The 57671-nt window shown below is 46.1% G+C and carries 47 protein-coding genes and 1 pseudogene (1 of these 48 cut by a window edge); 38 read left to right on the top strand and 10 right to left on the bottom strand.

Going from position 1 to position 57671, the window contains the following annotated elements; all coding sequences use genetic code 11:
* Nucleotides 1-496: 496 nt before the first annotated feature.
* Nucleotides 497-1891, bottom strand: a complete 1395-nt coding sequence (dnaA, locus tag U5O15_07420; protein ID MDZ7860480.1) for a chromosomal replication initiator protein DnaA — start codon at nt 1889-1891, stop codon at nt 497-499.
* Nucleotides 1892-2387: 496 nt separating this feature from the next.
* On the opposite strand from dnaA, the gene rpmH reads away from it, so the two are divergent.
* The 12 genes from rpmH (at nt 2388) to U5O15_07360 (ending at nt 13335) form a co-directional block, all read left to right on the top strand.
* On the top strand, nt 2388-2522 hold the full coding sequence (gene rpmH, locus U5O15_07415; protein MDZ7860479.1) for a 50S ribosomal protein L34: 135 nt from the start codon (nt 2388-2390) through the stop codon (nt 2520-2522).
* 17 nt (nt 2523-2539) lie between these two features.
* Complete coding sequence (rnpA, locus tag U5O15_07410; protein MDZ7860478.1) at nt 2540-2878, top strand: ribonuclease P protein component; 339 nt, start codon at nt 2540-2542, stop codon at nt 2876-2878.
* Between the two features lie 4 nt (nt 2879-2882).
* Nucleotides 2883-3110: a membrane protein insertion efficiency factor YidD gene (yidD, locus tag U5O15_07405; protein MDZ7860477.1), complete on the top strand. Its 228-nt coding sequence runs from the start codon at nt 2883-2885 to the stop codon at nt 3108-3110.
* 38 nt (nt 3111-3148) lie between these two features.
* Nucleotides 3149-4936: a membrane protein insertase YidC gene (gene yidC / locus U5O15_07400; protein ID MDZ7860476.1), complete on the top strand. Its 1788-nt coding sequence runs from the start codon at nt 3149-3151 to the stop codon at nt 4934-4936.
* 73 nt (nt 4937-5009) lie between these two features.
* Nucleotides 5010-5708: an RNA-binding cell elongation regulator Jag/EloR gene (gene jag, locus U5O15_07395; protein MDZ7860475.1), complete on the top strand. Its 699-nt coding sequence runs from the start codon at nt 5010-5012 to the stop codon at nt 5706-5708.
* Between the two features lie 3 nt (nt 5709-5711).
* A complete protein-coding gene (mnmE, locus tag U5O15_07390; protein ID MDZ7860474.1) occupies nt 5712-7079 on the top strand; it encodes a tRNA uridine-5-carboxymethylaminomethyl(34) synthesis GTPase MnmE in 1368 nt (455 codons plus the stop codon).
* Between the two features lie 75 nt (nt 7080-7154).
* A complete protein-coding gene (mnmG, locus tag U5O15_07385; GenBank protein MDZ7860473.1) occupies nt 7155-9056 on the top strand; it encodes a tRNA uridine-5-carboxymethylaminomethyl(34) synthesis enzyme MnmG in 1902 nt (633 codons plus the stop codon).
* The gene (locus tag U5O15_07380; GenBank protein MDZ7860472.1) at nt 9016-9798 is read left to right on the top strand and encodes an RsmG family class I SAM-dependent methyltransferase; all 783 of its coding nucleotides are present in this window, start codon (nt 9016-9018) and stop codon (nt 9796-9798) included. The genes mnmG and U5O15_07380 overlap by 41 nt, the downstream gene beginning before the upstream one ends.
* A gap of 507 nt (nt 9799-10305) precedes the next feature.
* Nucleotides 10306-11112 (top strand): AAA family ATPase, encoded by an 807-nt coding sequence (locus U5O15_07375; GenBank protein ID MDZ7860471.1) that lies wholly within the window; start codon nt 10306-10308, stop codon nt 11110-11112.
* Between the two features lie 21 nt (nt 11113-11133).
* On the top strand, nt 11134-11985 hold the full coding sequence (locus tag U5O15_07370) for a ParB/RepB/Spo0J family partition protein (GenBank protein MDZ7860470.1): 852 nt from the start codon (nt 11134-11136) through the stop codon (nt 11983-11985).
* Between the two features lie 85 nt (nt 11986-12070).
* The gene (locus U5O15_07365) at nt 12071-12847 is read left to right on the top strand and encodes a M23 family metallopeptidase (GenBank protein ID MDZ7860469.1); all 777 of its coding nucleotides are present in this window, start codon (nt 12071-12073) and stop codon (nt 12845-12847) included.
* 44 nt (nt 12848-12891) lie between these two features.
* Nucleotides 12892-13335 (top strand): polymer-forming cytoskeletal protein, encoded by a 444-nt coding sequence (locus U5O15_07360; protein MDZ7860468.1) that lies wholly within the window; start codon nt 12892-12894, stop codon nt 13333-13335.
* Nucleotides 13336-13415: 80 nt separating this feature from the next.
* Here U5O15_07360 and U5O15_07355 read toward each other — a convergent pair whose 3' ends face one another.
* Nucleotides 13416-13862 (bottom strand): Hsp20/alpha crystallin family protein, encoded by a 447-nt coding sequence (locus U5O15_07355; protein MDZ7860467.1) that lies wholly within the window; start codon nt 13860-13862, stop codon nt 13416-13418.
* Nucleotides 13863-14332: 470 nt separating this feature from the next.
* Here U5O15_07355 and U5O15_07350 point away from each other — a divergent pair, with 470 nt between their 5' ends.
* The 23 genes and pseudogenes from U5O15_07350 to U5O15_07240 all read left to right on the top strand — a co-directional run bounded on the left by U5O15_07350 (nt 14333) and on the right by U5O15_07240 (nt 44358).
* The gene (locus U5O15_07350; GenBank protein MDZ7860466.1) at nt 14333-15328 is read left to right on the top strand and encodes a MoxR family ATPase; all 996 of its coding nucleotides are present in this window, start codon (nt 14333-14335) and stop codon (nt 15326-15328) included.
* 12 nt (nt 15329-15340) lie between these two features.
* Nucleotides 15341-16246 carry a DUF58 domain-containing protein gene (locus tag U5O15_07345; GenBank protein ID MDZ7860465.1) on the top strand — a complete coding sequence of 302 codons (906 nt, stop codon included), beginning with the start codon at nt 15341-15343 and terminating at the stop codon, nt 16244-16246.
* A gap of 137 nt (nt 16247-16383) precedes the next feature.
* Nucleotides 16384-18498 (top strand): BatA and WFA domain-containing protein, encoded by a 2115-nt coding sequence (locus U5O15_07340; GenBank protein ID MDZ7860464.1) that lies wholly within the window; start codon nt 16384-16386, stop codon nt 18496-18498.
* Complete coding sequence (mfd, locus tag U5O15_07335) at nt 18488-21955, top strand: transcription-repair coupling factor (GenBank protein MDZ7860463.1); 3468 nt, start codon at nt 18488-18490, stop codon at nt 21953-21955. The genes U5O15_07340 and mfd overlap by 11 nt, the downstream gene beginning before the upstream one ends.
* A 69-nt stretch (nt 21956-22024) precedes the next feature.
* On the top strand, nt 22025-23719 hold the full coding sequence (locus U5O15_07330) for a peptidylprolyl isomerase (GenBank protein MDZ7860462.1): 1695 nt from the start codon (nt 22025-22027) through the stop codon (nt 23717-23719).
* Nucleotides 23676-24626, top strand: a complete 951-nt coding sequence (locus U5O15_07325) for a peptidylprolyl isomerase (protein ID MDZ7860461.1) — start codon at nt 23676-23678, stop codon at nt 24624-24626. The genes U5O15_07330 and U5O15_07325 overlap by 44 nt, the downstream gene beginning before the upstream one ends.
* 38 nt (nt 24627-24664) lie before the next feature.
* Nucleotides 24665-26008, top strand: coding sequence for a peptidylprolyl isomerase (locus U5O15_07320; GenBank protein MDZ7860460.1), 1344 nt, complete (start codon nt 24665-24667; stop codon nt 26006-26008).
* Nucleotides 26005-26262, top strand: coding sequence for a S4 domain-containing protein (locus tag U5O15_07315; protein MDZ7860459.1), 258 nt, complete (start codon nt 26005-26007; stop codon nt 26260-26262). Before U5O15_07320 ends, U5O15_07315 begins: the two co-directional genes overlap by 4 nt.
* A gap of 17 nt (nt 26263-26279) precedes the next feature.
* Nucleotides 26280-27293 (top strand): 4-hydroxythreonine-4-phosphate dehydrogenase PdxA, encoded by a 1014-nt coding sequence (gene pdxA, locus U5O15_07310; GenBank protein MDZ7860458.1) that lies wholly within the window; start codon nt 26280-26282, stop codon nt 27291-27293.
* 4 nt (nt 27294-27297) lie between these two features.
* Nucleotides 27298-27975, top strand: a pseudogene (locus U5O15_07305) (ATP-binding cassette domain-containing protein).
* Between the two features lie 148 nt (nt 27976-28123).
* Nucleotides 28124-28996: a permease-like cell division protein FtsX gene (locus U5O15_07300; protein MDZ7860457.1), complete on the top strand. Its 873-nt coding sequence runs from the start codon at nt 28124-28126 to the stop codon at nt 28994-28996.
* Nucleotides 28997-29017: 21 nt separating this feature from the next.
* Nucleotides 29018-30193 carry a peptidoglycan DD-metalloendopeptidase family protein gene (locus tag U5O15_07295; GenBank protein MDZ7860456.1) on the top strand — a complete coding sequence of 392 codons (1176 nt, stop codon included), beginning with the start codon at nt 29018-29020 and terminating at the stop codon, nt 30191-30193.
* Nucleotides 30181-31290, top strand: coding sequence for an AAA family ATPase (locus U5O15_07290; GenBank protein ID MDZ7860455.1), 1110 nt, complete (start codon nt 30181-30183; stop codon nt 31288-31290). Before U5O15_07295 ends, U5O15_07290 begins: the two co-directional genes overlap by 13 nt.
* A gap of 62 nt (nt 31291-31352) precedes the next feature.
* Nucleotides 31353-32237: a regulatory iron-sulfur-containing complex subunit RicT gene (ricT, locus tag U5O15_07285; GenBank protein MDZ7860454.1), complete on the top strand. Its 885-nt coding sequence runs from the start codon at nt 31353-31355 to the stop codon at nt 32235-32237.
* A 23-nt stretch (nt 32238-32260) separates the two neighbouring features.
* The gene (gene metG, locus U5O15_07280; protein ID MDZ7860453.1) at nt 32261-33778 is read left to right on the top strand and encodes a methionine--tRNA ligase; all 1518 of its coding nucleotides are present in this window, start codon (nt 32261-32263) and stop codon (nt 33776-33778) included.
* A gap of 25 nt (nt 33779-33803) precedes the next feature.
* Nucleotides 33804-35201 carry a YchF/TatD family DNA exonuclease gene (locus U5O15_07275; GenBank protein MDZ7860452.1) on the top strand — a complete coding sequence of 466 codons (1398 nt, stop codon included), beginning with the start codon at nt 33804-33806 and terminating at the stop codon, nt 35199-35201.
* Between the two features lie 175 nt (nt 35202-35376).
* Entirely contained in the window at nt 35377-36192 is an 816-nt protein-coding gene (gene rsmA, locus U5O15_07270) for a 16S rRNA (adenine(1518)-N(6)/adenine(1519)-N(6))-dimethyltransferase RsmA (protein ID MDZ7860451.1), read from the top strand.
* Nucleotides 36189-38159 (top strand): hypothetical protein, encoded by a 1971-nt coding sequence (locus U5O15_07265; protein MDZ7860450.1) that lies wholly within the window; start codon nt 36189-36191, stop codon nt 38157-38159. The genes rsmA and U5O15_07265 overlap by 4 nt, the downstream gene beginning before the upstream one ends.
* Before the next feature lie 12 nt (nt 38160-38171).
* The gene (locus U5O15_07260) at nt 38172-38774 is read left to right on the top strand and encodes a hypothetical protein (GenBank protein ID MDZ7860449.1); all 603 of its coding nucleotides are present in this window, start codon (nt 38172-38174) and stop codon (nt 38772-38774) included.
* Between the two features lie 438 nt (nt 38775-39212).
* Complete coding sequence (locus U5O15_07255) at nt 39213-39818, top strand: hypothetical protein (protein ID MDZ7860448.1); 606 nt, start codon at nt 39213-39215, stop codon at nt 39816-39818.
* Nucleotides 39819-40366: 548 nt separating this feature from the next.
* Nucleotides 40367-41539 carry a divergent polysaccharide deacetylase family protein gene (locus tag U5O15_07250; GenBank protein ID MDZ7860447.1) on the top strand — a complete coding sequence of 391 codons (1173 nt, stop codon included), beginning with the start codon at nt 40367-40369 and terminating at the stop codon, nt 41537-41539.
* Nucleotides 41540-41558: 19 nt separating this feature from the next.
* Nucleotides 41559-42269 (top strand): pyridoxine 5'-phosphate synthase, encoded by a 711-nt coding sequence (locus U5O15_07245; GenBank protein MDZ7860446.1) that lies wholly within the window; start codon nt 41559-41561, stop codon nt 42267-42269.
* Nucleotides 42270-42456: 187 nt separating this feature from the next.
* A complete protein-coding gene (locus U5O15_07240) occupies nt 42457-44358 on the top strand; it encodes a propionyl-CoA synthetase (GenBank protein MDZ7860445.1) in 1902 nt (633 codons plus the stop codon).
* Nucleotides 44359-44460: 102 nt separating this feature from the next.
* On the opposite strand, the gene ald is transcribed toward U5O15_07240, so the two are convergent.
* Nucleotides 44461-45573 (bottom strand): alanine dehydrogenase, encoded by a 1113-nt coding sequence (gene ald / locus U5O15_07235; GenBank protein MDZ7860444.1) that lies wholly within the window; start codon nt 45571-45573, stop codon nt 44461-44463.
* Nucleotides 45574-45838: 265 nt separating this feature from the next.
* On the opposite strand from ald, the gene U5O15_07230 reads away from it, so the two are divergent.
* Entirely contained in the window at nt 45839-46723 is an 885-nt protein-coding gene (locus tag U5O15_07230) for a hypothetical protein (protein ID MDZ7860443.1), read from the top strand.
* Nucleotides 46724-46778: 55 nt separating this feature from the next.
* Here the strand turns inward: U5O15_07230 and ligA are convergent, their stop codons facing one another.
* From ligA to U5O15_07200, 6 genes are all read right to left on the bottom strand, one after another.
* A complete protein-coding gene (gene ligA, locus U5O15_07225) occupies nt 46779-48779 on the bottom strand; it encodes an NAD-dependent DNA ligase LigA (protein ID MDZ7860442.1) in 2001 nt (666 codons plus the stop codon).
* A 74-nt stretch (nt 48780-48853) separates the two neighbouring features.
* Entirely contained in the window at nt 48854-51358 is a 2505-nt protein-coding gene (locus U5O15_07220) for a DUF3536 domain-containing protein (protein MDZ7860441.1), read from the bottom strand.
* On the bottom strand, nt 51355-52959 hold the full coding sequence (locus U5O15_07215) for a 1,4-alpha-glucan branching protein domain-containing protein (protein MDZ7860440.1): 1605 nt from the start codon (nt 52957-52959) through the stop codon (nt 51355-51357). The genes U5O15_07220 and U5O15_07215 overlap by 4 nt, the downstream gene beginning before the upstream one ends.
* A 16-nt stretch (nt 52960-52975) precedes the next feature.
* Complete coding sequence (locus U5O15_07210) at nt 52976-54055, bottom strand: DUF4912 domain-containing protein (GenBank protein MDZ7860439.1); 1080 nt, start codon at nt 54053-54055, stop codon at nt 52976-52978.
* Nucleotides 54056-54274: 219 nt separating this feature from the next.
* The gene (locus U5O15_07205; protein MDZ7860438.1) at nt 54275-54607 is read right to left on the bottom strand and encodes a hypothetical protein; all 333 of its coding nucleotides are present in this window, start codon (nt 54605-54607) and stop codon (nt 54275-54277) included.
* A 121-nt stretch (nt 54608-54728) separates the two neighbouring features.
* A complete protein-coding gene (locus U5O15_07200; protein MDZ7860437.1) occupies nt 54729-54995 on the bottom strand; it encodes a TMEM165/GDT1 family protein in 267 nt (88 codons plus the stop codon).
* 575 nt (nt 54996-55570) lie between these two features.
* Here U5O15_07200 and U5O15_07195 point away from each other — a divergent pair.
* Nucleotides 55571-56086, top strand: coding sequence for a DUF456 domain-containing protein (locus tag U5O15_07195; GenBank protein MDZ7860436.1), 516 nt, complete (start codon nt 55571-55573; stop codon nt 56084-56086).
* A 157-nt stretch (nt 56087-56243) separates the two neighbouring features.
* Nucleotides 56244-56594 carry a GGDEF domain-containing protein gene (locus U5O15_07190; GenBank protein ID MDZ7860435.1) on the top strand — a complete coding sequence of 117 codons (351 nt, stop codon included), beginning with the start codon at nt 56244-56246 and terminating at the stop codon, nt 56592-56594.
* A 19-nt stretch (nt 56595-56613) separates the two neighbouring features.
* Here the strand turns inward: U5O15_07190 and U5O15_07185 are convergent, their stop codons facing one another.
* On the bottom strand, nt 56614-57671 hold the 3' portion of the coding sequence (locus tag U5O15_07185) for a GAF domain-containing SpoIIE family protein phosphatase (GenBank protein ID MDZ7860434.1). Its footprint extends 250 nt past the window's final position; the window shows 1058 of its 1308 coding nt (coding positions 251-1308); its start codon lies beyond the right edge, outside the window; it ends in the stop codon at nt 56614-56616.

Below are 57671 nucleotides of genomic sequence, written 5' to 3'. Positions count from 1 at the left end.
GATTTGTAACAGTATGCGGCTGATTGATATTTTCAAAATCGTTGTCGGTTTCTCGCCGGCCGAGGAAACCGCTGGCTCTCCCGCCTCGGGCTCGCTCTTTCTGCCCCTTCGGGCCAGAAATCCCTGCCCGCTCGCCACTCGGCGAGGGTTTTGACAAATTCAATCAACTGTCGTATGGTATCCATAATACTGATTCCACCCGTCCATTACGTTAATTTATTTATTAATTTACTGCTATTCAGTTTTCTGTTTAATTTCCGGGGGGATTTAACAACATACTATTAATATATAATATATAGAAGAAGTAGTAGGGGGTGTGGATATGTTGATAACCGAAAGATCCGGATAACACCAGCTAAAAAAGGGGTAAAAATTGATGTTGACTTATTTGTTGAAAAGCAGCCGGTTTCCACAAATTGATTCTATTATCAACAGCAAAAAGAGATAATAACACGTAATCAACAGACCTTATGTTGAAAGTGTTGACAATCAAAATCTATTCAGAGAGTCTTCCCCGCAGTATCTGGATTTCCTTTTCAAGGGAAGGGTCTTTGGAAAGGGATTTATTGATTTTCTTTATAGCGTGAAGAACCGTGCTGTGGTCTCTCCCCCCGAATTTCTTACCTATCTCGACAAGGGGTTTGTCTGTGATTTCTCTTGACAGAAATATACCAACCTGCCTCGCGAGAACGATCTTTTTAATTCTGGAGCTTGACTTGATTTTCGCGACTGAAATGTCGTAGGTTTCAGAAACTCGTTTCTGGATCGACTCTATGGTGACGGGAGTGGGTTTTAAGTTTTTAATAATACCTTCCAGTGTCCGCTCAGCCATTTCACAGTTTATTTCCTGGCGGGTTAGGCTTGAAGACGCGAGAAGTCTTATAAGGGAGCCCTCGAGAGCCCGGATGTTGGTTTTAACATTCTCGGCGATAAAGGTTATAACATCATCCGGGATTTCGATATTCTCTTTTCTAACCTTTCTTCTAAGTATGGCTATACGGGTTTCAAGGTCAGGCGGATGAATATCTGTTATAAGGCCCCACTCAAATCTTGTCGTTAATCTTTCCTGAAGAGTTGGGATTTCCTTGGGGGGGCGGTCGCTGGTTACAACTATCTGTTTATTGGCGTCATGCAGGGCGTTGAATGTGAAGAAGAATTCCTCCTGCGTGCTTTCCTTGCCCGCCAGGAAATGAACGTCGTCTATGAGCAGGATGTCGGTGTTTCTGTAACGTTCCTTAAATTTAAGGGTGCTTCCCGTTTGAATTGCATAAATAAGTTCGTTCATAAATGTTTCCGCGGAAACATATGAGACGCAAAGGGAGCTGTGATGAGTGATCGCGTAATTGCCTATCGCCTGTATAAGATGTGTTTTTCCAAGCCCCGCCCCTCCGTAAATAAAGAGAGGGTTGTAAGCGGCAGCGGGGTTTTCCGCCACGGCGCTCGCGGCAGCGTGTGTCAGTCTGTTGCAAGCCCCCACAACAAACTCGCTGAAAGTATATCTCCGGTTAAGATTTTTATTTAAAGGAGGCTCTACGCGGTTACTTTCTTTTTGTGGCGAAGAAGGAGGGGGCGCGATGGATTTTGTACGCTCGTGCGAACCGGCGGCGGTGAATTCAACTGTTATATTACGGCCGAGGATTTCCCCCGCCGCCATGGATATTTTATCTATATGATGTTCAGCTACCCAGTCGATAAAGAACGGGTTGGGGCCCTCTATAACTATAAGGCTATCGACAAGAGTGGCTATTTTCATTGGTTCAAACCAGGTTTGGAATGTCTGCGCGTTGACAAGCAGGCTGATTTTACCCAGAATATTACCCCACAGATCCACCAGGTTAACACCTCCGGAAAGTTCAGAAGAACCGTCTTTAATGGGTTTTCCGCCCCCCATATAAACCTCTCCATAGAAAAAACGAACGCAAAAATGAAAAGTTATCAACAATTGTGGATAACTATATAACTCAAAGAATAAAAACAAGATACGGAAGCTTTTTAAGGTTGACAAAAGCTGTTTTCCACATCAAGGGGCGAGTGCTGTAAAAAGGTATATAATACAAAAATGATGTTTCATCACAGAAGTAGTCCCCGACGCCCAGCAGAGAAAAGCTATCACAAGGGTAAATTCATATCAAGAAAAAAAGACAATAAAAAAAATAAAAGTTAAAACACCCTGTAAATAAAGGAGATAAAGACTAAAAAAAACGGCCGTATTTTAGTGCTTGGAACCCGGATGTTGAAAGGCAGGAAAGGCGAGCGCGTAACAGTCTGCGGCACAATTGGTTTTGGGGCTTAAGGATTAAGGGCTTGACATAAAATAAAGAGTTTGGTATTGTAAATTGTTTATATTATGATTATATAGAGTATAGAATTACTGAAAGAGGATAGTTATGAAGAGAACATATCAGCCCAAAAAGACTAAAAGAAAGAAGAAGCACGGTTTTCGCAAGAGGATGAGCACTAAAACCGGGCGAAGAGTAATAAGCAGAAGAAGGAAAAAGGGAAGAAAGCGCCTTGCAGTCTAGGCTGGGGCAAAATAAACATGACTATTTCCGGGCTTAAAAAGAACCGGCAGTTCAGGCTTGTTTACAGTGAGGGAAAGAGAGAGAAGGGCGACAAAGTAACGATATGTTTTCTTAAACGGGAAGAAGAGGGATTACTCCCCGGGTTTGTAGCAAGCAAAAAAAGAGTTGGAAAAGCTAATAGGCGAAATAGGGCAAAAAGGCTCATGAGGCAAGGGTTCATGGATTTGAGGGAACGATTTACAGATGAGGGGTTATGGATAGTTTTTATAGCTTCTCAGGATCTGAGGAAAACACCATTCAGTGAATTGAAGAAAGATATGGAAAGCTCTTTGTTAAGAGCGGGGCTAATATCGTAAGCGTATGATATCAAAAATATTAAAAACAACTGCAATTTTTTGTATTAGAGTATATAGAACAGCGATTTCACCATATCATTCTCCCACCTGCAGATTTGTTCCCACATGTTCGAAATACGCCGAAGACGCCATAGCAAAATACGGCGTCGTCAGGGGAGGGTATAAATCGATGAAGAGGTTGCTTAGATGCCACCCATTTTCATCCCGTGGCGGGTATGACCCGGTTCGCTGAAAAAGCACAATATTTATTTAATGGAAGGGAATTAGCGGATGGATAAACGTTCTCTGTTTGCGATTGTTGTTACATTCCTGGTTCTTATTTTGTGGCAAACATTATACGTTGCTCCGAGAAGGGAAAACAACTTAAAAAAGGAGCATTCTATATCCGACACGACAACCGCCCGAAGATCGAGTGAGCCGGAGCGGGAAGAAATAACAAGACAGGCTAAACCCGCCGCTGAAAAACGGGAATGGGAGCGTAAAGCCGGAAGAGACGAGGAATTAAAGGGATTCTACGCCCCAGCGGATACCGGCAGGGTTTTGACGGTTAGAGTTTCAACGGAAGTAATGGATATAACCCTTATAAGCAGGGGGGGTGAAATAGAACAGGTAAAGCTTTACGAGTACAGGGACGATGAAGGTGAACCGCTGGAATTGCTGCCCGAGGGTAAAAAGGGCGGCTTGGCGGTGGAGCTGAAGAAAGGAGATTTAACAGAAGACTTTGGGGGCGCGCTGTTTTCTGTCTCTGTAAACGGAAATCAGCTTGACGCTGACCGAACGATAAGACTTGGGGGCGGAAGGGAAGAAGCAGAGATAGTATTCAGGAAGGAGGCCGGAGGCGGGGACTTCCTGGAAAAACGATTTGTGTTTTTCAAAGAGGGTTATGAATTCCGGTTTTCGACTAAAATGCAACGGGAAGGTCCTTTCAGGGAAGCCGACAGTTACGCGGTTGCCTGGAATTGCGGGCTCGTCGTAACGGAGAAAAACGAGAGTGTGGATAAGCAGGGGTTTGCCTCTCTCGGAAAAGTGGGAGAGGAATTCTACAAGGTGTCTCTCGGAGATTTCGAGGACGGAAAAACAAAGAGGCCTTCAGCTCCGGGCCAGGTTATATGGGCCGGCGCAAGGACCAAGTATTTTATAAGCGCGATTATAGAAGACAATCCCAGCTCCGCCACCCTGGAACTAAGGGGCAACGAAGACGAGAGTTTTGTCGGATATGCCGTTGTCTATCCATTCAGGGGAGACCCGAGGGAGGTCGAGAAAACATACCGGGGGTATATCGGTCCGCTGGATGCCGACAGGCTTAGCAAATTCAATGTCGGGCTGGAAGAATCTGTTGAACTTGGATGGCTGAGGTTTCTGAGTGTTATCGTGCTGAAAGTGATGCTGTTTTTCAGAAGGTTCATTCCAAACTACGGACTTATAATTATTCTGATGTCTGTAATAACGAAGGTCTTGTTCTACAGACTGACACACAAGAGCTTTAAATCAATGAAAGATATGCAGAAGCTCCAGCCGAAAATCAAGGAATTACAGGAAAAGTACAGGGACAACAAAGAAGAGCTGAACAAGCGGACGATGAAACTCTATAAAGAAGCGGGGGTTAACCCGTTGGGAGGATGCCTGCCTCTTGTTTTTCAGATGCCGGTCTTTATCGCGTTGTTCGGCGTACTTAGAAATACGATAGAATTGAGAAACGCGCCGTTTATACTGTGGATTAATGACCTTTCAGCGCCGGATGTGTTGTTCCATTTCGGCTTTTCGGTCCCCTTCCTGGGAGACTCGTTTCACCTTCTTCCCATTTTGATGGGTGGAGCAATGGTACTCCAGTCGAAACTCGGGGGATCGCCGACGGGGGGATCGGCTCCGCCCGGACAAACAAAGATGATGTCGACGATGATGCCGATTATATTCACATTTATTTTTTACGGGATGCCGTCAGGTTTGGTTCTTTACTGGATAGTAAACAATTTATTGACGATCCTGCAGCAATACTACGCGCATAAGCAATCTGAAAAAGAGGAAGAGCTCGCCGTAGAGAGGGGAAACAAAAAATAGGGGAGCAGCGAGGAAAAATATACTAAATAGTACAATATAGATCATCATACTTTGAGAAACAGGAGAGGTAAAGATGAAAGAAAAAAAGGATAATGGCAAAAAACCTTCGTCAGTTGAAGCGACCGGCAAGAGTGTCGAAAAGGCTTTGAAAAAAGCGTTAAAAATAATGGGAACAAGTATAAATAATGTGGAAGTTGAAATTGAGAATACGGGCCAGAAGGGCATTCTGGGTGTTTTTGGAGCACGAAACGCCAAGGTGCACGTCAGAAGAAAAGAGGATAATACGGGTGTGGAGGAAATAGCGGAAGAGATTGCCAGGATCATACTCGACTGTGTCGGTGTTAATTACAGAATATTTTCTGATTCCATTGATGATTCCACATACATAAATATTGAAACAGCCGGAGTTGACGGTTTGCTCATAGGAAGAAAGGGCGACACTCTTAATTCACTGCAGCACCTCGTCGGCAGGATAGTATCTAAAAAAATGGGCGGATACAGGAGGATAACCCTCGATGTAGGGGGTTATTTGAAGAACAGGCACGATATAATAAGAAAAAAGGCGAAAAAAGCAGCTCAACGGGTTAAGAAAACACAAAAGGACGTAGGGCTTGAGCCCATGAAATCCTCCGAGAGGCGGATTGCTCACATCGAACTTACCGGACAAGAGGGTATATCAACCTATACAGTAGGAAGCGGAGAGCTGAGAAAGGTCTTTGTCACACTTGCCGGAGGAGGAAAGAAGGGAAAAACTCCAGGCAGAAGAAGTTAGATTATGGGCGAGAAAACAATTGTTGCTCTAAGTACTCCGCCGGGCGAGTCCGCCATCGCGGCAGTCAGGATAAGCGGCAGCGAGGCCTTAAATATTGCCGGCGAATTAATCGAGGGGCCCGCACTCTCCGAGTCACACCACCTGTACAATAGAATATTAAAGGATCATAACGGGCAGCCGATCGATGATGCGGCAGTCGTAGTCATGAGGGGGCCCCGTTCATACACGGGCGAAGATGTTGTTGAAATCTTCTGCCATGGAAGCATGAATGTTGTATCGGCCTTGATTGAAGAAGCGATGCGGCTGGGGGCTGAAGTAGCTCCGCCGGGAGAATTTACGAAAAGAGCTTTTCTGAACGGGAAAATCGACCTCGCTCAAGCTGAGGCTGTAGCGGATCTGATTTCATCAGAAACAAGGCTTCAGAGCAGCGTGGCGCTAAAGCACCTCAGAGGAGGTCTTTCCGAGAAAGTCAGAGGCATAGAAAAAGAACTTCTCCGGCAGCTTTCTCTGGTTGAAGTCTCGATAGATTTTACAACGGAAGATATCGAGACATATTCGGTAGATGAATTGACCCGGAAAGCCGAATGGATAACAAAAGAACTGGAGAAATTAATATCCTCGAGGGCGGCGGGCGGCAAACTGAGAAACGGAATCAGGATTACTTTAACGGGGCCTAGAAACGCCGGAAAAAGCAGCATTTATAATACTCTGCTCGGAGAAGAAAGGGCTATAGTATCTCATATTGCGGGGACTACAAGGGATATCCTCCGCGAAAGGATACATATCGGCGGGTTTACATACTATCTTGAGGATACGGCGGGGATAGCCGAAGCTGAGAGCGAAATAGAGGCCAAGGGAATATCGGCCGGGATTGAAGCGGCGGCCGCGGCTGACATGGTGGTGTTTGTCATTGACGGAAGCGTAGAGCAGGAGGAAGGCCTTTATGAACTTGCCGGAAGACTTAAAAACAGGAGACATATTATTGTAATTAACAAGAAAGACCTCGGGTTGAAAATAAACAAGGAAGATGTCGGAAAGCTGACCGGAGCACAAAATGTAATCGAAATTTCAGCGTTGACTACCGCGGGGTTCGGAGAATTGAAAAGGTGGATTTATAAAAACACGGTAAGCTCGGAAGCGGGAAGGGTGGCGAGAGATAAAATAGCAGTTAACGCGAGGCAAGCTATGGCGTTAACAAAAGCGCTGGAGGCAATAAAGAGAATGGAAGGGGACCTTGAGGCGGGCCAACCGGCAGAAATATTATCTGTAGAATTACGAGAAGCCGCCGCTGCTTGCGGTGAAATTACGGGACGCTCAATTGAAGAGGATCTTTTAGACAATATCTTCAGCACCTTCTGCGTCGGAAAATAATTTTTTACCCTTGGAAATTTGGGGATGAACACAGGGAGCGGCAGGAGTAGACGATAGGGCAAAAAGCAGGATATAATGGATAATATTGCACAGAAGACAAAAAAATATGATATAGTGGTTGTAGGAGGCGGACACGCGGGGTGCGAGGCCGCGCTTGCCGCTTCAAGGATTGGTTTTTCCACACTCATAGTTACTCTCTCGGTCAGTGATATAGCGGGAATGCCCTGTAATCCGGCTATAGGGGGGCTGGCAAAGGGACAGCTTGTACGGGAAATAGACGCGCTGGGCGGCGAAATGGCCAGGGCGATTGATGAAACCGGAATTCAGTTTAAAATGTTGAATAGATCAAAGGGGCCCGCGGTGTGGTCGCCCAGAGCCCAGGCGGATAAGAAGGCATATCATGAAAGGATGTTAAGGGCTCTTGTGAATCAGGAGCGACTGGAGATTCTCGAGGAGGAGGTAACCGGTATAATAGTTGAAAACGGAGGGGTTGCCGGTATAGCGGTAAGCGACGGCAGAAGAATAAAAGGGAAAAAGGTAATTCTCGCATTGGGTACATTCCCGAATGGGCTAATGCATATTGGAGAAAATAAAATACGAGGCGGAAGAAGGGGGGAGCCGGCTTCACGCGGCTTATCGGATCAGCTTGCCGGCATGGGCTTCGAGAGACGCAGATTGAAGACGGGAACGCCGCCAAGGTTGAAAAAGGAAACTGTGGATTTTTCACAATGTGAACCCCAGCCCGGGGATATCAAGCCGTCACCCTTTTCCTTCACGACGGAGAAAATAGAAGTAGACCAGATATTGTGCCATATAACATATACTAACAAAAAAGTACACGGGATAATCAGGAAAAACATAGACCGGGCGCCCCTCTTTTCGGGCCAGATAGAGGGAACGGGACCCAGATACTGCCCTTCTATCGAGGACAAAGTGGTAAGGTTCGGCGAAAAGGACAGACATCAGATTTTCCTCGAACCCGAGGGGCTGGAGTCGGAGGAAATATATGTTAACGGGCTGGCTACAAGCCTGCCTGAAGATGTCCAGGAGGATATATTAAAGCATATTCCGGGACTGGAGAAGGCGGTTATACTAAAATACGGATATGCCATAGAATATGATTTCTTCCCGCCTTATCAGATTTACGCGAGCCTGGAGTCAAAGAATGTCGACGGACTTTATTTCGCGGGCCAGGTTAACGGAACGTCGGGGTATGAAGAGGCAGCGGCACAGGGAATTGTGGCGGGCATAAACGCGTCAAAGAGTCTCCGCGGAGAAAACCCTCTTGTATTGAGAAGAGACCAGGCATATACGGGAGTATTGATAGACGACCTTGTAACCAAAGAAATAGATGAGCCTTACAGGATGTTTACATCAAGAGCGGAACACAGGCTTACCCTGAGGCAGGATAACGCCGATGAAAGACTTCTCAAGTATGCCGTAAGACTCGGATTATTACCAAAGAATAGGTGGGAAGAGGCTATAAGAAGAAGGAAAAATGTTGTTCTCGCGTGGAAACGTCTGTCAGAAGAAAAGATGCCCAAGAACCTTTGTAATAAAATGCTGAAAAGGGTTGGAGGAGCAGAAGTCGGGGAAGGAAAGAGGGCGGTAGAGCTTCTTCAGAGACCGGAGATCAAGCTGAACACCCTCGAAGAATATCTGCCGGGGGGGGCGTTGGGCTTAAACGAGAGAGAAAGGGACTCTCTGGAGATACGCGCAAAGTACAGTGGTTATATAAAGAGACAGAAAAATGTGGCCGAGAGATTCCTTAAGATGGATATGATGAAAATACCCCGGAATTTTACCTTTATGGATATAGGCGCCCTCAGCACAGAAGCAAGGGAGAAGATGGAGAAATTCAGGCCGGAGACTCTGGGTCAGGCTTCGAGGATAGCGGGAGTAAGGGCGGCAGACCTTTCGATATTGATGGTTTTGCTTGAAAAGAGAAAAGAAGTTAATAGTAAGAACCTTCGATAAATTGAGGTTCGGAGCAGAGGAATACGGAATATTGAGAAGCGCGTTATGCAAGAAGATTGCGGAAAAACTCGAAGAAACCGGGCACCGTCCCCTTAATGGAGAGAAAAAGAAAAAACTCTTTTCTTTTATAGAAGACCTGTTGTGGTGGAGCGACAGAATTCACCTTCTTGGAAAAAGAAATATAGAGGCGAATATCGAAAGGCAAATCAGCGATTCAGCTTATATTCTGCGGTTTCTTAAATCTTATTTAGATCGCGTCCCTGCAAATGGAATGAGTAAGGGGCCGGGCGCAAGATCTAAAGGCGGCAAAAGTTTTCTGGACGGCATAAGGGTTGCCGATATAGGTTCGGGCGCCGGGTTCCCGGCCCTTGTATGGAAAATACTCCATCCGGAATTAGATATAACACTCTTCGAAAGGAAACAGAAGGCCGCCGCCTTTCTGACAAGAGAAACAAATAGGCTCGATCTGAAAGGCGCTAAAGTCTTTGCATGTGACGCGGCGGCATATTCACCGGAGGGACGCTTTGAAATTGTTACATCCAAGGCGGCGGGAAAACTTCCTGAAATAATGCCGGTTGTTTCCATGCTTCTCTCAGAAGGCGGGATTTACACGACCTTAAAAGGGGAGGGCTGGAGAAAGAAGGAACAGGGAGAAGGGTTTACCTCTATGAAGCTGGAAAAAGCAGATGATATGCCGGAAGGAAGAGGGGTTGCGGTTATTTACAGGAAAACCGCAGGCTGAAGGAGTCTTTTTGTGAAGGAAAGATGACCCAGGAAGATTTTAACCAGATGTTTCACGTGAAACATCTGGTTCTGAACTTACAAAAACGGGAAAAAGTTGTTTCACGTGAAACACACCTCCTTTTTTTTGGAGAAAAAAATTAATTGATATGAGCTAAGAACCGGGTAAGTGAAAGGGTTGAAATGATGGGGGCTTTGAAAATATCAATCAGCCGCACTCATCAGCAATGAAAACCCTATTCCACTTATCAATCCTGACAAATGGTTGTATCTCGCAAAGTTGGTAAAATACTTGCAGGATTTTGAGGAAACTCCTGGAAATGAAGGTTGATATTCTTTTCGATTTGGTATATTTTTAATTCCAGAAAATTATTTTCAAGATCCCGGATATATGCTTATATGAAAATGGGGAAGCGTTAGTGGAAAAGCAGTGGCCTGTTTATTGAAATGGCGCAAGGGCGAGCATTATTCCGGAAGGAACCTTGTGTGTTAAAGGGAGGAAGGGACAATGGGGAAGATAATAGCTATAGCAAACCAAAAAGGCGGAGTTGGCAAGACAACCACCGCGATCAATCTTAGTGCCAGCCTGGGCGCGGCTGAAAAAAGGGTTCTCCTCGTGGATGTCGACCCCCAAGCTAACGCGAGCAGCGGGCTCGGCGTCAGGGTTGAGAGGGATGAAGATACAATATATGAAGTGTTGATGGAGTCGGCAAGCGCGCTGGACACAATAAAAAAGACGGAGCTCTTAGATATTATCCCGTCACACCCAAAGCTTGCGGGGGCTGAAATCGAGCTGGTCCCGCTTATGGCCAGGGAAAGGAAATTGAAATCGGCGTTTTCCGGCCTTTCAGAAAAGTATGATTTTATTATAGTTGACTGTCCGCCCAGCCTGGGTTTGTTAACGCTTAACATTCTTGCCGCTTCGGATTCGGTTTTGATACCTATTCAATGTGAATATTACGCGCTTGAGGGGCTGAGTCAGCTTTTGGGCACAATTCGAATGGTTCAGAAGCATCTTAATCCTGACCTGAAGATCGAGGGAGTGCTTTTGACAATGTTCGACAGGCGGCTTAGATTATCCAGCCAGGTGGCTGAAGAGGCAATAACATACTTTGGGGATGTCGTTTATAAAAATGTAATACCGCGCAACGTGCGATTGAGCGAATGTCCGAGTTTCGGAAAGCCCGTTTTAATGTATGATGTAAAAAGTGTGGGCGCCGCCAGCTATCTGAAGTTGGCCCAGGAGGTTATAGATAAAAATAAGAAAAGAAAAGATAATGGTGCCGGGAAAAGATCGGCGGGAATATCAGGATAACAACAAGGAAAGGGCGGTAATATGAAAAAAAGAGTTCTCGGCAGGGGGCTTGAAGCGCTGATTTCACAGGAAATAAGAGAAGGTGCCGCGGAGACCGAATCGGTTAAAGAATTGAAAACGTCTTCCATAGATCCAAACCCGGATCAGCCAAGGAAAAATTTTAGAAAGGATGAATTGGAGAAACTTGCGAGCTCAATCGCCGAAAACGGCATGCTGCAGCCGATTGTTGTGAGAAGGAAGGGAAAAAGGTATCAGGTTGTAGTAGGTGAAAGGAGACTCAGGGCTTCCGAGATTGCCGGAAAAGAATTGATTCCCTGCCTTGTCAGAGATATAAATGATGAGGATTCATTAAAGCTGGCCTTACTTGAAAACCTGCAACGTGAAGATTTGAATCCCCTTGAAGAGGCCGGGGGATATCAGTCCCTGGTGCGGGAGCTGGGCTTGTCAGCTAACGAGATCGGCAGGATTGTCGGAAAAAGCAGAAGCGCCGTAACGAACACGATGAGGCTGTTGAAGCTGCCCGGGAAAGTCAAAGAAATGATCGCTTCAGGAGAATTAAGGGAAGGGCACGCGAGGGCGCTTCTGTCTGTGAAGGAAGAAGAGGAACAGATAAAACGGGCTGAAAAAATCGTTAAAGAAAACCTTTCTGTCCGAGACGTTGAAAGGTCTGAGAAGAAACAGGGCAGGAGAACACGGGGGAAGAAAAAAACAGATCCGGCGATTCTGGCAATAGAAGAAAAACTGGAGGTATATCTGGGAACCAGAACAAGGATAAAGCCAAGCAAAAAAGGGGGGGTTCTGGCTATAGAATATTTTTCAAATGAGCAGCTTGAAGGGATATTGGAGAGAATAGGGATCGACCTTCCCCTTTAGTGTTGGCGGTTAAAGGCAGGAGGGGCGGGGCCCGAAAATTCCGGCCGGAAGATTTATTAGTTTACTCTGTTGAGGCAGGTTTGGGATGAAGGACAAATTTTCAGTAATTATAGTGCCGCACGATGAGAGAAAAACCCGCACCTATAGAATTCCGTACAAAGTTTTTTATGCGGTTATCGCGGTTGCGGCGGCAAGTATTATAGCGATGACTGTCTTCGCGGCAACTTACGGGAAGTTGCTCTTTAAAGCCAGGGAAATAATCATTCTTCAAAATCAGGTGGAAAAACTTACCAGAAGAAATGAAAATCTGAAAGAAATAGTGGGTAATATCGACGAAATCAGCAAGCTGAGCAAAGAAGTAAGAACGATGTTGGGTGTTTATAAGGAAGGCGGGGAAACAGATGAGGGCGCAAGGCAGAGTGAAGCCCGCGTGACGGCCGGGCGGCAATTGCAGGATGAAAAAGACAGAATGCTGACAGCCATCCCGAGTTTCTGGCCGGCAAGGGGGTTTCTTACAAAGAAATTCAATGTAGATGTAGAAGAAAGCAGTCCCGATTATCATCAGGGGATTGATATAGCGGTTCAGAGAGGAGAACCGGTTAGGGCGGCGGCATCCGGCTATGTTATAGATGCGGGCTGGGATGAAACATATGGATACTTTGTAAGTATAGACCATGGATACGGCATAAAAAGTCTTTATGGACATAATGAAAGAATTGTAGTAAAAGAAGAAGAAAAGGTGGAAAGAGGACAGACAATTGCCTATTCAGGTAATTCAGGTAGAAGCTCAGCCCCGCATCTTCACTTTGAAGTGTCTAAGAACAACCTGAAGGTAAATCCTCTTAAGTACTTGTTGAAGTAAATTAGATAGAAAGGTTCGGGGGAGCACAGAAAAGGAAGAGGTTTATGTTTAAGAAGGAAGGTGAAAAGATGGCGAACGAAGGAAAGATGAACTCGATTTTCGGAAAAGGATGCAAGATTTCCGGGACAGTTGAAGTCAAGGAAGGCACGTTGAGGATAGACGGAGAATTTGAAGGAAATGTCGATTGTCCGGGAACTTTGGTTGTAGGGAAGGGGGGGAATGTCAAGGCCGATATTAAGGTAAAAAATGTCGTCGTAGGCGGCACCGTAGTTGGAAATATCGAGGCGGATGAAAAGATAGAGCTTCAGGCGGGGTCAAGGCTTGAAGGGGATATAAAGACCAAGAGGCTTGTTATAGATGAAGGTGTTTTCTTTGAGGGGTCGTGCAATATGAGCCCGGAGGGCGGAGTAGATAAAGGGAAAAGTGAAGGAAATAAGGCAGAACCCATAGAAAAAATGAATAAGAAGAGTTCATATTTGGATAGATAGCAGTAAGAGACAAAGCATAAGAAAAAAGGAAGGGGAGGCTTAATCAACCCCTTCCTTTTTAAAAGATCTAATCCGAAAGATTACTTGACGTTAATTTTAACCTCCCTGGGTTTAGCGTGTTCCGTCTTAGGGATGTTAACCTTAAGGACCCCGTCATTGTATTCGGCGTCGATCTTTTCAATATCTACATGCTCGGGAAGCCGGAATGTCCTTTCGAACCTGCCGTGGCTCCTTTCCAGGATGTGATAGTTGTCGTTTTCCTTCTCTTTTTTAAAGTTCTTTTCACCCCTTATTGCCAGGGCGCCATCCTGAACCTCAATAGATATTTCTTCTTTGTTCATGCCCGGAAGCTCCGCGGATATTTCGAAGCTGTTATCATTTTCCTTGATGTTTACCCGTGGAGTAAAATAAGCCTCTTTATTAGGCTCCGCAATATTATTGAAACCAAAGAAGCTGTCAAGAATCCGGTTGAAGCTGTCCTCTTTTGCCGTAAGGCCGCTTGATGGTCTAAACCTTATAAGTCCCATTTTAACCCTCCTTTTTAAAAGTTTTAAGTTTTTTTCTTTCATTATGAAATAAATTGCATTTCGCATGCCAAAATGAAAACAAAAAGCTAACAGCAATAACAACAATATTATACAATGATAGAAAAAAATAAGAATAAAAAAATTGTCAACTCCGAAGAAAAACTCCTGCCATTTATGCGGGAAGAACCCGCTATTGCTGCCATTATGTCTTACCAAACTTGTCAGCGATAACTGCCATTCTGGCAATATTTTATTTTCCTAAAAGATATCAGTTGAATTTTTCGAAGCATTTGATAAAAATCGCAAAAAAAATAGCCCCAGAGATAACTAAGAGGTATTTGGCGGGCGGGCTCATTCTTATACGAATAAGAAAGAATTGGAACAACCAGGCAATATGATGTATAAGTTATAAAAGAATAGCGAGGTATTGGACTGAACGAGGATAAGGTGAACAGGTTAAGGGTGAAAAAATGGATGACAAACAGCTTCTGGAGAAATTCGAGGATGCTTACGGTAAACTAAGAGATGAAATCAGCCGGATAATTATAGGTCAGGATGAGGTGATTATACAGCTCTTGACAGCCCTGTTCTCAGGCGGGCATTGCCTGCTTGTCGGTGTTCCGGGACTCGCAAAGACGCTCCTGGTTTCAACTGTGGCTAAGTGCCTGAACCTTCAGTTCTCCAGGGTTCAATTCACACCGGATCTAATGCCCGGAGATATTATCGGCACCGAAGTGCTGGAAGAAGATAAAACAACTGGAAACCGGGTTTTCAGATTTCTCAAAGGTCCGGTATTTACGAATGTTCTGCTGGCCGATGAAATAAACCGTACTCCGCCAAAGACTCAGGCGGCACTACTTCAAGCCATGCAGGAACTGGAAGTAACGATCGGCGGAAAAACTCACAAACTGAATATGCCTTTCTTCGTTCTTGCCACACAGAATCCAATTGAGCTTGAAGGGACATATCCGCTTCCTGAAGCTCAGCTGGACAGGTTTATGTTTGATATAAGGGTTGACTACCCTTCTGAGCAGCAGGAGCTTGAAATAATAGAAACAACTACTTCCAGGGATGCCGAAGAACCCGAAAGTGTTTTAGACGCTGAAGAAATAATGGAGATAAGGGGATTAATAAGAAAAGTGCCGGTTTCCAGAGATGTTCTCCGGTTTGCGGTAGGTCTCACCAGGATAAGCAGGGGAAGAGACGTAAAGAAAATCGGCAGGTACCTCTCCTGGGGAGCTGGGCCGAGAGCGGGTCAATACCTTATTCTGGCGGCTAAAACCAGAGCTGTATTGATGGGAAGGACAACCCCGGAAATTCGGGATATAAGAGCTGTGGCTCATCCCGTGCTTCGTCACAGACTTGTGACAAATTTCCATGCCGAGGCTGACGGAGTATCGACAGATGAACTGATTGAAATGCTGCTTGAAGCGGCGGAAAGCTGGAATATAGCGGGAGAAAGGTAATAAGAGGGGAAAATGGCAGATAATATAAAGCGGGAGACCAGATTTCTCAAGCCGGAAGTTGTCAGCAGGTTCGGGAATATGGCTCTGAAAGCGAGACTCATAGTAGAGGGGCTTATAGCAGGAATGCACAGGAGCCCCTACCACGGATTCAGCGCTGAATTCGCGGAATACAGGCGTCATAATCCGGGGGAGTCCACGAAATTTATAGACTGGAAATTATACGCCAAGACAGACCGCTATTATCTAAAAGTATTTGAGGATGAAACTAATCTCAGGGCTACCATTGTGCTGGACAGAAGCGCCTCGATGGCTTTTTCAAGCAAAGGTATTACAAAACTGACTTACGCGTCCATGCTCTCAGCGGCTCTTGCCTTTTTGATGATTCAGCAGAGAGATGCCGTGGGGCTGGCCCTTTTTGACAGTAGTATTAACAAGATGACTCTACACCGGTCTGTAAAGAAACATCTTCATCTTCTGCTGAAGGAACTTGAAAATATAACACCCGGCAGTAAAACTCACATAGCAGATTCATTGAGCAGTGTTGCCGAGAGAATAAAACGAAAGGGACTGGTTATAGTGATGAGTGATTTTATGGATGAACCGGGAAGCGTTCTATCCAGTCTGAAACGGCTGCGGCACAGGGGGCACGAAACGATAGTTTTCCACATTTTAGATCCCATGGAACTTGATTTGGATTATGACAAAGAGGTCAAATTCGTAGATATGGAAACAGGAAAAACGGTCCGCACACAGCCGAGATTTCTCCAAGCGGAATATAAAAGAAAGATCGATGCGTGGACAAAATGGCTCGAGATAAGTTGTAAAGATAATAGAATTGATTACAATCTTCTTTCGGTAGAAACTCCGTTTGACAAAGCCCTGGTTTCATACTTGAATAAAAGATCCAGATTGAATTAAAGGTGCCCGAAGAATCCGCCTCTCCGGAGTCTCTATAAGGAGATAGAAACGCCGTCTGAGATTGCCTCACCCCGCCTGTGTTTTACGGCGGCCGAAGAGACTTTATACACGCGGGATGTGAGGCGAAAGAATTTGATATGACTTTCTTAAATCCTCTTTTCTTATTTTCACTTCTTGCCGTAGCCGTACCGCTGATTGTTCATATTTTCAGCAGAAGACGCGTGAGAGAGGTTAAATTCAGCTCATTGCTCTTTCTCGAGAGCTCACAGCGGCGGAGTATGCGAAGCGTCAAGCTTAGAAGAATGCTGCTTCTGATACTGAGGATGGCCGCTGTCGCGTGTATAGCTCTGGCGTTTTCGCGCCCGGTTATTAAGGGTAAGTCAGCTTCTCTTTTCCCGGGAAGAATTCCCGTAGCATCGTGTATTCTTGTCGACAGAAGCTACAGTATGGGTGTTGAAACAGACAGGGGGACCCTTTTTGACAGGGCGGCCTTAAAAGCGCAGGAAATAGCAAAAAGTGTCGGGGATGAGGACCTGTTAATAATAGCTGCGGTGGATGAGTCGGCGCGTAAAATATACGAAGGTGAAGGAAGAGATGAATCTCTCGTCCTGGAAGCTCTTGATGAAATCGGACCTTCCTGGAAGACAACTGATTTAAAGAGCGGGGTCTCCGCGGCCAGAAAAATGTTAGCGGAAACAGGACTTCAGGCAAGGGAATTATATGTGATTTCAGATTTTCAAAAATCATCTCTTAAGAGAAAAGGAGTCGATGAAAGAGCAGGCGGGAAGAGCATTACTGATGTGGAAGAAGAAAAAACAAGAGACTTTATTATTCCATTGCGGGATGCCCCGGGGGTAAATGTTGCCGTGGAGGATGTAATCTGCCCGTCCGTCTCGGTTCACGCCGGAGAGGCTGTTGATCTTGAAATCATACTGCGTAATACATCAACCGCGAGAGACGCTGTAGTTCAAATGAGCGTGTTTCTAGAGGGAGTAAGGATAATAAACAGGGAAATAAAATTGGCCCCGGGGGAGAGAAGAAAAGAGGAAGCCGCTTTTACGGTTGACACAAGGGGGTGGATAAGGGGGGAAGTGAGATTGAGCAGGGATAAGCTCCCGCATGATGACAGGAAGTATTTTGTTCTGAACTCGGCGGAAAAGATAAAGGTCCTGCTCGCGGGAAAAGAGGAGAATTTCTATATACGGCAAGCCGTGAGCCCCGAAGGATCTATGGGCGGCATGTTGTTATACGGGAAGGATACGGCAACAATAACGAGCGAGGCAGTTGATAAGGCTGATGTAATAGTTATTGGTTCTGGCGGAGAATTATGGGAGGAGGATGTTGAAATAATAGAAAAATTTATCGAAAAAGGCGGAGGCGTGATTGTCTTTGTTCAGCAGGAAGATGAAGAATTCATCCGGAGAATCAGCGGGTTCACTCCGGAAGTTCGTTTGAGAAATAAAGGGTTGAGAAGAGTTTCTCTAAAGATTCCGGAAAAAAGAACAAGTCTTCTTTCATCTTTCAGCAAGGAGGAGTTGAGAGGCCTCTCCAGGCTGAGATTTGTAAGTGATATCATGGTCGAAGGGATACCTGAAAATCATACCCTTATGAGTTTCAAGGACGAGTCTCCTTTTATATGGAAGGAGAAGGCGGGAAAGGGCACACTTATTTTTGTGGTTTTCAAGCCCGGCATAGAAGGCGGAGAACTTGTAGTCTCTCCGTATTTCCTTCCGATTGTTCAGCGGATGATAACTGACGCGGCCGGAAGGGCTGAAAGTGAATGTGATATCAGAGTCGGCGGGAGTGCTGAGTGGAGAGCGCATGATCCGGATAGCTTGAATTGTAGATTCTCGGGAATATCAGGAGTCGGCGGCTCGGTGGAATTAGATGAAGGAGAAATAACCGGATTTACAAGAAAACCGGGGGGACTGCTTATAGATCCCGTAAATAGACCGGGATTTATATCTATAAACAGCAAAGAGGGTATAGTGGGAAGGATAGCGGTAAATACCGAGGCGAAAGGAGAATCAGACCTTATATATGCCGGTGGCTCGGAAGCGGCGGATTCTCTCGGGATTGAAGACGCCGCGGTTATAGGCGCGGAAGAAAGTATGAAAAGGAAAATCAGGAGAGCCAGAGAGGGAAGAGAGATAGCGGCAGTGTTCCTCATTTCGGCTATTGTTCTTTTGATCGTTGAAATATTGATTGCTCAGGGGGCGCGAAAGAAGAATCGGGAGGAATATGTGGGATAGTTTGAAAGAGAAAGTAAGGGAGCTCGGGCAGTACCGTAAACTCGAAAGCCTCCTCGATTCAGAGAGGAAGAAGATTCGTGTGTCGGGCCTTATCGGCAGCTCTAGAAGTATTGTTGCCGCCGCCCTGATCGAAAATAACACGAACCCCGTGCTGCTGGTAACCCCTGATCCTGTAAGCGCCCGTGATATGGAAGCTGATTTGAAGAACTTCGGGGTTGAGAAGGTGGTTTATTACCCTGAAAGCGAGGTTCTGCCTTATGACTATCACGATCCGGACAGAGATTTAACCGGAGCCCAGATGACGGCCCTCGAATCTCTTTTGAAAGGAGAATGCGAGAGCTTTGTCTGTACGCTGAAATCTCTTCTTAGAAAGGTGTTCACGCCTGAGCAGTTAAAGGAATATATAACCCGGATTATATCCGGCGAGAGGTATGACATGACATCTCTGGCCGGCAGGCTCGCGCGTCTTGGCTATGAGAGACATCAGACAGTTGAGAGCAAGGGACAATATGCCGTCCGGGGATCTATCATGGATATCTTCGAGGTGGGAGCTCAGGTTCCCGTAAGGATTGAATTTGATGATGATGTGATAATTTCGATCAGAGAATTCGACATAGAAACCCAGAGGTCAAAAGAAGCAATAAACGATTTTAATGTAAGGCCTCTGAATCACTTTGTTACAAACACAGAAGGCATAAAACGGATTAAAAGGATGCTGGAATCAAGAATAGGGAATGTGCCTTCAAATGTTAAACGTAAATTGATGCTTCCCGCCGAGAGGCTTGAAAACGGCATTACTTTCTTTGGAATGGAGCATTACGCGCCTTTGATGAATGACCTGGGATCCGTATTGGAGTATTTTCCGCAGGAACGGCTCGTTTTGATGGTTGATTATGAAGAGCTGGAAGCTGAAATGGACCGGTTCTTCGATGAAATAAATCGGAGATTTGAAAATTCCCGGGAGGAGGGGAGGATATATCCGGAACCGTCGGAAGTTTACGTTAAATCGGAAAAACTGGACGAGCTTTTCAAGGGATCGAAAGAGATTCAAATACACGGGCTGAAAACAGAGAGCGAAATTAAATTTTCAACATTGCCCCCGAAAAATTACAGAAGAAAGATAAAGGAGTTATCAGGAGATATAAAAAGGCTCTCGCGAAAAGGATTCCAGGTCTTCCTTTTCTGTTATAACCCCGCGCAAAGAAGAAGAATGGAAGAGATGCTTGAAGACGCGGCAATAGATATGGATTTTCCGGTCGGAGAAATATCCAGCGGGTTCAGCTGGCCGGAAGCAAAAGTTCTATTTCTGAGTGAAAATGAGATATTCGGCAGGTTTCACAGAGTTTATACAAAACCAAAAACTCGAAGCAGATCCTTATCGTACGACCCTTCGTACTTCAAGCCGGGAGATTTTGTCGTGCACTTAGATCACGGGATTGGCAGATACATGGGGACGAGGGTTCTCGATATGGCCGATGGAGAAACGGAGTGTCTGAGTCTTAAGTACGCCCGGGGAGATCACCTCTTTATTCCGGTTGACGGTTTGAGAATGGTGGAGAAGTACGCGGGCGCTGACTCGATAGAGCCCGCTCTCTCAAAACTGGGCAGCGGGGTCTGGCTTAGGGCAAGGAAAAAAGCACGGAAAAACGCCGAGAAAGTAGCCAGGGATTTAATAGAAATTTACGCGTCGAGGGAGGTCTCGGAGGGATACAGTTTTGAATCTGACAAACCATGGCAGTTCGAGATGGAAGCCCTGTTCCCGTATCAGGAAACCCCTCATCAGATCGAAACAACTAAAGAAGTGAAAAAGGACATGGAGTCTTCGCGGCTGATGGATCGGCTCATATGCGGAGATGTCGGCTTTGGCAAAACCGAAATAGCTATAAGGGCGATATTCAAGGCGGTGCTCTCCGGGCGTCAGTGCGCCTTTCTCGTGCCGACTACGGTGCTCGCGATGCAGCACTTCGAGACGGTGAGCGAGAGATTGAGCGGATTCCCCGTTAACGTCTCTGTTTTAAGCAGATTTGTATCAAGGAGCGAGCAGAAGAGGATACTGGAAGGAATAAAGAGAGGAAGCATCGATATAGTCATCGGGACTCACAGGCTCCTTTCCGGCGACCTCGATTTCTACGACCTCGGACTGGTTGTCGTGGATGAAGAACACAGGTTCGGAGTAAAACAGAAGGAAGCGTTTAAAAAGATGAAGAAAAATGTTAACGTTCTGAGTATGACGGCCACACCTATACCCCGCACACTTAATATGGCGCTGTCAGGCATAAGGGACATTTCCGTTATAGACACGCCTCCGAGAAACAGACTCCCTATTCAGACGGAAATACTTCCTTTTGATGATCACCAGATTGAGAGGGCCGTTATGAGGGAGGTAGACAGAGGCGGGCAGGTTTTCTTCGTACACAACAGAGTTCAAAGCATCGGTGTGATGGAGGGATATTTGGAACGTCTGCTCCCCAGCCGTGTAAAAACGGTACACGCGCATGGTCAGATGAGAGGAAAAGAGCTGGAAAAGGTCATGTTTGATTTTATGAGAGGGAAGTTCGATGTGCTGGTTTCTACTATGATCATAGAGGCGGGACTCGATTTCCCGAATGTAAACACAATTATAATTAATAACGCCGATAAGTTCGGTCTGGCTCAGCTTTATCAGCTTAGGGGCCGGGTGGGAAGGTCAGACAGAAAAGCCTACGCCTTTCTTCTTGTCGAGGAAAACCGTTCTTTGACCGTCAAAAGTATCGAGAGACTGAAAGCAATAAGCGAATTTGATTATCTGGGAGCAGGATATAAAGTTGCTCTGAAAGACTTAGAGATCAGAGGGGCCGGAAATATCCTCGGGCATCAGCAATCCGGCCAGATAAACAGTGTGGGGCTGGATTTATACTCAAAGATGCTCAAGAAGGAGGTCGCGAGGATAAAGGGAGAGACTCTGCGGGAGGATATCGATGTCCGCATTAAATCAAAATCAAACAAGTTCCTGCCGGAGAAGTATATATCGGATTCAGAAGAAAGAATGGATATTTACAGACGTCTAATTAGAGCAACAGATATAAATCAATTGAATAGCATCGCGGAAGAGCTGACGGACAGGTTCGGTCCGCTCCCTCAAGCCGCCGGGAATCTATTGAGGGCTGCAGAGCTGAAAATCCGCGCGCGGGAAGCCGGCATAGTTGAAGCTGACATGAGCCGCGACGGTATTCTAAGAGTTGTTTTCAGCGGAAAGGTGAAATTGTCTAGGGAATTATTGGCTGAAATAGCCGGCCAATTCGAAAACAGGCTGCTCTTTAACTCTGAACCGAAACTCTCGCTGACTATATATTCGGGGCCGCCGGAAACCTCCAAACCTGAATTGAAGAAAGAGCGGCGCGGCAAAAAAGAGGAAGACTTTGAAAACTTATTGACTATTATGGAGTTGTATGTTAAAAGGAATAGTTTAATTGATTAAACAGTAAGGTTTGGATTTCTGAAGATTCAAAGGTTCGCGGAAGTATTAAAAAGAAAGAAAGGAGCAAAAATGAAAAAGGCAGCATTTGTATTGATAATCACCCTTATAACAGGGTATTTGGGCTGTTCTACTACGGACAGAGAAGACCTTGTGATCGCGAGGGTTGAAGGAAAAGAACTCACTTTAGGGCAATTTGAAAAGGTCCAGGAAGTGATAGATGAGAGTTATCTGCCGGACACAAACAACATTGAAGGGAAAAAGAAAATCTTAGATTACATGATCGCCAAAGAGGTTATGGTCCTTAAGGCAAAAGATATGGGGTACGAAAAGAACGAAAGGGTTAGAGCCTTTAAAAATATGTACAAAGGGCCCTTTCTGGTTGGCGCGATAACAAAATATTTCATACGGGATAAGGTTGAGGTTAATGAAAAAGAAGTGGATGAATATTATGATAAGATGAAAAACGAATTTGTTCTAAGCGAAATTACGGTCCTTGACAGTATGAAGGCTCTGAAAATAAGAGATGAAATATTAGAAGGAACAGATTTTGCGGAAGCGGCGAGGAAATACTCCATAACTAAAACAGCAAGAGATGGCGGAAAGCTCGGGACGGTGCCAATTGGCGAGATGTACTGGTGGGTGGAGGAAGCCCTCCTTAATACAGAAGAAGGCGGCATAACGCTTCCCTTGAGAACGGAAAACGAATTCAGGATACTTAAAGTACATGACAGAAGGACTGTCCCTCCCTCGAGGGACAAGGAATACGCGAGGAAAAGAATCAGAGCGATAAAGGAAAACAAAAGAATGCAGAAGGTCAAGCAGAGTATAATGGACGAAATGGGATATAAAATTTATCCCGACGCGTTAGAAATCGCTTATAACAGTCTTCCGGAAGATATTCCGTTCAAAGATATTATGGACAGAAAAGTAACCAGAAAAAACGCGCCGGAATTCAATTTGCCTGATGATTACAAGGGGATGATTCTGTGTGAATATGAGGGGAATACATACACGCTTGCCGACTTCAAGTATCTTTATGAAAACCTGGATCTGCCTGCAAGACCACGCCGCGAAAAGGGTAGGGAGAACATAGTAAATACTATGAACAAAAAGTTCTTTAACGACGTCCTTCCCGAGTACGCGGAGAAGAGACTTAAGCTGATGGAAGACCCTGAAATAAAAGGGATCTACGACAGACGAGTCGAGCAGGTTATGTTATCTGCTCTTTATAACGAAACCATAAAAGGGAAAGTTCAGGTGACTCGGCCGGAGATCGATGATTACTATAAAGAGAATGAGGCGCAGATTGTAACGAAGGAGCAGAGAGCATTTACAGTAATATTAAACTCCGACAGGGAGATCATCGAAGAAGCCAAAAAGCTTGCAGAGGAAGGGGAAGATTTTGAGACCCTTGTCAAAAACTTCTCTGAAGATGAAGCCCTTAAGGAGGAAAACGGAAAAGTGAAGCTGCACGCTGAAAATAAAGATTCGAAAATTGACGAAATAGCTTTCGGTCTTCCGGAGAAGGGTGCGATATCAAAGCCTTTCAAAACCGACAGGGGTTGGATACTATTGAAGCTTGATAAAATAGTTGAAGCCATGAAGGTGTCTAAGGAGCAAGCTGAAGAGTCAATCAGGAGCACTCTGAAGCAAGAGAAAATAAATGAATTGTTTGACAAGAAAGTGGCAGAATGGCGTAAGAACTATTCTATAGAAGTGTATGAAGAAAACCTTGCTAAAGCCGAACTTACCAGAACAAAATAGAGGTTGGGCTCCGGAAGGCGGCGAGAGATCAATTTTCAGAATAACAGCGATACTTCTGGTTATTATCTTACTATCTTTCGCTTGCCAAAAGGAAAAAGATCCCGGTGACACAAAGCCGTCACCGGGCGATATTGTAAGAGTCGGCGAGAAGATTTTTACAAAAGAAGGATTTGAGAATCTTTTGCCGCGTGATCAGGATGGACTTTACACGGCAGAGGATAGAAGATCTTATATTAACAGGTGGGTTGATGTTGAACTGTGTTATCAGGAAGCTTTAAGAAGAGGGCTGAAGAATGACCCACGCGTGAAAGCGCGGATAAAAAACCTCGAGAAGGAATACCTTGCCGATCATCTTCTCTTCCTCGAAATGAGAGAGAGAATACAGATAGAAGAGAAGGAAATTAAAGATTATTTTGAAGAACACAGAAGAGAATATGAACGGGAATACAGAGTAAGGCATATACTTTTAAACAGCAGAGAAGAGGCTGAAAAAGTAAAGGGTCTTCTTAAAAGAAACAGCTTTTCTTATATCGCTAACAAATATTCTGTTGATCCTGTCGCGGAAAGAGGAGGAGACCTTGGTTATCTTACCAAGGAAAACATGATTCCGGAATTCGAATCTGTAGTATTTCAGATGAAGCCGGGTGAAGTAAGCGATATAGTTAAATCTGATTTCGGCTATCATATAATTAAATTGGTTGGAAGCCGCAAAACGCTCGGAACAGTTCATCTGAGCGATGTTCAAGAGCAGATAATGAATATCCTTATGGTGGAAAAGCGTAAGAAGGCTTACCGGGAATTCATCAGGTCCCTCCGCGAGAAAATAGGCGTAGAGTACTACGATGAGACATACAAGCCGAATAGTGATTCCACGGAAATCTCTTCAAAGGCACCTGATCAGCGGTGACTATGGAGTTAATTGATTTGGAATAGAGGGGTGATAGATTGAACTTAGCAATAGGATTAAAAAGGCCTGCCGCTGCTGCGCTCCTGCTTATGATCGCCGGCTTTCTATGCGGAAACGCCCGTGGTTCAGGGGATGCCGGCCGGAAGAAGATAATTGACAGAGTAATTGCCGTTGTTGAGGATAAGGCAGTACTTCAGAGCGAATTTGAGATTGAGTATAAACGGCTGATGCTTCAGATAGGGAAAACGGAAAATATTACAGGTGAAAGAAAGCGGGAAATCCGAAAGGAAGTGCTGGATGGTCTTGTGGCGGATTTGCTCATGGCCGTTCACGCCGAGAGAATCGGAATGGAGGTTGAACAGGAAAGCATAGATGCCGAGGTGCAGGAAGCAATTGAGAGAAACAAAAGGGATATTGGAGGGGAAGAAGCCTTTAAAAGGGAATTAAAGAAGAACGGTATAACGGTTCAACAGCTTAGAATGCAATGGCGTGAGAAAATAAAATCAAGACAATTGATTCAGAAACTCATGTACAGGGAAGTTATGGGCCAGATAAACATTAAAGAAGAGGAATTAAGAGAATATTACAGCGATTATATTCATGAAATGTCTCTACGGCCGGCCACAGTTAAGCTGGCACAGATTCTTATCCTGCCGGAACCTTCGGGGGAAAGCAAAGAGAAGGCGCTGGAGAAGATAGGAGAGATAGAGAAAAAGTTAAAGAATGGAGAAGCCTTCTCCGGCCTTGCCGAGAAATATTCAGAGGGCCCGAGCGCCGAATACGGAGGAAACCTCGGATTCTTGAAGTTGGAGGAGCTTAGCAACCCCGATTTTGTAAAAGCCGCGAGTAAGCTGAAAGTTGGAGAGACGAGCCCCCCGGTTCTAACAGATTTAGGATATCATCTTATTAAACTCGATGAAATAGATGGAGAAGAAAAAAAGATTAGACATATACTCGTTAAGATCAAAGAAAGCACCGGAGAGAAAGAAGAAGCTCTGAAAAAAGCTGAAGAGATCAGAAAGAGGATTCTCGATGGCGAGGACTTTGGCAAGCTGGCATCCCGTTTGTCAGACGATAAAGAAACAGCGGAAAAAAAAGGAGTCATCGGGGAAATACCAACAGCTAATCTTCCGCAGTTTTTCAAAGACGCGATACAAAACGTCAAGCCGGGAGAATTAGCTCCCGTTGTAAAAGACAGCAAAGGTTTTAGAATCATAAAAGTTCTCGGGCGGGAAAAAGAAAGACCTTTCAGTTTCAAGGAAGCGGAGGATGATTTAAGAAAACTTCTCAGACAGGAGAAACTGCAGGAGAAATACACAGATTATATCGATACCCTTAAGAGCAAATATTACGTTGATATCAAGGAAGACGTTCAGCAGTGAGGATAGATCTTTTACTAAAATACCTGTGTCTGGCAAAGACGAGGAGCGAAGCCGCTAAGGGTATCAGCAGCGGAGAAATCAGGGTTGAGGGGAAAGCCGTAAAGTCCTCGAAAGAAATAAAGACCGGTGACATTTTGCATATAAGGTATCCTGAAAGGGAAATAGTAATCAAAATAATTGAAGTACCGCGAAAACAGGTTCCCCGGAAAAACAGAAAGCAGTTCTACAGAATTATCAGGGAAAGAAATTTATAGAGGAGATGGAGGAAGGGATGTCTGATGAGAGGATAAGCATTGCTCTTACGATAGGTGATCCAGCCGGAATAGGGCCGGAGATTACCGCCGATTTGATTGAAAACGGAAGATTTGACGATCATAATCTATATATTATTGGTTCAGCCGAAGAGCTGGTAAAATATCTGTCACAGAAGACGGCGGATAGAATAAGAACGATTACTGATTGGAATTCCGCGGCTGAAATAAAAACGGGAAACCCCATTTTGATAGACACATCTTTACCAAAAGTCAACCTTCCGGCCGGAAGGGCGAGTGAGGAAGGCGGGAGAATTTCGGGCAAAGCGGTTGAAACAGCGGTTTCTATGGCTCTGTCAGGACATGTAGAGGGCATAGTTACGGGACCTGTATCTAAAGAAGCTCTTGCTCTCGCGGGGTATTCATATATAGGACACACTGACATGCTCGCGGATAAATTCAGTTCACCTGACTGCCAGATGATGATGGTCAACGGTCCCCTTAGAATTGTTATTATGACAAGGGATATTGCATTGAGAGATGTGCCGGGCGCGATTTCAACAGACAGGATAAGAAAATGTGTCAGAGTAACAGACAGCGCCCTGAAAGAATTCTGGGGAATAAAAAAACCGAAGATAGCGGTGGCGGCTTTGAATCCTCATGCCGGAGACGGGGGAGTTACCGGATCGGAAGAGAGGGAAATTATCATTCCGGCGATTGAAGGGCTCCTCTCAGAAGGTTTGACCGTGACGGGCCCCGTGCCCTCGGACACACTTTTTTATAACAGAAAAAACAAGAATTATGACGCCTATGTTGCTTTATATCATGACCAGGGGATGATTCCCTTTAAAACCGCGGGATTTGATAAGGGTGTGAATATGACCATAGGGTTGCCTGTGGTCAGGACATCCGTATGCCACGGCACGGCATATGGAATTGCCGGAAGGGGAGAAGCTGAATCCGGAAGCCTCTACGAGGCGGTTTCTCTCGCCGCTGAGTGCTGCTTAACAAAACGAAAGAAGGTCGGTGGCTGAAATTATGCCGGAAAAAAACAGGATAATAGCCGGTGTTTATCACCTGTCAAAAAAACTGGGCAGGGATTTCGCGCTGCGGGATATAAACATACAGTTGGCAAATGGAGAGTTTGTTTTTCTGGTCGGGCCGAGCGGGGCGGGCAAAAGTACGCTGCTGAAGATGATGTATATGGATGATCTTCCTGATTCAGGCCAGGTAATAATGGGGTCATATGTTTCTACAAGAATGAAGAGGAGTACTATACCTGAGTTGAGGAGGAAAATAGGCATTATATTTCAGGATTTCCGTCTGCTGGAAGGAAGGACGGTTTTTGAAAATGTTGCTCTTGCCATGAAAGTGGGCGGAACCGGAATGGCGGAAATAAAAAGAGAAATGACCGACATTCTAACCAGAGTTGGACTATACCACAAAAGATACGAATTCCCGGGATCACTTTCGGGGGGAGAGCAGCAGAGAGTGGCAATAGCCCGGGCGCTGGCGAACAAGCCGGTTATCCTCCTCGCGGATGAGCCGACAGGCAACCTCGATCCGGAAGTAACAAGGGAAATACTCGAGTTGCTGTTCAGGATAAATTCCGGAGGGACAGCGGTGTTGATGGCTACCCACGACGTTGACCTTGTCAAGAGCTTCGGTCAGAGAATAATCTATTTACGGGACGGCAGGATTGTCAAGGACACCGAAATGCTCTTCAGGGGAAATCTCAGAGACAGTCTTTCTGATTCCCACGTTGATTACCGCGCCAGAAAATTTACTGACAACGCTATAGGAGAGGATAGGGGCAAAACAGAATAAAGATTAAGTGTAGTCTTATTGACTCAGAGGGGTTCGAATGGCGGGTATAAATAACGTAAAATATATCATTGGCGAATCAACGAGAATGCTGAAACGCAGAACACTCTCTAACCTGATATCTATCATTATTATGGGTTTTTCTCTGTTGGTACTCGTGATTTTCCTTCTGATCACTATGAATGTTTCGATGGTGATAGACAGGGGAATGGAAGCGGTATATGTCTATGTTTATCTTGAAGACGGTTTGGATAACAAAAGAGTCGAGATTATTAGAAATAAGCTTCTGGATATTGAAGGTATAAAAGGAGTTATTTTTGTTTCAAAAGAAGAAGCGCTGAAGAAATTCCGCGACCAGCTGGGAGAAAGCAGCGAGATTTTAGATGAACTCAGCTCTAATCCTCTTCCGGACGCGTTCAGAGTACAGATGAAACCAGAACGGACCGAGAGCTCTTTTATGAAGGAAATCGCTCAAACTGCCATGGGGTGGAAGGGAGTAGAAGAAGCGAGATACGGCAAAAAGTGGGTTGAAAGAGGCGAAAAACTCGTTAAGGGCTTTTATATGACGGGGCTCGCCCTGGGGTTGATAGTTTTTCTTTCAGTAATTTTCGTGATATCTAATACGGTCAGGTTATCGATCTTATCGAGACAAAAATCCGTTGAAATAATGAAATTGGTGGGCGCGACAAACTCTTACATACAGGTCCCCTTCATAATCGAGGGCGGGGTTCAGGGGGTCATATCCTCAGGATTAGCCATGTTGCTCTTGTGGGTGGTGTATTCATTTGCCGAGAGGTATTTGCCGGGAATAGTGTTTTTCCAGCTTGAAGGAGTGGCGGGATTTGTTGTTTTATGTGCTTTACTGGGAGCCGCGGGAAGCTTTATTGCCGTCAGGAAATTTCTTAAAAGATAAATTTTTTTCAGGATGGGAAACTTGAAGAACAGATCCGCATATCTCTTTTTTTTCCTTGTTATTATCGCGGCAACGGCCGCGCCGCGTGCGCAGGAAAGCAGGCTCGGAGAAAAAATCAACAACAAGGAAAAAGAGCTGGCAAAATTGAGAGAAGAGATCAGACAACAGCGGAAGAATATAGAGCAGTTGAAGCGCGAAGAGAAAAATGTTGGAGACTACCTCGAGAAGTTGAAAGAGGAGAGAAGTTTGACAAAGTCCCTCCTTGAAGGAATAGAAGAAAAAGCAGATATGATGGAAAAACAGGCGCATTTATTGAAAATCTCGCTGGATCGGAACGAAGAGATTTATGCCCAGAGACTGAAGCTCTTTTCGGGCAGACTCAGGGAAATCTACAAAGAGAGGGACAGAGATTTCTGGCGGCAGATTCTGAACGCCGACGATTTCCCGGATCTCATCCAGAGGTACAAATTCTTTTTGATCGTAGCCGCGAGAGACGCGGCCTTTATAGATGACATTAAAACAAAAAAAGAAGAGATATCGAAAAAAAAGGCGAAACTCGTACGGATGATTCATAAACTGTATCTCTCCAGCGAAGAAAAAAAGAGAGAACTGGCCAAGTTGCGGGAAAATGAAGAGGAAAGAAAGAGGGCTCTCGGTCAGCTGAAGAAAAAAGAAAGAAAATACGAGAGGAGAATAGACGAACTGGCTGCCGCTGAAGAGAATCTTTTAAATATTATTACCCGACTGGAGAAGAGGAAAGAAAGCATCGATACGCGGGGAGAGTTCGGAGAGCCGGATTTTGAGGGGCTTAAGGGCAAGATGCCGATGCCGGTGAATGGCAGGACTGTCCGGGAATACGGCAGATCAAGAAACCCCGAATTCGGCACGGTTACTTTCAACTCCGGTCTGGATATAGATGCCAGAGAAGGATCTCCTGTTCGCGGAGTGGCCCGCGGAAGAGTCGAATACGCCGGAGAACTCTCCGGATATGGAAATTGTATTATTATAAATCACGGAGACAGCTACTATACGTTATACGCGAGAATAGCCCGGATATTTGTAAAGAACGGAGACCGGGTTGAAAAAGGGGATATCATAGCGGAGGTGTCAAGTTCTACGGTTTCTGGAGGCAGGGTGTTTCATTTTGAAATCAGAAAATCCAAGAAAGCCCTGAACCCCGGGGAATGGATAGAATAAGGAGCTCCAGCATCGATATACTGAAAGCTGCAAGGTCGATAGCAAAATCACAAAAGAGAGTTTCGGACCTCGTTACTCACATGCTTGAAGGGGAGAAGCTTCCTTCCTCTATGCTTTTTGCCGGCCCGGAAGGATCGGGCAAGGAGCTCATGGCTCTATATTTCGCCGCCAGAATAAACTGTTCGGGAGATTGTTTTAAAGAGGAACTCTCCTGTCCGGTATGCTCTAAGATATCAAGGCTCGAACATCCTGATGTTCATTTAGTATACCCCCTTCCGTATGGATCGATAGAGAAATCATATCCCGTGGTTATTGAAAGTAGAAGAGAAGATTTCTTTAATAGCGGGGAATTCGGCCGCAAGGCCAGAAGCATTGGGATAGACCTTATTAGAGACGTGATAGAAAAGGCGTCGAAACACCCGTTCGAAGGAAAAAAAACATTGGTTATCATATATGAAGCTCATCTCGCCACTATAGAAGCCCAAAACGCTTTTTTGAAGCTTCTTGAAGAGCCTCCAAAATCAGTTGTAATAATTCTTGTGACAGAATTTCCCGATAAACTGCTGCCGACAATAACCTCGAGATGCTACGAAGTCAGGTTTGATTACCTGTCCGCCGCCGACGTGGAATCTTTTCTGATTGAAAACCGCGGTTTGAAAAAGGAAGAAGCCATCAAGAGAGCGGTTCTGGCGGAGGGAAATATCAGGAGGGCGGTAAGATACGGCGACAAGAGGTTCAGGGGCCTGGTAAGGAAAGCCGAACGGATCGTCGGATTAATCCTCGACGGGGAAGGAAGAAATATTACTCTTGAAACAGAAGCGCTGGCCGTAGAGTACGACCGTGAAGAGCTCGCGGCACTCCTTGAGGAAATCGCCAGAGTCTTTCGCATTTTAATGAAAAGTGATCAGAAAAGGGGAGAACTGCAAGAGGCGGTCCTAGCCGAACTGGGAAGAGAAAGAATAGCCGGGGCCAAGAAGAGGAATATACCAGCCGATTTAGAAAAAATATTCAAAGCGTCTGAAAATCTTTCCAGAAACGCCGATGTCGAACTGACCCTCCTCCAACTCATGCTTGATTTGGCGGGCGAGTGGTATTAAATTGAAGCCATATCCATAGCGGCAGGTTTTGGTTCTATAAGCTAAAACCGTAGAGTATTGATATGAATATTCAGCCCCCGGAGAGAGTTATGGAAATAGTCGAAGTCAAATTCAAATCTTTAAGGAAAGAACTGTTTCTTAACGCTAAACAGCTGTATCTGAAAGAGGGGAACTACTGTATAGTGGAAGCAGACAGGGGTGAAGATATTGGTATAATCATGGATATTTACACGGGGAGAGGTGAAGAGCTCAAAGATATTGAGAAGCATATCTTAAGACATGCAACTGACTCCGATATGAAGGAAATCGAAGAAGCCCATAAAAAAGAAGATGAGGCTCTCGAGATTTGCCAGCAGAAAGTGGATGAACATAAACTCCCAATGAAACTGGTTGATGTAGAGTGGCAGTTCGACGGGAACAAAATAACATTTTATTTTACTTCAGATAAAAGGATAGATTTCAGGGAATTGGTAAGGGATCTGGCCGCGGTTTTCAAAACACGGATAGACCTCCGCCAGATTGGAGTAAGGGATGAGGCCAGAAGGTTTGACGGAGTCGGGATGTGCGGGAGAAGACTCTGCTGTTCTCTTTTTATAAAGAATTTTAACCCGATCACGCTTAAGATGGCGAAGGAACAGAATCTTCCTCTGACGCCGGCAAAGATTTCGGGAGTTTGCGGCAGGCTGATGTGCTGTCTCGCCTTTGAACTGGATGAGTACAAGGATTTTATGAAGGGTATACCTAAAAGCGGCAGTAATGTCAGGTACAAGGACAAACAGTACAGAGTGGAGAAGACAAATTTCTTCAAAAGAAGCGTTATTATGACTGACATGGATGGAGAAACAGTGGAAATTCCGGCTAGGTCTTTTCTCGACGAGTCTGTTGAAGAAGATTCAGCCGGCGAGAAAAAGACAACTGAAAACACAGACAATAAAAAAGCAGAATAAGTGAAGGGAGCTGTTTATAGGAGATGGGAAGAAAAACATTCTACATAACAACGGCGATTGATTATGTAAACCAGAGACCTCATCTGGGGACTGCCTATGAGAAGATCGGAGCCGATGTAATGGCCCGCTATAAACGAAAGCAGGGGTTTGACACCTTTTTCCTTATGGGAAATGATGAACACAGCGCCAATGTCGCCAATGAAGCGAAAAAAAGAGGTGTTGACGTACTGGAGTATTGCCGTGAGATGTCAGGGGAATTCAGGGGAGTGTGGAAGGGGCTGAACATATCCTTTGATGATTTTATACATACGACTGAAGAGAGGCACGTTGAAAGTGTAAAGAGAATTTTTTCCAGAATTGATGACGCGGGGTATATCTATAGGGGTAGATATAAAGGGTTTTACTGTGAATCATGCGAAGAATTCATAAGTGGAAAAGACCTGGTTGACGGTCTCTGCCCCAAGCATAAGCAGGAACCCAAAGAAATAGACGAGGAGAACTACTTTTTTGCTCTCAAAAAATTTGAAGCTCCCCTCCTCGAACATATCGAGAAAAACCCCCGGTTTATCCGTCCTGAGAAGAGGCGTAATGAAATAGTAAACGTGATAAAAGGAGGGTTGGAGGATATCTCCGTTTCGAGAATAGGGAAAGACTGGGGTATTCCGCTGCCGACTGACAGCAGGCACGTGATTTATGTGTGGTTCGACGCTCTGACAAGTTACATATCGGCTCTTGGTTACGGAAGAGACGGAGAAATGTACGAAAAATACTGGCCCGCCGACATTCATGTAATCGGAAAAGATATAACCAGATTTCATTGTATAATCTGGCCCGCGATGTTAATGGCCGCCGGAGAGCCGCTTCCTAAAAGCGTTTTTGCTCACGGATTTATCTCTCTTTCCGGTGAAAAAATGAGCAAGACGAGAGGCAACGTGCTGGACCCTGAGATTATTGAAGGAAAATTCGGAACAGACGGATTACGATATCTGCTGATGAGGGAAGTGCCTTTTGACAGGGATGGAGATATTTCAATCGATTTGCTGGTTAACCGATATAACGCGGAGCTTGCCAATGAGCTGGGCAATCTTTTCAGCAGAACTTCCTCGATGATCGTGAAATATCTGGGAGGTAATGTTGAGACGGGGCCCTTCGGCCCGGAATCGGCTCTTTATAAACCCCTTTCCGAGGCGTTTTCGGAATATATACGCTTTATGGACGAAATGCAGTTTTCAAGAGCACTGGATGCCTTCTGGCGGGTCATTCAGAGAGCGAACCGGTTTATCGAGGAGGAAAAACCCTGGAAACTGGGTGGAGACGAAAGCGCGGACGAAAAGTTGTCGGAAGTATTCCGTCAGTTGCTCGCGGTTCTTAAGACCGCGGGAGTGGTTCTTTCTCCGTTCATGCCGGATAAAATGTCGGAGATGCTAAGGGGGCTGGGGGCGGAAGATCTCACATTGGATTCCCTGCCGCTCGATGAATCCGGAATAAAAGGACTAAGTAAACCGGATCCGCTTTTTCCCAGGATTGATAAGAACGACTGAAGCACGGAGTCAGGACTGAAGAGATATGCTTATTGACTCACACGTACACCTGAATATGAAGAAATTCGCGGAAGACCGCGAGAGTGTCATAGAGCGTGCGCTTTCATCCGGCGTGGGGGAAATGGTCGGTATCAGTTTTGACCCGGAATCGATTGACGAGACTTTAGCTCTCAGTGAAAAGTACGGTCCCCTGTTCGCGGCTGTGGGGATACATCCTCATGAAGCCGAAAAGTGGAATATGGATATTGAGGATAAGATAAAGAAGGCCCTTTTTAGAAAGAAAGTGTTGGCTGTCGGGGAAATAGGGCTGGATTACTACCGGGACCTTTCGCCGCGCGATGTTCAGCAGGAAATATTCAAAAAGCAGATCGCTATCGCGATCTATTTCGGGAAACCTATAGTAGTGCATTGCAGGGAAGCCTTCGATGACGTTATTGAGATAATTAAGCGGGAAGGGGCAGGGGAGGTAGGGGGGATATTTCACGCGTTTCAGGGGGGAACTAAAGAGGCGGAAGAGATTCTCGGGCTTGGTTTTCTTGTTGGAATAGGAGGCCCCGTTACATATAAAAACTCCCGTCTTCCCGAAGCAGTCAAACGCCTTCCTTCCAGCGGTTTTGTGCTCGAGACAGATTGTCCCTATCTGCCACCGGTCCCTTACAGAGGGAAGAGGAACGAGCCGTCCTACGTCAAACTTGTTGCCGAGAAAGTTGCTGATATAAAAGGCGTTTCCCCGGAAGATATCGAAAGAGCGACAGAATCAAATTATAGAAGAGTTCTTCAGAATGAAAACTCTCCCGCCGAGAGTATAAGCTACTCGATAAAGGATAATCTTTATCTTAACGTAACTAATTTTTGTACAAATGATTGCCGGTTCTGTCCCGCGGGAAAAAAGAATAATGAGCTTTACGGCTATAACCTGAATTTGCTCACCGAGCCGGAAATAGAAGATATAATAGAAAGTGCCGCGGAAGAGCTGGGCCGGCGGGCTTTTAAGGAAATCGTATTCTGCGGATACGGAGAACCGACCGCGAGGCTTGACGTAATATTGAAAGTGGCTGAAACCCTGAAAAAGTACGGCATACCTGTCAGACTGGACACGAACGGACAGGGGAACATGATAAACAAGTCTGATATTGTGCCCCGTCTCGAGGAGTATTTTGATGTTGTTTCGGTAAGCATGAATGCCTTCGACAGAGACAGCTATCTGCGGCTTTGCAGGCCCGACGCGGGCTATAAGGCCTATGATGCCGTAATGGAATTTATTACCAGAGCGGCCGAGTCAGATATGAATTGTGTTGTTACAGCGGTGGATTTCCCGGGAGTTGATATTGAGAAATGCAGGAATGCGGCTGAAAATATTCCGGATGTGGAATTTAAAGTAAGAAACTGGCAGCTGGATCCCCCTAATAATCCTCGAGTGTGATAATCTTTTTGGAAAAGAGAAAAGACAGTATTTATAGTACGCCGTCATTTGATTATGGTAGTATGTTAGAATGTTAAAGGCAACGGCAAGTCTGAATTATCCAGGCCCGGCTTCAACAAGGGCGGGCGGGTGATCCTGCGCTTGTTGATAATAAGGGAAGAGGGAGGATCGGTCCTTGGCAGACAATATGCACAGGAAACCGAAAAAGAGCCTCGGGCAGAATTATCTTGTGACCGACTCTGTCGCGGGCAAAATAGTTGAGGCGATTGATCCCGGCCCTGAAGAATTAGTCTTCGAGATAGGTCCGGGCAAAGGAGCTCTTACTTCGCGCCTTTCAGAAAGCGGAGCTGACCTTGTGGTTTTTGAGATTGACAGGGCCCTCGCCGATGATCTGAAGTGTGTTTTCAGGGATGATAAGGTTGAAGTAGTTAATGAAGACGTGCTTAAAGTAGATTTTGAAGCGGAAGCGCTGAGAAGAAAAAAGGAGGAGTACAAAGTAATCGGAAATATTCCATATATGCTTACCAGCAGTATCCTCATCAGAATTCCCGAGTGGGAGGGCTGCACCCGGGCGGTTATTATGGTCCAGAAGGAAGTCTCAGAGCGCGTCGCGGCTCTTCCGGGTGACAGCAGGTGCGGCCTTCTGTCCGTTTTCCTGCAGAGCTACCTGAAAGTCGAGAAGGTGCTGAAGGTTGCCGCCGGCTCGTTCTACCCGCGGCCGGGCGTAGAAAGCGCGGTGCTCAGGTTTACCAGAGACCCGAAGGAGAGGGCGCCGGAGAACAGAGGCCTGTATTTTAAGTTTTTGAAGAAGGCCTTCTCGAAGCGGAGGAAGAAACTGAGAAATGTTCTTTTCAGAAAAAAAGACTCTGATAAAAGGGAAAGGGCTGAAAGGCTCGAAGACCTCTCGGGAGTCGATCTCGGCAAGAGGGCTGAAGAATTAACCCTGGACGATTGGTTCTGTTTGTTTTCTTCGTATTTGGAGATAGGATGAAATCGCGTAAAGAGCTGCTTCGAGTTATGATTCTGCTATTATTTGCCGGAAGCGCGGGAGTACGCGCCGCCGGAAGCGATTCGACAATGACCGCGGCGAGCTCTTCTAAGGGAGATACGCTTAAAACAGAAAAATCTGCTGATCAGGAAAACCCCCGGCTTTTTACTCCGAAATGGAACGTCACATCTAGGGCCGGGATGTCGAAAATAAGCCTGGGAAGCGGCATGAAGGTGATTATCAATCCGGGAGGCGGATGGATTATAAACAGCAGTATTAATGTAAAAAAAGAAAAAAACAGAACGAGAAATATGGTAGATCTCTCTGAGAGTTTCAAGAACTCAGCCGTCAAGATCAAGCCGGACCATTATATGATTTCTCTCAGCGCCGGAGAGGATTACAGGAAGAGCAAGACCGTTTCGCTGTCCAGGTTCGGCAAGGATATTATCTTCGAAAATGAGAGGGCGGGGGTAAAATTCGATTATAATAAACCCATTTTCAAAAACGCTAAATCACTTATTTCTCTTGAGGGTGATTACGTCCAGGGCCAGCAGGATTTTAAATATGACAGAAAAATGACTGGTTCGGCCCACGGACATATGAGCTACAGGATAGGGGATGACTTGACCTTGAGCGGAGGGTACGGAACTTTGATATCGAGGGAGAGCAGCGAGATCGGCTCGATCGAGTTTAATGACATACCGAGCAGGAGCGACACGCTGAAGATAAATGCCGGTTATGAGGTGAGTAAGGAACAGTATTTAAGGGTAGAATATGAGAGGAAAAGCGGAGATATAAAAAGGGTGGAGCCGCCGCGGGGAAATTCGCTTGAAATTCTTGACAACCCGGAGCTGGCGAAGAGGGAGCAGATAGACGAAAAGGGAGAGATTTTAAGTGTAAACTCGGGATTCAAGCCCGCCAGTTTTGTCACGGTGGAAATAGAATTCAAGCATTCACTCGATGACAAGGAATACGATGTGGACAAGAGGTTGTCGAAAAGCTACACAAAGGACAATCTTAAAGCGAATACAATTTACAAGTTCAGTGAAAGAGGTTCCGCCACATTTACGTTTGAGAAGACAAGAACGGATATGGATTACGGGTTTAATTCTGTTTCGAGTTACAGCGAGGATGACAATAAGCTCGGATTCAGGGCTTCTCAGATGCTCGGTGAAGACCTTAGTATTTCGGCAAACGGGCGCATGTCGTTAAGCCAGAAATTCTATAAGAAGTACGAGGAAAACCCGCGTGACGTGGATTACTACTATTATGGAGGCGGCGCGGAAATGTCCGCGCAACCTTTCGAAAATGTTGACGCGAAGGTCGAAGTTAAAGCCAGCAGGTATGAAACCAGGAATATCGACGCCTCGCTGTCCAGTGATAATAATGTTGAATATATTTACAGGCTTATTCCGGAATTCAGCATCAAACCGGCCGGCTGGATAACCATTTCGCAGAGCTATGAGGTAAAAATGGAATATACAGAGTTTACATTCGACAGAAACCAGAACTACCTCGACAGGACGACAATACTTGACACGAAAGCAAAAATGAGGTTTCAGAGGGGTTTGAACTTTGGTATCAATCATAAGTACGACATGAGGGATTCCGGAAGCTACCTGACCGTTGAAGACGAAAAACATTACAACAGGACGAGGGAAAACTTCAAACACCGGTTGAAGATGAATGTTGATTACAAAGCGGCCGATTTTCTCAACCTCTTTTCAAGCGCGCTATTCCGGACCGAAAAGAGGAACAGTCTCGGCGTGGAGAACGAAGAGAGGATCGTTACGAACTCGAATTTCTACGATTCAGGAACTTTGAAGGTCGGCTTCGAAGGGGAGAAAGATGTAGTGGGAAACGGGAACATAAAACTTGACGTGGCTTATGTAAGGAATTACGGAAATCGCATCTCAGAGGCTATGAGAAAATACTGGGACATTAATATGAAACTGACGTTTGATTTTTAGGAGAAGATAAGTATGCGGAATATCAGAGGTATAATACTCTTGAGCTTGATGATTTCAGCGTTCGCCCTGCCGCAGGGAGGATGTCTTTTCGAACCCAGAGAGGCGCAGGACCCGGGAGCTGGAGGTGAGGACACCTGGGTGGAGCCCGAAGTTCCAAGGGATATATTCAAGAACCTGTCCTCAGGCCTTTCGGAACCCGGAAACTCGAATTACGAAAGAACAATTTCCGACGGTTTCATATTTATCCCCCGGACAGAGGACGAAATGCAGTATCCGGATCTAAGCGGATGGGACAAAGAGCGGGAGATGAATATGCTCGACCGGCTGAAATCGGATTATGCTGCCCGCAGGGAGATATTTTTCGGCTCAGGGACTGAAAACGGCGGTTCCTTTGATGAGGAGAACGCCGAGGGGGATCAGCCGTGGTTTGAAGGGGAATATTTGATTACGCTGGATTCAGGCTCAGGAGAGGTAATTTACGGGGGTGTGGCGAGATTTACACTCGAAGCCGCAGGTCAGGGGGGGTGGAAGCTTGTGGAGTGGGAAGATAAGGATATCCTTCAAGACTATGGTACGTCTGGACTTCTGCGCGGAAGACTAAGCGGTGCGGATTGATAAATAAACAGGGTGGCAGTTTTTTTAAGATATATAGTAATACAGGAGTTTCCTCTGAAAATTCGGCAAGTATTGTAATAACTTTTCGAGATACAATCAGTTATCAGGATTGGTAAGTGGAATAGGGCTTTCATTGCTGATGAGTGCGGCTGTTTGATATTTTCAAAACCCTCCGGAGGGCGAGCGGGCAAGGATTTCTGACCCGAAGGGGCAGAAAGAGCGAGCCCGAGGCGGGAGTGGCAATTCCCTCGCCGGGGGAATTGACCACGATTTTGAAAATATCAATCAGCCGCATACTGTTACAAATCATCGACTACCTTATAGGTTATAAAAATTGGGGAAACTCCACATAGTAATATTATTTTCAAGCTTGTATATTATTTATATATGTGGTATTATAAACATGTGATTTGTATGTGCCCAGGAGGTATACAGACAATGAAGATTAGAAGATTACTGCAGGCGGCACTGAGTTTAACCTTGATTTTCTCGGTTATTATAACATCAGGATGTATACTTGACCCAAAGGAAACAACAGATCAGCCGGTAAATGAAGAACCGTGGCCCGATCGAACGGAGAAGGATCATTGTATTGAAATTATAGACAGGGTCTATGAGGAAAAAGATATAGAAAAGTACAAGGAACTGCTTCTTGAACCGGATCAGCGGCCGGAACCGGAATTTTCTGACGGCTATATCTGGTACAATCAGCCAACTGATGTAAGTGAATATGGGGAAATCCTTTCGTACCAAGAGGAGTGGATGGGGACACAAGGAATATTCAATAATGCCGTAGGAACATTAAACATTACTCTGAGTGAATATTCTGGTCTTGACTCTGACTGGACTGAAGAGAGTGGTATGGGAGATGGTTTCTGGAGTAAAAAGGTAAATTACTTTTTTACCTTTGAATTACCTGACCCTGATAATCCGGGAGAGACAAAAATCTACAACGGAGATTCCGATGTTGAATTTTTCATCGGCCCCGACCCCGAAGATCCGGAAAAGTATCTTTTATACCGTGCGCGGGATGTGCCCAAATAGTGCGCCGGAACTAATTATAAAAAGATTTATAATTCTCATATTCAAGCCCTCGAAAACAGAGGGCTTTTTTACAGCTCTCCCCTGAGAGCTCGAAAATATTTTACCTTTGGAGTTCCCTCTGAAAATTCGGCAAGTATTGTAATAACATTGCGAGATACAATCAGTTATCAGGATTGGTAAGTGGAATAGGGCTTTCATTGCTGATGAGTGCGGCTGATTGATATTTTCAAAACCCTCCGGAGGGCGAGCGGGCAAGGATTTCTGGCCCGAAGGGGCAGAAAGAGCGAGCCCGAGGTGGGAGTGGCGGTTTCCTCGCCGGGGAAATCGACCACGATTTTGAAAATATCAATCAGCCGCATACTGTTACAAATCATCGACTACCTTATAGGTTATAAAAATTGGGGAAACTCCACAAAATATTTTACCTCTCTTGACATTGCACCCGCGGAGTATTTATAATCCATGCACTGCGCGAGGTGCCGCGCGCTCGTCATACGATCATCTTCTATAACGGCAAATACTATTCTATTTCGAAGGGAGACTTCCAATTGGCCGCGAAGAAGCGGAAAACAAAGAAGCAGATAGCGGCAAGACTCAAGATATTCGCGGGGCTTCTCGCACTTCTTGTCATAATTGCCTTTGGAACGGCAAGATATTTCAGCACCACTCACGGAAGAATATTTTTGCTTGATATGGGTTTCGGCGGAAAGTACGAAGATGTACGGAGAGATATCGCCGGCAGTCTTCTGGAAGCTCTTAAACAATACGGAATCAAGAAGGATACGATTGAGATCATACCGGGTGAGAGAGTAGAATCCGGGTATATATATCTTGTGAGAACCAACGTGCCCGCCGACTGTTCATTGATAAAGATAAATAATATAATAGACATGAAGGTCGAAGAAATAGGGGGGCGCGTCAGAAGCTGTTATGAAAGGGACTCCGGAAACAAAATAGAGATGGAGATAGGGACAAGAAACCGCGTTACTCACAGGTGTATTATATCAAAAAGCGCTGATGCTGTTCTTGCTCCTGAAAAGCGGCCGGTTGTGGCATTAGTGGTGGATGATTTCGGTTTTTTCAACAATAGACTGGTGAGGGATTTTCTCGGGCTTGATATAAACATTACCGTATCTGTCATACCGGGGCTTAAATATTCAAAGGATATCTGCCGGCTTGCAGACAAAGCCGGGAAAGATGCTTTGTGTCACCTGCCCATGGAACCCAGAGGGGGAGCGGATGACTGCGGCAGCGTTCCTGTTGTGCGGGTCTCTATGAGTGATGAGAGGATTAAAGGAATTGTTGAAGACGCGATCTCTAATACCCCGGGAGTTGTGGGAATGAACAATCATCAGGGGTCAAAAGCTACCGAGGATTCAAGGGTGATGAAAGCGGTCCTCTCGGTATGCCGAAAGCACAACCTCTTCTTTTTCGACAGTCTTACCTCTTCTAAGTCGGTCGCGGGTAAAATCGCCCCTTCAATGGGCATGCCGTCTCTGAGGAACGATATTTTTCTCGATAACAGGGGGGCGGATGTCAGGAGTAATATGGTGAAAATAATGGATATCGCGGAAAGAAGAGGCTGGGCGCTCGGGATTCTGCATGTAAGGCGGGAAAGTTTCAAAGATCTGCTGTGGATGGAAGACGAAGCTGGAAAAAGGGGGATAAGTTTTGTAAATTTAAGGGAGATACCGAGGATATCAAAAAACAGCAAAGGATAAGGAGGCGGATTTGAAACGTATGAGACTGGGAGTAAATATAGACCATATTGCCACTTTGAGAGAAGCAAGAAAGACCATTGAACCGGATCCCGTGACCGCCGCGATGATGGCTGAACAGGGGGGCGCCGATCAGATAACCTTTCATTTGAGGGAAGACAGAAGGCATATACAGAACCGTGACGTCAGGCTTATAAGTGAAATGGCTCAGACTATGGTCAACCAGGAGATGGCGGCGAGTGCCGAAATGCAGGAGATAGCCATGGCAATGCATCCAGATTCTGTAACGCTGGTTCCCGAGAAGAGAGAGGAGCTGACAACTGAGGGCGGATTGAACCTTCTCGCCGACGGCAGTAAATACGGCGATATTGTGACGGCTCTGAAAGGGGGCGGGATAAAGACAACGGCTTTTATAGATCCGGAAATTTCCCAGATAAAGGCGGCGGCGAAGATGGGTTTTGACGCGATAGAAATCCACACGGGAGAATACGCGAATATCAGCCGCGGGGATCGTGATGCCGCACTGGGAAGACTGGAAGACGCGGCGAAAACAGCAGTCAAATACGGGCTTCACGTTCACGCCGGACACGGACTTACATACCATAACGTCAGGCCGGTAGTGCTGATTACAGAAATAGAAGAGCTTAATATCGGGCACAGCATCATCTCGAGAGCCGTATTTGTGGGAATTGAGCGGGCTGTAAGGGAAATGGTAGAAATTATAAAGCGGTGACAACCTCTCTTCGCCGCGCGGGATGTAAAAAGACCGCGATTACCGGTTTATGTCGGGAAATGGTTGTCGCCCGTGTAATAAATAATTATTATACATACTGTAAAATCAATGATGAACGAAAAACAAGCAAGGTGCTGATTTAAGAGCGCCGTCTTTTTAATAAGCGGGATGATTGTAAGGAGGACGCATGAAAGGCGATTACAAAGAGCAGTATAATGAATCTATAGAAAACCCTGAAATTTTCTGGAAAAAAGCCTCAGAGGGTATTGACTGGTACAAACCCCCGACTGAGATACTCGATGATTCAAATAAACCCTTCTACAGGTGGTTTGCCGACGGCGAAATGAACACCTGTTATAACGCGCTTGACAGGCACGTGGAAAACGGGAGGGCGGATCAAACAGCGCTTATCTACGACAGCCCGGTAACAGGGAAAAAGGAAAAGTTCACTTATAGCGATCTTTTGGGCAGAGTCAGCAGATTCGCGGGCGCTCTCTCCTCGCTCGGTGTCGGCAGGGGAGACCGGGTCGTTATATATATGCCGATGATTCCTCAGGCCGCTGTCGCTATGTTGGCGTGCGCCAGGATAGGGGCTATTCACTCCGTGGTCTTCGGAGGTTTCGCGGCCCATGAGCTGGCCATAAGGATAGACGACGCCAATCCCAAGGTGGTCGTCTCTGCTTCATGCGGAATAGAAGTAAAAAAAGTGATAGAATACAAACCCCTTCTTGATAAAGCAATTAAGCTTTCGAAGAACAAGCCGGAAAAGAGTATTGTTTTTCAGCGGAAAGAGGCTCCGGCGGAAATGATAGAGGGAAGGGATATAGACTGGGAAGAAATAACCCGTGAGAGCAAGCCCGTTGACTGTGTACCCGTCAAGTCAACTGATCCCCTTTATATTCTTTATACCTCCGGAACTACGGGTATGCCGAAGGGTGTTGTACGGGATAACGGAGGACACGCGGTAGCTTTGAAGTGGAGCATGAAGAACGTATACGGGATCGACCCGGGAGATGTATACTGGGCCGCGTCTGATGTGGGCTGGGTGGTCGGCCATTCGTATATTGTCTACGGACCTCTACTTCACGGATGTACTACCATCCTCTACGAGGGTAAACCCGTAAGAACACCCGACGCGGGCGCTTTCTGGCGTGTAATATCGGAGCACCGGGTCAAGGCCCTTTTTACCGCTCCAACAGCTTTCAGGGCAATAAAGAAGGAGGATCCCGAGGGCAAACTGCTTGAAGACTATGACCTGTCTGGATTTAAATATTTGTTTTTGGCCGGAGAGAGACTTGACCCCGACACTTATGACTGGGCGGGAGATTTACTTAAAGTTCCCGTGATAGATCACTGGTGGCAGACAGAGACAGGATGGGCAATTGTCGCGAACTGTATGGGGATAGAACAGTTCGAAGTAAAAGCGGGTTCCTCTACCAAGCCCGTGCCCGGCTATCAGGTCGAGATTCTTGATAATCAGGGACAGAAGCTCCCTGCCGGAGAAGAGGGAATAGTGGTTATCAAACTTCCGCTTCCCCCGGGAACGCTGACTACAATCTGGCGTAACGACGAGAAATTCAAAGAATCTTACACGGATATGTTCAAGGGGTACTACTTTACGGGCGACGGCGGCTTTATAGACGAAGACGGATATGTTTATATCATGGGGAGGGTTGACGATGTTATAAATGTCGCCGGCCACAGGCTTTCAACCGGAGGAATGGAAGAGGTTATCGCCACTCATCCCGATATAGCTGAATGTGCCGTTCTGGGGGTCGCCGATTCTTTCAAGGGGCAGCTGCCAGTGGGATTTGTAGTACTCAAAGACGGTGTAAACAGGGATAAGGATGAGATCGCGAGTGAACTTATCTCAATGGTGCGCGGTGAAATAGGAGCGGTCGCCAGCTTCAAAAAGGCGATAGTAGTGGAAAGACTGCCGAAAACGAGGTCTGGAAAGATATTGAGAGGGACGATCCGGAAGATAGCGGACGGCAAGGATTTCAAAGTTCCGTCGACTATAGACGACCCGGACACACTTAAAGAGATAGAAGAGCACCTTCACAGTGAAGGTTATCCGAAAAAGGATTAGTTTCCTGTTTCTTGGCTTATAGAGTGAATATAAATTAAAGGTCTTCCGTTTCATTCGGAAGACCTTTAATTATTCTTCTATTTTGTATCGGCAAAATGTGCGCTACAGAAGTTCTTCAAGCGGTGTGTATTTCTTCCTGAAGGCTTTAGCTACCGCTCTGTCGGTAATGCTGCCGTTTAGTATATTTACACCCGTCCATATAATTCCGCTCTTCTTTGCCGCCTTTTCAAAGCCGTCGTTTGCGATCTTGACGGCGAAAGGAAGAGTGGCGTTTGTAAGAGCGTATGTTGAGGTTCTCGCGACAGCTCCCGGCATATTTGCGACGCCGTAGTGGACTACGCCGTTAATGATATAAGTCGGGTTGGTGTGTGTTGTGGGCTTAATGGTTTCTATACAGCCGCCCTGATCAACAGCGACATCCACAATGACGGAACCCTTTTTCATAGACTTGAGCATTTTCTTCGTAACCAGACGCGGGGCTTTTGCTCCCCTTATAAGAACAGCTCCTATTACGAGATTCGATTCAGCTACCGATCTGCGGATATTTTCCGGATTGGACATTAACGTAGTTACATTAGCCGGCAGGACGTCGCTGAGATAGCGCAATCTCTCGAGATCGATGTCGAGGATTGTCACTTTCGCTCCCAGCCCGGCGGCCATTTTCGCGGCGTTTGCCCCGACTATACCTCCGCCGATTATGGCAACCTTGGCGGGTTCAACCCCCGGCACTCCGCCGAGAAGAAGACCGGTTCCCTCCATGGGACGTTCGAGGTATTTCGCGCCTTCCTGCACGGCCATCCTTCCCGCCACTTCGCTCATAGGTATCAAAAGAGGCAGTGAACCGTCTTCATCCGCCATTGTCTCGTACGCTATACACGTTGCTCCGCTCCGTGCCATGCCTTCGGTAAGTGAGCGGCTGGCGGCGAAATGGAAGTAGGTAAATATAATCTGGTTTTTACGGCACTTTTTGATCTCAACGGGCTGAGGTTCCTTTACCTTTATGATCATGTCGCTGCGGCGGAAGATATCAGCAGCTTTGGCGACTATTGCCGCGCCGGCTTCACGGTATTCCTTGTCTTCAAAGCCGCTCCCTTTTCCCGCCCCTTTCTGCACGAGAACCTTATGGCCGTTTTTTACAAGGGTTTCCGCGCCGACGGGGATAAGAGCAACGCGGTATTCATCCTCTTTAATCTCCTTTGGTACACCTATAATCATTTTGACTCTCCAGGCTTATTTAAAAAAATAAGTTAAACTCTATGAATTTGTTTCTTTAAATATACCAATACAGCATTCTATAACAACACTTTTTTCAGATAAGGACCGCTGATATGGGGCAAATAATCTAATTATTGAAACTGGGGGGAAAATGGTGTATAATGGTTAAAATAGAGGGCCATAAGGGGAAGTGATAGAACTTCAGATGTCCCGTATAATTATTCAGTTATGATATAAACAGTAGGAATATACTTAGGGGGAAGATTTGAGAAAACTCATAATAGTTCTTTCATTTTTCTGGTTAGTGTCGGCGGATATATCTTACGCTCGGCAGAGCGGTGAACCTGTAATAATAGATCATACATGCGAGGGAATTTCAGATATCCCCGATGCCTGGATAGATTCTGTTCAAGCGGTTATAAAACTTCACTACGCTCACACCTCTCACGGGGGTCAGCTTGTAACCGGGCTTAGTTATATAGAAACCGGCGATTCTAAGTACAGCGTGGCGAGAGGAGATAATACCCTGCCGACAGAAGAGGGCGCTTTCTGCATTTACGGCGGGCAGATCAGCGACACATATATCTCAACTTACGAATACTGGAGCACAGCAAGCGGGATGGACAAGACCAGAGCGGTTCTTGACGCCAACCCGGAAATAAACGTTTCGATGTGGTCGTGGTGCACCGAGCTTAATGGCTATTCGCAGGAGCAGACGCGGGCATACCTTGACTCGATAAGTGTGCTAGAAGCGGAATATCCGGGCGTTACATTCGTTTACATGACAGGCAATGCCCAGTATACGGGAGCAGAGGGATACAACAGATATCTCAGGAATCAAGAGATAAGACAGCATTGCCTGGATAATAACAGGGTTCTATACGACTTCGCCGATCTCGACGCCTGGTGGTATAATCCTGTGGCAGAGTCGTGGGAGCAGAATACGTACGATTACGACGGGACTTCCGTGCCGGTTGAGCATGAACAGTTTAACGGCGATGAAGCGGCGCACACGACAATAGAAAGCTGCAAGCAGAAGGGCAGAGCGGTCTGGTGGATGGCGGCGCTCATTGCCGGGTGGGACGGCTCCTCAGCCGCTGAAAAGACAAGCTGGGGCAGAATAAAGAGTATCTATAAAGACGGTGAATAGAGATCATCAATATGAATTGAGTATTACGCGGAACTTTTAATCTTCTTTCCAGCCGCTAAACTCCCCTTGAGAGCTTTTCGAATTCGTCTTCAGAAATGATAGGAACACCGAGTTTTACAGCTTTTTCGTATTTTGAACCGGGCGCGCCGCCCGCGACTAGATAGTCTGTTTTTCCGCTGACGCTTGAAGAGACTCTTCCTCCGAGAGAGACAACCAGCTCTTTTGCCTGATCTCTCGTAAATCTTTCAAGGGCGCCTGTGAACACAAAGGTATAGCCGCTGAATACAGAGGAATCCTTTTCCCTTTCTATAAAGGGAGTTACTCCCGAAGAGAGAAGAGATTTAATTATTTTTTTCTTCTTTTCATCGCTTAAGAACCTTCTGATATTTCCCGCCGCGCCGGGGCCTATCTCGTCTATTTCTAAAAGATCTTCGCGGGAAGCCTCTTCGAGTCTTTCTAAAGATCCAAAGTGCCGCGCGAGAAGCCGGGCCGCGTGTTCTCCCACACCTCGTATTCCAAGGGCGAAGATAAAGCGGGAAAGAGATATTTCCTTGGATTCTTCAATAGCATTCAGCAGGTTGCGGGCGGATTTTTCGGCGAATCCTTCCAATGTCATTACCGTTTCATAATCGAGCCGGAATATTTCATCCACGGAGCTTAGAATCCCCTTTTCGACCATCAGTTCAGCGGTCTTTTTCCCGAGATGTTCGATATCCATACCTCCCCTCGAAGCGAAGTGAGTAATACTCCGTTTGAGCTGTGAAGGACAGGAAAGCTCTCCGGAGCAGAAGTGATAGGCTCCCTCCCGGATAATTGAAGAACCGCAGACGGGGCATTCCGCGGGCATGCTGAACTTGGGCCCTCTTGATTTGCCCGTTTTTATTCTCTCGACAACGGCGGGGATAACGTCTCCCGCTCTTTCGATTCTAACTGTGTCGCCGATGCGGATATCCTTTTTCGCCACCTCGTCGGCATTGTGAAGTGTCGCCCGGCTTACCGTTACGCCGCTTACGTCGACAGGTTTGAGAAGGGCGACGGGGGTCAGCTTGCCGGTTCTCCCTACCTGCACCACAATATCTTCAACTGTGGTTATCTCCCTGCGCGGTTTGAACTTGAGGGCTATCGCCCAGCGGGGAGACCTTGAGCGCGCCCCGGCGCTTTCGGTGAGCTCTTTAGAGTTGACCTTTATTACGACTCCGTCTATTTCGAAGGGAAGGGTGTCTCTCTTTTTTGACAGCGTGGAGTGAAAATCAATGGCAGCGTCGATATTTTCGCATAACCTGTATTCGGAATATACCTTGAATCCCCATTCTTCCAGAAGTTCCAGCTCTTTTGTGTGTGAGGCGGGAGCGCTTTCTCCTTCCATATACATAATTTCATAACCGTAAAATGTGAGGGGCCGCCCGGCCGTAACTTTAGAATCAAGCTGACGGAGAGATCCGGCGGCGGCGTTTCTGGGATTGGCAAACGGGGATGCCCCCGCTTCGATCATTCTTCCGTTAAGTTTTTGAAAATCTTCAAGGAGCATTATTGCTTCTCCCCTTACGGAAACCACAGAAACAGCAGCGGAAACTCTCAATTTTAAGGGGACCGAGGAGATCGTCTTGATATTTACACTGATATCCTCTCCGGTTCTTCCGTCTCCCCTGGTAGAGCCCTTAGAGAGCAGTCCGTTTTCATATACAAGTTCAATCGAGAGCCCGTCGAACTTGGGTTCAGCCGTGTACTTGATCCTTTTCTTTCCGGCGAGACGTTTCATTCTGGAATCGAATTCTCTTATTTCCTCTTGGCTTGTCGTGGATGCCAGACTCAGCATCGGTCTGATATGGTTTATTGAATCAAATTTATCAACCGGAGGAGCCCCGACACGCTGACTTGGAGAATCGGGATTCTTCAGCCGCGGGTATAACCGTTCAAGTTTGATAAGTTCCCTTCTCAACTCATCGTAATTCTCATCAGCGATTTCAGGATCGTTTTTTATATAATATAGGTAGTCGTATTTATTGATTCTATCGCTGAGTTCATCTATCCTCTTTTTAGCTTCCTCGGTATTCACCGCAAACCCCCCGAATTGAATCGGATTCAATAAGAGCAAAGGCAGGATATATTATAATAAAAGTGAGCTGTACGCTAAAGGAGTTCTTTCCAGGCGCTGATGTTAAAGTTGAATCTTTCGGCCAGATTGAGAAATTCAAGAACCGGCTTCACTTCATTTCCGCTTCTCTTTGAGCGGGGCGGGAGTTTTTCCGCTTCCTCTTTGAAGGTAGAATTTAAGATAGTGAATATATGGTTCTGAATCATCCCCGTTTTGATTTCAATATCTATATCGCCGCAGAAATTGACAAACTGAATCATCGCCTCTGATTCTTCGGCAATAAGTTTTTCCTTCTGCCTCTTGATATTTTCCAGCAAGAAGACGGAAAACAGCTCAGAAACGGAGCTTTTGTCTATATCGATTCCGTAATAGGAAGCATCCGATATTATTTTTCTTATACCTTCTATCCCAGCGGGCCGGAGTGATTTCTGCCAGTTTCTAAGTTCAAAAGAAAGTTTCCTTTCGAGATACACGCGGGAGGGAACGAGGATGCTCTCGGGAGGAGTAAGGGATGACTCGCTGAGGAGTCGGAGGAACTCTCTGTTTTTAAGATAAATATCCTTAAGAAGGCCTTCGAGAGATTCGAGTTTGTTGTCGGTTATAGACGTGAGGATGGCGTCTCTGTCTTCGGGGAATAGATCTCTGATTGAGAGAACGTGACCCCCGAAATGATCAACGGAAAACTTCAGAACATCCTTCCTTTTACTTCCGGAAGGAAGAGCCGAGATTTTCTTTTTAATTTTTTCGAATTCTCCGTAATCCTCAAATTCTCTGGTAAGGCAGATAACTTGAATTTCTTCTTCCATCATAAGAAGATACCCGAACGTGAAAAGTTCCGGTATCAAAGGCGGTTCAATTTCAAGCAGCCCGCAGTAGATCATTCCTCCGCCCGATTCCTTAGAGTATGAATCGAGCTTGTTGAAAGACCAGCCGAACATCTCGGGAGAAGCCTCTGGACATGAAAGATGAGAGGATAAGGCGTATTGTCCGGCGATGAAGGACGGGGTGATTGATGAAAATTTCTTGTTGGATCTGTATATTTCAGCTCCGTTTCCGACATCTTCACGATTGCTTTCGGCCTTCTGTAATTCGGCAAGAAATTCTTCTTCCAGCCCCCCGCTGTATTCCTCTCCCGCGAGCTCAATGGCGCGGGCGGCGTATTTAATAAGCTGAACGGATTCCAGTCCGGAGATGTCGTTGAAAAACCACCCGCATGAGGTAAACATAAACAAGGCGTTCCTCTGGGATTCGAGCATATTCAAAACTATGATTTTTTCTTCCCGGGAAAGGGGTTTTATTGAATGTTCGGCGAGAAAAGAGTTTACCTCGTCCGTGCTGCCGCTGTTCATAACAAAGATATAATCGTCGCGGGCCTTCCACGGGTCCTCGAGCAGTCTGCCCCCCTCGGCATCGAATATCTTCGCGAGGCGGTCTCTTAGAATATTAAGGGAGTTCCTCAGAGGCTTTCTCCATTTTTGATTCCACCCTTCGGGCGCGTTCACATTGCAGCCGCAGTCTTCTTTCCACCGGCCTAATCCGTGCGAGCACGACCACGCTGTTCCCAGATTGTTTCCCCCTTTTTTAAGTTTTACTTCGAACTCCGGTTCGTGCGTGTCGAGGTAGGCGCCGAAATTTGTAATTGTCAAATTATGTTTTTCCGCTGCGCTTTCAAAAAGATGAGCGAGGGCCATATCCGCGAAGGGTTCGTGATGACCGTAAATTTCACCGTCGGTTGCTATTGCAACAAGGTCGTTTCCGCCGCGCCGGTATGATGAAGCGATAGATTCGGCAAAACGGTCGCCGTCCCTGAGCAGGTGATTAAAGCTGATATCCTGTGACAGCCTTTCGTCGTAAAAGAATATGTCGATATAGTTATTGCCGGCTTCAGCACTGCCGCCGCGGCAGCGGTAAACGAAACCCGTGGGGATAGTGCCGCCTGTTACATCTTTCCATTTCCCTTTTCCCCCGAGCGGGCGGAAGCTCTTCGCCTGGTGGGGGGAAAGTATGATAAAGCGGAACCCCCAGTCGATCAGAATGTCAAGCGTCTCTTGGTTGACGGCTGTTTCGGCAAGCCAGATACCTTCCGGTTCCCGTCCGAAACATCGCTTAAAGTCATTGACCCCCCAGCGTATTTGTGTTTCCTTATCCCTCTTTGAGGCAAGGGGCATGATTATGTGGTTATAAACCTGAGCGATAGCGTTGCCGTGTCCCTTATTCAGTTCCGCGCCGGCTCTGTCAGCTCTGATGATCTCTTTATGGAGGGAGGGGTGGTGCTTCTCGAGCCATCTGAAGAGGGTCGGGCCGAAATTGAAATTTAAGCGGGTGTAATTGTTTACGAGAGTTTCTATCCTGCCGAATCCGTCGAGACGCCTGGAACAGGAATTCGGAAGATAGCACTCACGGGTTATTCTCTCATTCCAGTCATGGTAAGGAGCGGCGCTCTCCTGCCTGTCTATTCTTTGTGTCCATGGGTTCTCTCTGGGGGGCTGATAAAAGTGTCCGTGAATAATCAGGTGTTTTTTATCAATCTTTTCCTTCATGACTGATTCTCGGTTGATGAGTAAACCTTGTAATCAATGTTGGGGAATATGTTGTCCCGTCTTTCTATTTCTTTGAGCCACGATTCATTTATACGGGAAGAAAGAATGGAATGGTATAATCTGTCGAAGCGGGATATATGGCTTTTCGTCCTGCTGTGGGCGTACTCTACCATTGTTCCCGTTTTCATTATGAAAGCCCAGTCGCTGCTTTGGGCGAGAAGTAGCTCGCGCGCGGCTTGATTAAGCGCCCTTTCGGGCAGTCCGGAGGCTGAGGGAAATCTGCCGGCGAGCTCAACCATTCTGTCTTCCATGATGTGCAGATGGGGATATACCCAGTCATTACTTCCGTTCAGCCACACTTCATTATACCCTTTGTACCCCCAGGAGGACATAGACGGTTTTACTACCTGAATTTCAGATCGGGCCCGCAGGTATTCGCTCGGAGTTACCGGAACTATCGAGTTCTGATCGTAATGCAGTTTTCTCATAAGATGTTCCAGCCACAAGGGGCCTTCATACCACCAGTGACCGAAAAGCTCAGCGTCGTATGGAGAAACAACTATCGGTTTGGTTCCGAGGAATCCTTCGAGATGCTCGATCTGTTTTTCTCTGTTGAACATGAAGTTGCCCGCGTGAAGGGCGGCTTTTTCTGCGGCGGCAGAGGGGTCGTAAATCTGTTTTTCTTCGCCTTTGCCGGTTATTCTGTAATATTTTATACCCAGGCTGATTCTGTTGCCGTCACCGTGAAGATAGGGTTTAATATAATCGTAATCCAGATCGAACCCCACATCTCTATAGAAATCCCTGTACTGGTAATCTCCCGGGTAGCCTTCTTTGGCGCTCCAGACCTGTTTTGAAGATTCGTTGTCGCGGCCGAATAAGGCGACGCCGTTCGGGCAGCTCACGGGAGCGAACACGCCGTAGCGTGGTCTCGGCTCGCCGTTTAGTATGCCGTGGGAATCGGTAAAGAAGTATTTTATTCCGTTTGCTTTCAGAATCTCTTCCAACCCGGGTGTGTAGCCGCATTCAGCCAGCCAGATTCCGGCGGGGTTCTTTCCGAAGAAGTTTTTATACTGATCGACGGCGATTCTAATCTGAGCATCCGCGGCTTTTCTGTTTTTTACAAGAGGCATGAAAGCGTGGGTGGCGCCGCACGTCAGTATTTCCAGGTTTCCTTCATTCTGAAAGAATCTGAAGGCGGAGATGAGATCTTTGTGGTATTTTTCGGCAAAGATACCGCGGCATTTTATGAAGTTGTCGTGATACATTCGCGCCAGAGCGAGAAGGTCCGGCATCCACCTGGTACGGGTCATTTCTTTTCGGGTAAGCTCTATCAAGCTGTCCAGATGACGGATATATCTGTTTTGCAGAAGGGGATCCGCCAACATTGACAGAAGTGTTGGGGTAAGCGATATTGTGAAGCGGAAATCAACGCCTTCATCCTTCAGCCTGTTAAACATATCAAGAAGCGGAATGTAGGTCTCTGTGAGCGCTTCGTAGAACCAGTCTTCTTCGAGAAAACGTGCGTGCTCCGGATGCCGCACATATGGCAGATGGGCGTGTAATACCAGACTTAGATAACCTTTGTGACCGTTAGTCATATCAAAACCGTTTCCTTTAAGGGGTTTCCGTTTTAATCTTTGCTTTAACTGTTTTTTTCAATTTGCCGTCTGAGGAAACCAGTTTTACGGGAAGTTCGAATTCACCCTCGGGAAGGGCCATGCGGATTGAGAAAGAACCGTCCTCGTTAGGTTCGATATCTTTCCCAAGAAGATTGATCCGGGAGTTCTTCCCGGCGGCTCCGTAAACGACGAGCTCCATTTTAATAGACGGCCGCGGATCCTCTTCCCGGCCTTTTTCGGTGCCGCTGAACGATGAAACAGTTTCAGAGTCTATGCTGGAGTTCTTTTCAGCCTTTAAATATTCTTCAGAGCCGGTCTTTTCCTTCAAGTCCCCGGAAGCTGAAATGATTTCATTGAAAGCGGCATCGGACACGAACCATTTTTCATCGCTGTATTTGCTTGCCCCTTCGGGCGGAGTTTCGACAGTATCGGAAAGAGCTATTTCTTCGTAGATTCCATCGGGCGAAATCATTCCTATCCCCACTCTGTATCTGCACCTCTCAGATACATTGATATACCAGTTGTTTGAATCGCCCGGGATATCGATATCGAAATGTTTCTTTCCGCCTTCGGAGTCCTCATATACACGGAGAACAGTTCTAAAGTTTTTAAGTGATGAGCCGAATTTCCTTTTCAGAGTATTATATTCTTCTGAAGATATTTTCCAGTATGCGAATATCCAGTGTGGATCCCGGACCATACACACAATACGTGTAATATCGTATTCCGGAAGGCTCGAAGTCTCGTTTTTTATTAAATCCGGGCCAGAATCTTTTTTCAGAAAATATTTTCCGGCAACAGCTTTTTGCCTGATTGTCCGGTCACCGGAGTCAATGGCGCTTTTTTCCGTTTTCTTCCTTGCTGTTTTTTTAGCGGAGGGACGCTTACCGGATCGCCCCTTTTTTCTTTTAGGCTCGCCGCCGGCTGCTTTCTTCGGCTTACCTGACCTGATAGCTTTGTAGATCGTGTCGATCAAATCAGCTTTCAGCATTCTCGTTGTAACGCGGATCTTCTTTGACCGGGCGAGGGCTATAAGCTCTTTCTTTGTCATTTTTTTAAGTTCGTCTTTTTTCATAACCGTTCATCTCCTCTTATAAATTTAAAGAGAAAAAGCAAAAAAGAAAGTTTCTATAGTTTTTTCGGCCGCCCCGGACCTTAAAGTCAGAAAAGACAACTGATCGCTTGAAAATTCAATCCGGACATGCCGCGACAGAGCATGCCGCAACTTCTATAAGAAAGCCTTTTGGGTGCATCTGTCAAGTAATAATGATTTGAAAAGAGAAAAAGATTTTCGCTAATCGATATGAGCGTTAAAAACGGGAAGATATCGCGCCCAGGCCGGATTATTCCGGGCTATATTTAAGAGGCCAATCTGTACTCCGGATAGATTTTCCGCGTAATTAAAGATACCCGCGGTGATGCCTGTCTGCCGGTTATAAAAACAGTTAACTGCTGACGCGGAAAAACCGCTCAGATTATCCGCGCCTGTGTATATGCCGCTCACGGCTAACCCTTCGAGTTTATTTTCAACTTCGATAGTGATTCCGTGAATTGTGAGCCACCGCGCGTTTTCTGCTTTTATACCCCAAAATTTAATGCTGGTCTCATTCTTCAGGTTTCCTTTCATATGATAGTTTTTTAAGATAAAAAAGTATAGAAAGTATAGTATGTATATCAGATTATACTAAAGAAAAGAAAGAAGAGTTGCCGCAAAGGACCCCCACAGCGTATTGAAAAAACCGTTACATTTAAGCTTTAACGATCGTCCAGATCCCGATAACAATAAACCCCGCGCCCGCTATCCATGAAAGATATTTAGGATTTACATAATTTTCGAACATCTTTCCCAGCATGACAGCGATCGCCGAAGCTGTGACAAGCGCGGCCGCGGAGGCGAAGAACACCATTGATTTAGGATTCTCTTTATCTGTCGCGAAGAGCAAAGTGGCGATCTGTGTTTTGTCTCCAAGCTCCGCGAAAAGAACTGTGGCAAAAATAGTAATAAAAGTTTTCATTCGTAAACATCCAGACCGGTTATAAAAAACAAGCTAATTATTTAACGGTTTGAGATTATAAGCCAAAGAAGGCCTCAAGGCAACTTCTTTATATTATGTCTGTTTCTGAGAGGCCGGGATGTTGGAGTTCCCTCTGAAAATTCGGCAAGTATTGTAATAACATTGCGAGATACAATCAGTTATCAGGATTAGTAAGTGGAATAGGGCTTTCATTGCTGATGAGTGCGGCTGAATGATATTTTCAAAACCCTCCGGAGGGCGAGCGGGCAAGGATTTCTGACCCGAAGGGGCAGAAAGAGCGAGCCCGAGGCGCAGAGCGTACAATTCACTCGCCGGGGGAATTGACCACGATTTTGAAAATATCATTCAGCCGCATACTTTACGAATTAATTAATCTCCTGCGTGGTAATAAAAATTGGGGAAAGTCCTGGCCGGGATGCCGTTGACATAAAAAGACGGATGTCTTAGAATTTTTAAGGTTCATGTTCAAGATAAGAGCTGTCATCGTTCTAGTCGGCGGCTGTTTCATTACGGCGAGTTGTTCATGTTATATGGACTTGTGAAAGGAGCAGGTTTTGGTATCGGTTCTGCAGCACACGGGACTCGTCCTCCTCTATTTTTTGGTATTCCTCTTAAATCTTCTCATATTTACGGGACTGCCGGGAGGATGGATTAGTCTGGGAGTCATATTAATATATGATCTGGCCAACAAGTTCACCGTTATCGGGTGGCAGTGGTGGGTGGTGATGGTCGTGCTGGTGGTGATCGGGGAGGTCATAGAAGTGCTGCTTGGGTCGGCCGTCGCGATTAAGAAAGGCGCCTCGAAGTGGGGTGCTGTCGGGGCGCTGGCTGGCGGCATTGTCGGAGCTGTGCTGGGGACGTCCGCCATGCCGGTCATAGGAAGCGTGATCTTCGGGCTGTTCGGAGCCTTCGCCGGGGCGGTAGCCGCCGAATACATCCAGTACAAGAAGATGGAGAACGCTATCAACGTGGGGTTCTGGGCATTCGTCGGCAAGCTATGGGCCTTTTTCGCCAAGTTCGCCATCGCGACGGGAATACTCGTGATATTCATTGTTCGGTCCTGGACCTGATCAATCATACCGCCAGTGGTACGTCCAAGGGAATCCAGCGGGAGTTCGTATCCTGGAACAACGCGGATTATACCGGATGGCGTTATCCCGCTGCGCCGGGATCTGATCAAACACCGGATCCTAGTGCGCATGGGGAAAACGATGGAAACGACCTGAGATGTCCGGTCCGAGCATCAGGTACGGACACAGGGAAGGAGATGAAGCAATAAAGGAAGCAGCGGAAGTTTTGAGAAGTTCCTGCCGAAAGGAAGATATTGTTGCCCGTTATGGAGGGGATGAATTTATCATCTTTTTGCCTCAAGCAACAGATGATGATTTAAAGATAATATGCGAAAGGATATTTGCCGGGTGCAAAGAAATTTTCATTAGAGGGAAAGCTCTTTCCCTGGCCTTAGGGACTGCAACCAAGAAAAACATGAATACGGGGATGGATAAAGTCCTAAAGGAAGCTGAAAATAATATGTATAAATGCAAACGTAAACAGAAAGCCAATTCCCAGAAGGATTAGGCAACAGCTTTTCTGATCTTTAAGGATCGACCGAGAGAACTATAATGGTTATGTCGTCACTCTGTGGTGAATCTGAAGTAAAATCTTTTAAATCCTCGGTGATTCCGGCGCGGATTTCTTCCGCTCCCTTCTTTTCCCCGCAGATTCTTAGAATAACGTCTGAGAGTCTTTCGCGGCCGTAGAACGATCCTGCCTCATCTCTTGCTTCTTCGACTCCGTCAGAGGTGAAAACTACCGCATCGCCCGGTTCTAATAATACTTCGCCGCTTTTGAAAGGCTCATCCGATATCTGTTCCTCTAAGATTCCAAGCGGCAGCCCTGTGATCTCGAGCGGCCGAACGCTGTTCTTTTTTGCCGAGTAATGGTATATTTCCGGATTAGCGGCGCTTGCTATATTCAGCGATTTCTCTTCGGTATCCAGAACGGCGATTCCGGCTGTTATGAACATAGTGGGCGGCATTATCGAGAGTAAGGATTTATCGAGCCGTTTAAGGATTTCCGCCGGATCGGTAACCCCCCTTACTTCATAGCGGAGAATTTCGTTGAACCTCATGGCAATTGTAGCTCCCTGCATCCCTTTCCCGGAGACATCGGACAGTACTATAGCTAATTTATTATCATCCAGACGGAGATAGTTATAGTAGTCTCCCCCTACCTCTCTTGAAGGAACGCAGACGGCTGAGAGTTCTATTCCGGCGATTTTTGGCGGCTTGTCCGGAAGAAGAGACATCTGCATATCGCGGGCGGCCTGAAGCTCATGCTCCATAACGTCGATTTTGTTCTGTTTAATTCTCTGAAGTTCCTCGAAGAGCTTTGATCTTTCAACAGCCACGCTTATGAAATCGGCAATAGTATTAAGAAGATTCAGTTGATTATCGTTCATTTTGTGCCACTTCCGCCTTGCCAGATTCAGAATGCCGAGTTTGGCTCCGTTGCGCGTATAGAGAGGAATACTGGTGTGATATTTAAGCCCGTTATTCCCTTTATTTAACTTACTTAAACGGCTGCAGGCGATACTATCCACATTGACGGGGAAGGTCAGCTTGTCATTGGCGAATTTTCTCTGGCAGTTACACG

It is taken from the genome of Candidatus Krumholzibacteriota bacterium, assembly GCA_034520215.1.
Lineage (GTDB): Bacteria > Krumholzibacteriota > Krumholzibacteriia > Krumholzibacteriales > WJIX01 > JAGHBT01.
This window is presented reverse-complemented; position numbering and strand designations above follow the sequence as displayed.

Bases quoted from the DNA above. Each gene is read 5' to 3' on its own strand.
- ald (MDZ7860444.1), bottom strand. From the start codon at position 45,573: ATGATTATAGGTGTACCAAAGGAGATTAAAGAGGATGAATACCGCGTT.
- U5O15_07260 (MDZ7860449.1), top strand. From the start codon at position 38,172: ATGCGGAATATCAGAGGTATAATACTCTTGAGCTTGATGATTTCAGCG.
- mfd (MDZ7860463.1), top strand. From the start codon at position 18,488: ATGTGGGATAGTTTGAAAGAGAAAGTAAGGGAGCTCGGGCAGTACCGT.
- U5O15_07245 (MDZ7860446.1), top strand. From the start codon at position 41,559: ATGAGACTGGGAGTAAATATAGACCATATTGCCACTTTGAGAGAAGCA.
- U5O15_07325 (MDZ7860461.1), top strand. From the start codon at position 23,676: ATGAAGAAAACCTTGCTAAAGCCGAACTTACCAGAACAAAATAGAGGT.
- U5O15_07220 (MDZ7860441.1), bottom strand. From the start codon at position 51,358: ATGAAGGAAAAGATTGATAAAAAACACCTGATTATTCACGGACACTTT.
- U5O15_07365 (MDZ7860469.1), top strand. From the start codon at position 12,071: ATGAAGGACAAATTTTCAGTAATTATAGTGCCGCACGATGAGAGAAAA.
- U5O15_07190 (MDZ7860435.1), top strand. From the start codon at position 56,244: ATGTCCGGTCCGAGCATCAGGTACGGACACAGGGAAGGAGATGAAGCA.
- U5O15_07360 (MDZ7860468.1), top strand. From the start codon at position 12,892: ATGTTTAAGAAGGAAGGTGAAAAGATGGCGAACGAAGGAAAGATGAAC.
- ricT (MDZ7860454.1), top strand. From the start codon at position 31,353: ATGAATATTCAGCCCCCGGAGAGAGTTATGGAAATAGTCGAAGTCAAA.
- U5O15_07205 (MDZ7860438.1), bottom strand. From the start codon at position 54,607: ATGAAAGGAAACCTGAAGAATGAGACCAGCATTAAATTTTGGGGTATA.
- jag (MDZ7860475.1), top strand. From the start codon at position 5,010: ATGAAAGAAAAAAAGGATAATGGCAAAAAACCTTCGTCAGTTGAAGCG.
- U5O15_07290 (MDZ7860455.1), top strand. From the start codon at position 30,181: ATGGATAGAATAAGGAGCTCCAGCATCGATATACTGAAAGCTGCAAGG.
- U5O15_07300 (MDZ7860457.1), top strand. From the start codon at position 28,124: ATGGCGGGTATAAATAACGTAAAATATATCATTGGCGAATCAACGAGA.
- dnaA (MDZ7860480.1), bottom strand. From the start codon at position 1,891: ATGGGGGGCGGAAAACCCATTAAAGACGGTTCTTCTGAACTTTCCGGA.
- U5O15_07210 (MDZ7860439.1), bottom strand. From the start codon at position 54,055: ATGAAAAAAGACGAACTTAAAAAAATGACAAAGAAAGAGCTTATAGCC.
- U5O15_07275 (MDZ7860452.1), top strand. From the start codon at position 33,804: ATGCTTATTGACTCACACGTACACCTGAATATGAAGAAATTCGCGGAA.
- U5O15_07240 (MDZ7860445.1), top strand. From the start codon at position 42,457: ATGAAAGGCGATTACAAAGAGCAGTATAATGAATCTATAGAAAACCCT.
- U5O15_07330 (MDZ7860462.1), top strand. From the start codon at position 22,025: ATGAAAAAGGCAGCATTTGTATTGATAATCACCCTTATAACAGGGTAT.
- U5O15_07370 (MDZ7860470.1), top strand. From the start codon at position 11,134: ATGAAAAAAAGAGTTCTCGGCAGGGGGCTTGAAGCGCTGATTTCACAG.
- yidD (MDZ7860477.1), top strand. From the start codon at position 2,883: ATGATATCAAAAATATTAAAAACAACTGCAATTTTTTGTATTAGAGTA.
- yidC (MDZ7860476.1), top strand. From the start codon at position 3,149: ATGGATAAACGTTCTCTGTTTGCGATTGTTGTTACATTCCTGGTTCTT.
- pdxA (MDZ7860458.1), top strand. From the start codon at position 26,280: ATGTCTGATGAGAGGATAAGCATTGCTCTTACGATAGGTGATCCAGCC.
- U5O15_07350 (MDZ7860466.1), top strand. From the start codon at position 14,333: ATGGATGACAAACAGCTTCTGGAGAAATTCGAGGATGCTTACGGTAAA.
- U5O15_07215 (MDZ7860440.1), bottom strand. From the start codon at position 52,959: ATGACTAACGGTCACAAAGGTTATCTAAGTCTGGTATTACACGCCCAT.
- U5O15_07340 (MDZ7860464.1), top strand. From the start codon at position 16,384: ATGACTTTCTTAAATCCTCTTTTCTTATTTTCACTTCTTGCCGTAGCC.
- U5O15_07345 (MDZ7860465.1), top strand. From the start codon at position 15,341: ATGGCAGATAATATAAAGCGGGAGACCAGATTTCTCAAGCCGGAAGTT.
- U5O15_07200 (MDZ7860437.1), bottom strand. From the start codon at position 54,995: ATGAAAACTTTTATTACTATTTTTGCCACAGTTCTTTTCGCGGAGCTT.
- U5O15_07355 (MDZ7860467.1), bottom strand. From the start codon at position 13,862: ATGGGACTTATAAGGTTTAGACCATCAAGCGGCCTTACGGCAAAAGAG.
- rnpA (MDZ7860478.1), top strand. From the start codon at position 2,540: ATGACTATTTCCGGGCTTAAAAAGAACCGGCAGTTCAGGCTTGTTTAC.
- U5O15_07255 (MDZ7860448.1), top strand. From the start codon at position 39,213: ATGAAGATTAGAAGATTACTGCAGGCGGCACTGAGTTTAACCTTGATT.
- U5O15_07375 (MDZ7860471.1), top strand. From the start codon at position 10,306: ATGGGGAAGATAATAGCTATAGCAAACCAAAAAGGCGGAGTTGGCAAG.
- rpmH (MDZ7860479.1), top strand. From the start codon at position 2,388: ATGAAGAGAACATATCAGCCCAAAAAGACTAAAAGAAAGAAGAAGCAC.
- mnmG (MDZ7860473.1), top strand. From the start codon at position 7,155: ATGGATAATATTGCACAGAAGACAAAAAAATATGATATAGTGGTTGTA.
- mnmE (MDZ7860474.1), top strand. From the start codon at position 5,712: ATGGGCGAGAAAACAATTGTTGCTCTAAGTACTCCGCCGGGCGAGTCC.
- U5O15_07265 (MDZ7860450.1), top strand. From the start codon at position 36,189: ATGAAATCGCGTAAAGAGCTGCTTCGAGTTATGATTCTGCTATTATTT.
- metG (MDZ7860453.1), top strand. From the start codon at position 32,261: ATGGGAAGAAAAACATTCTACATAACAACGGCGATTGATTATGTAAAC.